The 56,449-nt window shown below is 71.4% G+C and carries 64 protein-coding genes (1 of these 64 running past the window's edge); 59 read left to right on the plus strand and 5 right to left on the minus strand.

Features of this window, described 5'->3' with window-relative positions; genetic code table 11:
- Positions 1–242: 242 nt before the first annotated feature.
- The 24 genes from BI06_RS00050 (at position 243) to BI06_RS00165 (ending at position 27,435) form a co-directional block, all read left to right on the plus strand.
- A complete protein-coding gene (locus BI06_RS00050) occupies positions 243–1,151 on the plus strand; it encodes a hypothetical protein (protein WP_051740024.1) in 909 nt (302 codons plus the stop codon).
- A 56-nt stretch (positions 1,152–1,207) separates the two neighbouring features.
- The gene (locus BI06_RS50110; protein ID WP_043463415.1) at positions 1,208–1,483 is read left to right on the plus strand and encodes a hypothetical protein; all 276 of its coding nucleotides are present in this window, start codon (positions 1,208–1,210) and stop codon (positions 1,481–1,483) included.
- Complete coding sequence (locus BI06_RS00060; RefSeq protein ID WP_051740025.1) at positions 1,480–2,571, plus strand: conjugal transfer protein; 1,092 nt, start codon at positions 1,480–1,482, stop codon at positions 2,569–2,571. The genes BI06_RS50110 and BI06_RS00060 overlap by 4 nt, the downstream gene beginning before the upstream one ends.
- Positions 2,572–2,598: 27 nt before the next feature.
- Entirely contained in the window at positions 2,599–2,925 is a 327-nt protein-coding gene (locus tag BI06_RS00065; protein WP_043463418.1) for a hypothetical protein, read from the plus strand.
- Positions 2,922–3,605, plus strand: a complete 684-nt coding sequence (locus BI06_RS45715; protein ID WP_082558146.1) for a hypothetical protein — start codon at positions 2,922–2,924, stop codon at positions 3,603–3,605. Before BI06_RS00065 ends, BI06_RS45715 begins: the two co-directional genes overlap by 4 nt.
- Before the next feature lie 58 nt (positions 3,606–3,663).
- The gene (locus BI06_RS00075) at positions 3,664–6,249 is read left to right on the plus strand and encodes an ATP-binding protein (RefSeq protein WP_043463421.1); all 2,586 of its coding nucleotides are present in this window, start codon (positions 3,664–3,666) and stop codon (positions 6,247–6,249) included.
- Positions 6,246–8,927, plus strand: coding sequence for a hypothetical protein (locus tag BI06_RS00080; RefSeq protein ID WP_233289957.1), 2,682 nt, complete (start codon positions 6,246–6,248; stop codon positions 8,925–8,927). Before BI06_RS00075 ends, BI06_RS00080 begins: the two co-directional genes overlap by 4 nt.
- A 90-nt stretch (positions 8,928–9,017) precedes the next feature.
- Entirely contained in the window at positions 9,018–9,671 is a 654-nt protein-coding gene (locus tag BI06_RS00085; RefSeq protein WP_051740026.1) for a hypothetical protein, read from the plus strand.
- Positions 9,672–9,680: 9 nt separating this feature from the next.
- Positions 9,681–10,682, plus strand: coding sequence for a bifunctional lytic transglycosylase/C40 family peptidase (locus tag BI06_RS00090; RefSeq protein WP_043463424.1), 1,002 nt, complete (start codon positions 9,681–9,683; stop codon positions 10,680–10,682).
- Positions 10,683–10,825: 143 nt separating this feature from the next.
- The gene (locus tag BI06_RS00095) at positions 10,826–11,338 is read left to right on the plus strand and encodes a hypothetical protein (RefSeq protein ID WP_051740027.1); all 513 of its coding nucleotides are present in this window, start codon (positions 10,826–10,828) and stop codon (positions 11,336–11,338) included.
- A 13-nt stretch (positions 11,339–11,351) separates the two neighbouring features.
- A complete protein-coding gene (locus BI06_RS00100; protein WP_051740028.1) occupies positions 11,352–13,784 on the plus strand; it encodes an ATP/GTP-binding protein in 2,433 nt (810 codons plus the stop codon).
- Complete coding sequence (locus tag BI06_RS00105; RefSeq protein ID WP_233289958.1) at positions 13,781–14,752, plus strand: replication-relaxation family protein; 972 nt, start codon at positions 13,781–13,783, stop codon at positions 14,750–14,752. The genes BI06_RS00100 and BI06_RS00105 overlap by 4 nt, the downstream gene beginning before the upstream one ends.
- A complete protein-coding gene (locus BI06_RS00110; protein ID WP_063794880.1) occupies positions 14,749–16,068 on the plus strand; it encodes a hypothetical protein in 1,320 nt (439 codons plus the stop codon). The genes BI06_RS00105 and BI06_RS00110 overlap by 4 nt, the downstream gene beginning before the upstream one ends.
- Positions 16,065–17,174 (plus strand): DUF4417 domain-containing protein, encoded by a 1,110-nt coding sequence (locus BI06_RS00115; protein WP_043463427.1) that lies wholly within the window; start codon positions 16,065–16,067, stop codon positions 17,172–17,174. The genes BI06_RS00110 and BI06_RS00115 overlap by 4 nt, the downstream gene beginning before the upstream one ends.
- Before the next feature lie 102 nt (positions 17,175–17,276).
- The gene (locus tag BI06_RS00120; protein WP_043463430.1) at positions 17,277–17,663 is read left to right on the plus strand and encodes a hypothetical protein; all 387 of its coding nucleotides are present in this window, start codon (positions 17,277–17,279) and stop codon (positions 17,661–17,663) included.
- Positions 17,663–20,308, plus strand: coding sequence for a hypothetical protein (locus BI06_RS00125; RefSeq protein ID WP_043463433.1), 2,646 nt, complete (start codon positions 17,663–17,665; stop codon positions 20,306–20,308). Before BI06_RS00120 ends, BI06_RS00125 begins: the two co-directional genes overlap by 1 nt.
- Positions 20,309–20,316: 8 nt before the next feature.
- A complete protein-coding gene (locus BI06_RS00130; protein WP_043463438.1) occupies positions 20,317–22,608 on the plus strand; it encodes a hypothetical protein in 2,292 nt (763 codons plus the stop codon).
- Positions 22,609–22,631: 23 nt separating this feature from the next.
- Positions 22,632–23,138, plus strand: coding sequence for a hypothetical protein (locus BI06_RS00135; protein WP_051740030.1), 507 nt, complete (start codon positions 22,632–22,634; stop codon positions 23,136–23,138).
- A gap of 90 nt (positions 23,139–23,228) precedes the next feature.
- Positions 23,229–23,654, plus strand: coding sequence for a hypothetical protein (locus tag BI06_RS00140; RefSeq protein WP_043463439.1), 426 nt, complete (start codon positions 23,229–23,231; stop codon positions 23,652–23,654).
- A gap of 188 nt (positions 23,655–23,842) precedes the next feature.
- Positions 23,843–24,376 (plus strand): hypothetical protein, encoded by a 534-nt coding sequence (locus tag BI06_RS00145; protein ID WP_149030192.1) that lies wholly within the window; start codon positions 23,843–23,845, stop codon positions 24,374–24,376.
- A gap of 4 nt (positions 24,377–24,380) precedes the next feature.
- Complete coding sequence (locus tag BI06_RS00150; RefSeq protein ID WP_043464011.1) at positions 24,381–25,106, plus strand: hypothetical protein; 726 nt, start codon at positions 24,381–24,383, stop codon at positions 25,104–25,106.
- Between the two features lie 109 nt (positions 25,107–25,215).
- On the plus strand, positions 25,216–25,848 hold the full coding sequence (locus BI06_RS00155; protein ID WP_043463442.1) for a hypothetical protein: 633 nt from the start codon (positions 25,216–25,218) through the stop codon (positions 25,846–25,848).
- A gap of 292 nt (positions 25,849–26,140) precedes the next feature.
- Positions 26,141–26,638 carry a hypothetical protein gene (locus BI06_RS00160; protein ID WP_043463445.1) on the plus strand — a complete coding sequence of 166 codons (498 nt, stop codon included), beginning with the start codon at positions 26,141–26,143 and terminating at the stop codon, positions 26,636–26,638.
- A complete protein-coding gene (locus BI06_RS00165) occupies positions 26,635–27,435 on the plus strand; it encodes a hypothetical protein (RefSeq protein ID WP_043463446.1) in 801 nt (266 codons plus the stop codon). Before BI06_RS00160 ends, BI06_RS00165 begins: the two co-directional genes overlap by 4 nt.
- Positions 27,436–27,514: 79 nt before the next feature.
- Here the strand turns inward: BI06_RS00165 and BI06_RS00170 are convergent, their stop codons facing one another.
- On the minus strand, positions 27,515–29,113 hold the full coding sequence (locus BI06_RS00170) for an ADP-ribosylglycohydrolase family protein (RefSeq protein ID WP_063794882.1): 1,599 nt from the start codon (positions 29,111–29,113) through the stop codon (positions 27,515–27,517).
- 290 nt (positions 29,114–29,403) lie between these two features.
- Here BI06_RS00170 and BI06_RS00175 point away from each other — a divergent pair, with 290 nt between their 5' ends.
- From BI06_RS00175 to BI06_RS00225, 12 genes are all read left to right on the plus strand, one after another.
- Entirely contained in the window at positions 29,404–29,703 is a 300-nt protein-coding gene (locus BI06_RS00175) for a DUF3263 domain-containing protein (protein ID WP_233289959.1), read from the plus strand.
- Positions 29,704–29,934: 231 nt separating this feature from the next.
- Positions 29,935–30,768 (plus strand): hypothetical protein, encoded by an 834-nt coding sequence (locus tag BI06_RS47570; protein WP_158516352.1) that lies wholly within the window; start codon positions 29,935–29,937, stop codon positions 30,766–30,768.
- Between the two features lie 127 nt (positions 30,769–30,895).
- Complete coding sequence (locus BI06_RS47575; protein WP_033819387.1) at positions 30,896–31,093, plus strand: hypothetical protein; 198 nt, start codon at positions 30,896–30,898, stop codon at positions 31,091–31,093.
- 78 nt (positions 31,094–31,171) lie between these two features.
- Positions 31,172–31,486: a hypothetical protein gene (locus tag BI06_RS00185; RefSeq protein WP_043463452.1), complete on the plus strand. Its 315-nt coding sequence runs from the start codon at positions 31,172–31,174 to the stop codon at positions 31,484–31,486.
- Between the two features lie 115 nt (positions 31,487–31,601).
- The gene (locus BI06_RS00190) at positions 31,602–33,029 is read left to right on the plus strand and encodes a hypothetical protein (protein WP_055731091.1); all 1,428 of its coding nucleotides are present in this window, start codon (positions 31,602–31,604) and stop codon (positions 33,027–33,029) included.
- Positions 33,030–33,222: 193 nt separating this feature from the next.
- Positions 33,223–33,981, plus strand: coding sequence for a hypothetical protein (locus tag BI06_RS00195; RefSeq protein WP_149030193.1), 759 nt, complete (start codon positions 33,223–33,225; stop codon positions 33,979–33,981).
- Positions 33,982–34,189: 208 nt separating this feature from the next.
- On the plus strand, positions 34,190–34,654 hold the full coding sequence (locus tag BI06_RS00200) for an ATP-binding protein (RefSeq protein WP_033819383.1): 465 nt from the start codon (positions 34,190–34,192) through the stop codon (positions 34,652–34,654).
- Positions 34,655–34,703: 49 nt separating this feature from the next.
- The gene (locus tag BI06_RS00205; RefSeq protein WP_051740033.1) at positions 34,704–35,618 is read left to right on the plus strand and encodes a type I restriction-modification system subunit M; all 915 of its coding nucleotides are present in this window, start codon (positions 34,704–34,706) and stop codon (positions 35,616–35,618) included.
- 254 nt (positions 35,619–35,872) lie between these two features.
- Positions 35,873–36,805: a hypothetical protein gene (locus BI06_RS00210; protein WP_043463457.1), complete on the plus strand. Its 933-nt coding sequence runs from the start codon at positions 35,873–35,875 to the stop codon at positions 36,803–36,805.
- A complete protein-coding gene (locus tag BI06_RS00215; protein ID WP_051740034.1) occupies positions 36,798–37,724 on the plus strand; it encodes an N-6 DNA methylase in 927 nt (308 codons plus the stop codon). Before BI06_RS00210 ends, BI06_RS00215 begins: the two co-directional genes overlap by 8 nt.
- Positions 37,725–37,774: 50 nt before the next feature.
- Complete coding sequence (locus BI06_RS00220; RefSeq protein ID WP_043463460.1) at positions 37,775–38,104, plus strand: hypothetical protein; 330 nt, start codon at positions 37,775–37,777, stop codon at positions 38,102–38,104.
- Between the two features lie 21 nt (positions 38,105–38,125).
- Positions 38,126–38,644: a hypothetical protein gene (locus BI06_RS00225; RefSeq protein ID WP_043463463.1), complete on the plus strand. Its 519-nt coding sequence runs from the start codon at positions 38,126–38,128 to the stop codon at positions 38,642–38,644.
- Positions 38,645–39,261: 617 nt separating this feature from the next.
- Here the strand turns inward: BI06_RS00225 and BI06_RS00235 are convergent.
- The 4 genes from BI06_RS00235 to BI06_RS00250 all read right to left on the minus strand — a co-directional run bounded on the left by BI06_RS00235 (position 39,262) and on the right by BI06_RS00250 (position 42,319).
- Complete coding sequence (locus BI06_RS00235; RefSeq protein ID WP_043463470.1) at positions 39,262–39,666, minus strand: hypothetical protein; 405 nt, start codon at positions 39,664–39,666, stop codon at positions 39,262–39,264.
- A 182-nt stretch (positions 39,667–39,848) separates the two neighbouring features.
- Positions 39,849–40,700: an IS5 family transposase gene (locus BI06_RS00240; protein ID WP_043463473.1), complete on the minus strand. Its 852-nt coding sequence runs from the start codon at positions 40,698–40,700 to the stop codon at positions 39,849–39,851.
- 74 nt (positions 40,701–40,774) lie between these two features.
- Positions 40,775–41,203 carry a hypothetical protein gene (locus BI06_RS00245; RefSeq protein WP_043463477.1) on the minus strand — a complete coding sequence of 143 codons (429 nt, stop codon included), beginning with the start codon at positions 41,201–41,203 and terminating at the stop codon, positions 40,775–40,777.
- 3 nt (positions 41,204–41,206) lie between these two features.
- Entirely contained in the window at positions 41,207–42,319 is a 1,113-nt protein-coding gene (locus BI06_RS00250) for a DUF6192 family protein (protein ID WP_043464028.1), read from the minus strand.
- 276 nt (positions 42,320–42,595) lie between these two features.
- Between BI06_RS00250 and BI06_RS50115 the strand changes: the two genes are divergently transcribed.
- From BI06_RS50115 to BI06_RS00365, 23 genes are all read left to right on the plus strand, one after another.
- The gene (locus BI06_RS50115; RefSeq protein WP_043463480.1) at positions 42,596–42,808 is read left to right on the plus strand and encodes a hypothetical protein; all 213 of its coding nucleotides are present in this window, start codon (positions 42,596–42,598) and stop codon (positions 42,806–42,808) included.
- Positions 42,809–42,870: 62 nt separating this feature from the next.
- Positions 42,871–43,461: a hypothetical protein gene (locus BI06_RS00260; RefSeq protein ID WP_043463483.1), complete on the plus strand. Its 591-nt coding sequence runs from the start codon at positions 42,871–42,873 to the stop codon at positions 43,459–43,461.
- A gap of 43 nt (positions 43,462–43,504) precedes the next feature.
- On the plus strand, positions 43,505–43,870 hold the full coding sequence (locus BI06_RS00265) for a hypothetical protein (RefSeq protein WP_043463487.1): 366 nt from the start codon (positions 43,505–43,507) through the stop codon (positions 43,868–43,870).
- Positions 43,871–43,981: 111 nt separating this feature from the next.
- Positions 43,982–44,470, plus strand: coding sequence for a hypothetical protein (locus tag BI06_RS00270; protein ID WP_043463491.1), 489 nt, complete (start codon positions 43,982–43,984; stop codon positions 44,468–44,470).
- A 129-nt stretch (positions 44,471–44,599) separates the two neighbouring features.
- Positions 44,600–45,289 carry a hypothetical protein gene (locus BI06_RS00275; RefSeq protein WP_233289960.1) on the plus strand — a complete coding sequence of 230 codons (690 nt, stop codon included), beginning with the start codon at positions 44,600–44,602 and terminating at the stop codon, positions 45,287–45,289.
- A gap of 185 nt (positions 45,290–45,474) precedes the next feature.
- The gene (locus BI06_RS00280) at positions 45,475–45,789 is read left to right on the plus strand and encodes a hypothetical protein (RefSeq protein WP_055731092.1); all 315 of its coding nucleotides are present in this window, start codon (positions 45,475–45,477) and stop codon (positions 45,787–45,789) included.
- Complete coding sequence (locus BI06_RS00285) at positions 45,786–46,793, plus strand: hypothetical protein (protein WP_043463497.1); 1,008 nt, start codon at positions 45,786–45,788, stop codon at positions 46,791–46,793. The genes BI06_RS00280 and BI06_RS00285 overlap by 4 nt, the downstream gene beginning before the upstream one ends.
- Before the next feature lie 212 nt (positions 46,794–47,005).
- A complete protein-coding gene (locus BI06_RS00290; RefSeq protein WP_043463500.1) occupies positions 47,006–48,226 on the plus strand; it encodes a hypothetical protein in 1,221 nt (406 codons plus the stop codon).
- Between the two features lie 77 nt (positions 48,227–48,303).
- The gene (locus tag BI06_RS00295; protein ID WP_043463503.1) at positions 48,304–49,011 is read left to right on the plus strand and encodes a hypothetical protein; all 708 of its coding nucleotides are present in this window, start codon (positions 48,304–48,306) and stop codon (positions 49,009–49,011) included.
- 86 nt (positions 49,012–49,097) lie between these two features.
- Entirely contained in the window at positions 49,098–49,802 is a 705-nt protein-coding gene (locus BI06_RS00300) for a hypothetical protein (protein ID WP_043463507.1), read from the plus strand.
- Positions 49,799–50,254, plus strand: a complete 456-nt coding sequence (locus BI06_RS00305; protein WP_043463510.1) for a DUF6248 family natural product biosynthesis protein — start codon at positions 49,799–49,801, stop codon at positions 50,252–50,254. Before BI06_RS00300 ends, BI06_RS00305 begins: the two co-directional genes overlap by 4 nt.
- Before the next feature lie 102 nt (positions 50,255–50,356).
- Positions 50,357–50,716 (plus strand): hypothetical protein, encoded by a 360-nt coding sequence (locus BI06_RS00310; protein WP_043463513.1) that lies wholly within the window; start codon positions 50,357–50,359, stop codon positions 50,714–50,716.
- 170 nt (positions 50,717–50,886) lie between these two features.
- On the plus strand, positions 50,887–51,156 hold the full coding sequence (locus tag BI06_RS00315; RefSeq protein WP_043463517.1) for a hypothetical protein: 270 nt from the start codon (positions 50,887–50,889) through the stop codon (positions 51,154–51,156).
- Positions 51,153–51,476, plus strand: a complete 324-nt coding sequence (locus BI06_RS00320) for a hypothetical protein (RefSeq protein WP_043463520.1) — start codon at positions 51,153–51,155, stop codon at positions 51,474–51,476. Before BI06_RS00315 ends, BI06_RS00320 begins: the two co-directional genes overlap by 4 nt.
- Positions 51,477–51,685: 209 nt before the next feature.
- A complete protein-coding gene (locus BI06_RS00325) occupies positions 51,686–52,153 on the plus strand; it encodes a hypothetical protein (protein ID WP_149030195.1) in 468 nt (155 codons plus the stop codon).
- A gap of 50 nt (positions 52,154–52,203) precedes the next feature.
- Complete coding sequence (locus BI06_RS00330) at positions 52,204–52,662, plus strand: hypothetical protein (RefSeq protein ID WP_043463525.1); 459 nt, start codon at positions 52,204–52,206, stop codon at positions 52,660–52,662.
- Positions 52,663–52,728: 66 nt separating this feature from the next.
- Positions 52,729–52,989: a hypothetical protein gene (locus BI06_RS00335; protein ID WP_043463527.1), complete on the plus strand. Its 261-nt coding sequence runs from the start codon at positions 52,729–52,731 to the stop codon at positions 52,987–52,989.
- A 151-nt stretch (positions 52,990–53,140) separates the two neighbouring features.
- Positions 53,141–53,590: a hypothetical protein gene (locus BI06_RS00340; protein WP_043463528.1), complete on the plus strand. Its 450-nt coding sequence runs from the start codon at positions 53,141–53,143 to the stop codon at positions 53,588–53,590.
- Positions 53,591–53,747: 157 nt separating this feature from the next.
- On the plus strand, positions 53,748–54,275 hold the full coding sequence (locus BI06_RS00345; protein ID WP_043463530.1) for a hypothetical protein: 528 nt from the start codon (positions 53,748–53,750) through the stop codon (positions 54,273–54,275).
- Positions 54,275–54,691 carry a PH domain-containing protein gene (locus BI06_RS00350; RefSeq protein ID WP_051740036.1) on the plus strand — a complete coding sequence of 139 codons (417 nt, stop codon included), beginning with the start codon at positions 54,275–54,277 and terminating at the stop codon, positions 54,689–54,691. The genes BI06_RS00345 and BI06_RS00350 overlap by 1 nt, the downstream gene beginning before the upstream one ends.
- Before the next feature lie 89 nt (positions 54,692–54,780).
- Entirely contained in the window at positions 54,781–55,011 is a 231-nt protein-coding gene (locus BI06_RS53035; RefSeq protein WP_043463531.1) for a hypothetical protein, read from the plus strand.
- Between the two features lie 32 nt (positions 55,012–55,043).
- Positions 55,044–56,063 carry a PH domain-containing protein gene (locus tag BI06_RS00360; RefSeq protein WP_233289970.1) on the plus strand — a complete coding sequence of 340 codons (1,020 nt, stop codon included), beginning with the start codon at positions 55,044–55,046 and terminating at the stop codon, positions 56,061–56,063.
- Between the two features lie 125 nt (positions 56,064–56,188).
- Positions 56,189–56,449: the start of a hypothetical protein gene (locus BI06_RS00365; protein WP_043463537.1), read on the plus strand. The gene runs 555 nt beyond the window's last position; the window shows 261 of its 816 coding nt (coding positions 1–261); its start codon is at positions 56,189–56,191; its stop codon lies beyond the right edge, outside the window.

Raw genomic sequence — 56,449 nt, forward strand, 5'->3', positions numbered from 1 at the left:
ATTTCACCCCCCGGTGGTGGGGGGTGATCGCTCATGAGCGATCACCCCCCACCACCGGGGAGCGATCACGGAGGTTGCCCCGAGGTTGTCCCACCTGCGCGGCAGCGCGAGTGCTCGCCGCCCACCAGGCGGTGGCCCCTTGTCCCCGGAGCGCGCTTTCGCAGGTCAAGACTGCGGACAAGGGGGGTCCAGCCAGTCTCAGCGTCATCACCAGCCGACGACGCGAAGGGACGGGCACGGACGTGGCCACCTCCATCGACTTCTCCCATGCCGGTACCCGCGACTGCGACCCCGACCTTGGCTCCTTCGCCCGGTTCAACCGGGACTGGGCCGTGCTGAACGACGACTCCCAGGCACGCCGGCAGATCGCCGAGTGGGCCGAGCGGTTCTCGGAGCTGGCGGGCCTGCGCTCACCGCAGGAGGTCGTCGACCGCCTCGACAACCTGCGGCGGTCCAATGACTGGCCGGCCTACGACGCGCTCTTCCGCGTGCTGCTCGAGCGCACCCGCCTCGGCGGCGCCGAGGGCCAGCTGGCCTGGTGCGTCGGAGTGCGGATCATGCTGCCGAAGGCCGTCCTGATCACCGCCGGGCTGGTGCGGGTGGGCTTCGACTGGGAGGACACCGCCTCCCTCGTCCTGAGCGCTCTGTTCGAGAACGTGCGGACCTACCCCTTGGAGGACCGGCCGGCCAGGGTCTTCATCAACCTCGCGCTGGACACCCGCAAGCTCGCCGAGCGCCTCATCGGCGTCAGTTCGAGCGAGGAGCGCGAGCGGGAGTGCATGGCCGAGGCCCTCAGCCTCCGCCCGGTGGACCCCGAGGCCGACCAGCCCGAGCAGGTCGCCCTGCTGGCCGACCTCCTGGCCCGCGCCACGCACCTGCAGCTCCTGGCCGAGGACGAGAACCTCGCCGACGCCGGCCCGGACCCCCGCACCGAACTGATCGACCTCCTGGTCTGGGCGGTCGAAGCGGACGCGATCACCACGATCGAGGCCCGCCGGATCGCCGGCTACTACCGCACCACCGCCGACCGGGCGGCGATGACCACCCGCGCCATGGGCAGCGAGGGTGCCCGGATCCGCCAGGGCGCCTCCCGCGCCGTGCGCTCCCTGCGCGGGGCGGACCTGAACTCCTACTTCGACGTCGCGGCCTGACCTTGGCCACCTCACCGATCACCCGCACCCGACCCGCACCTTCAGGAGCGCTCACGATGACAGCAGCACCGACCGCGCACGACCCCGGCCGGGACTCGGATGAGCGACGCGTCGCCCAGGCTCGGCGGCACGTCATCCAGCTCGCGCACCAGCTGATCGACAACCCCCTCGACCCCGAGTTGCACGCATGGTTGCGGGCCTGGCTCGACACCGAGGCGGGCGAGGCGCGTGCGGCGATGGACGCTCTCCGGCGCCGGCCGGCGCCGGAGCTGCGCGACCAGGTCCGGGCGGCGATCACCCTCCTCGACAGCACCCTGCGAGGTGGCGCGTGAAGCGCGAACGACGCAGCAAGAAGCCGGTCACGGCTCCGGCCACGCCGCCCGAGGAGCACGACGGCGTCGAACACGAGGTCACCGGGTGGAAGGCCAGCACCGCCGGCCTCTCGGGGCTTACGCGCCTGGCCCGCGCCGGTGCCTGGCTGCTCGTCGCCTCCGGCCCCCTCCTCGGGCTGCTGGCCATGGCCTCCACGGCAGCGGAACCGGCCGATAGCCGCAAGGCACCCGCGGTGGTCAAGGCCGCTTCCGGTGTCGCGCCGGCCGGCTTCGCCGAGCTCTACGTGGCCGCCTACCTGGAGGCCGGCCAAGGCACCGAGTCCACCCTCGCCCCCTACTACCCCACCCCCGTGTCCCTGACCAACACCCCCGGGGCCCGCAGCGCGAACCGCACGGTCGCGGTGGCCACCAACGAGGTGTCCTCCGGCTACTGGGCGGTGACCGTCGCCGCCCAGGTCGTCAGCCACCAGGCCGGACGGCCGGACACCACCGCGGTCCAGTACTTCCGGGTCGGCGTCCAGGCTGTCGGCCCGTACTGGGCCGGCGGCGCTGCGGCCAAGCCCGACAGCACCGTCGGCTACGCCGCCACGTCGCTCCCGGCGCAGGTCGCAGCCCCCGACACCCTGTCGGCCGGCGACCTGGCGTACGGCACGACCCGCGGAAACGCTCTCACCGACCCCGTCGTCGACACCGCCAGCTCGTTCCTCACCGCCTACCTCACCGGGACCGGCGACCTCGACCGCTACAGCTCTCCCGGCACCCGCCTGCGCCCGGTCAGCCCCGCGCCGTACACCGCGGTCAAGGTCACGGACTCCTACGACAACTCGGCCAACGGCGGCATCCAGTCCGTGCCGAGCGACGGCACCGCGCGGCGGCTCCTGGTCAACATCGCCGCCACCAACACCGCCGGCCAGACGTACCCGCTCACCTACGCCCTCGACCTGCGCTCACGCGGCGGCCGCTGGGAGGTGTGGGCGCTCACCGAGGCGCCCGCGCTCAAGAGCGGATCGGCCCCGAGCGCCGCTCCCCGGCCCACCGACCCCGGCACCGGCACGCGCGCCACCGCGCCGTCGGCGCCGGCCCGCTAACCCACTCCGAGAAAGAGGAACCCCACTATGAAGCCCGAAAACGTGATGCTTGCCGGTGACGTCCTCACCTGGGCAACCACCAAGACCACCCAGGTCAAGACGCTGATACTCGCGGTCGCCGTCGTCCTGGTGATCGCCGCGGTCATCAGCGCCTACTGGCGGACGAAGTCCTGGGTCGCCACGCTCGTCGCCTTCGTGCTCGGCGCCCTGGTCCTCTGGGGCATCAACAACATGGACTCGCTCAAGGGCAAGGTCGGCTCGGAGATCGACGAGAAGCCCGCCGCGAGCGCTCCCCATGTCCGGGTCGTCCAGGCGCTTCCGGGCCCGGGCGCTCGTGAGATCGGCCGGCTGTGAGCGCCGCTCACGCTCTCGCCCCGGGTGCGCCGCTCACCCGCGACGAAGAGATCCTGATCGGCCGCTCCTACACCCGCGCCCGCCGCCACCCGCTGGTGGTCGGCAAATTGCCCGGAGCCGGCCGGATCCCGGGAGGCCCGTACACCATCACGCAGCTCGTGACGATGGTCATCGGCTTCGTGGTCCTGATCATGACCCGCGCGCTCTGGGCCCACTTCGGACTCTTCGACATCGTGATCATGATCGTGCTGCCGTGGGGCCTGGCCTGGGTGATGCGGTACGCGCGCGTCGACGGACGGGATCCGGCCCGGGCGATTCGCAGCCTCTTCATCTACCTCTCCGCACCCGGGTCCGGCCGCCTCGCCGGGCGGCCCCAGCGCCGAGGACGCATCCAGGCAGCCACCGGCCGGTGCACCGTCCGAGAGCGCGACGCCCCCGGGCCCGCGAGCGACCAGCACGGCACGGCCTCCACGGCACCGGCCAGTACTCGGAGCGCACCAACGGCGCAGCACGTCCGGCCCGCGGCAGTGCCGGCTCCGAACCGGCCGCGGCAGGTCGTCCCGAAGGCCCGTCCCACAGCGGTCCCGGAGAACCCGCGGCCGCCGGCAGGCGCCGGCCGCCGAAGCCCCGGAAGCCGCAGCACCCTGCAGAACCTGCTCGCCTCGCTCGACGAGGCATGAGCCGCCCGGGGCGGGCCGCCCCAGGCCCGCCCCTCCCCTCTTCCTGTTAGGACCCGCCATGCGCCTGCCCGTCCGTCACCTCAGCGGCAATCTCCTGTGGACCACGAACGCGACCGTGTGGGCCGTGTGGCGGGTCGCGGAGGAGAACTACACGCACGCCAGCCGTGCGACCAAGCGAGCCCGGCTCGACGCGCTGGAGTCCCTGTTCAAAGCGTTTCGCGGGGAGGCGCTCCTGCTCTCCTTGTGCCCGTCCGTCGACGCGGCCTCCGTGGTGCGTCGGATGACCGCCGGCGTCGATCTCGATCACTCGCCCGAGTACGTCGACATCAGCCTGCGCGTCCTCCAGGACCTGGAGGACCTCGAGCTGAGCGGCCGGGCCGACTTCCTCGCGATACCGCTGCCGCACCTGGACCTGAAGCAGACCACCCGGGCGGTCCTGTCCTCCGTCCAGGTCGAGGTGATGGCCTCCCTGGGCCTGCCGGTGGCGCCGGTGGCGCTCAAGGAGGAGAAGAGCCGCTTCGAGCAGGCCCGTCGGCTCGCCGCGTCCTGGCCCGCAGGCATCAAGCTCCGTCCCGCCACCGAGGCCGAGATCCTGTGGATCTACGGCCACAGCGCCCGGCGCGGAATCGACGAGCCGTTCCTTCCGGAGGAAGGCAGCCGCCGCGGGGTCCGCGGCCGCGGCCGCACCCTCGCCGCCCACACCCAGGTCGTGCTCGACGAGGGCGGGCGCAGCGACCGGGGCGGAGCGGTGAGCAACCCGTTCCGCCGCCGGTACGTCAAGGCCACCACCGAGCACGGTGCCAGTTACCAAGCCTTCGCGGTGCTCTCCGAGATGCCAGAGTCCTTCATCTTCCCCGGCTCGGAGTACCTCGCTGCGCTGGACGACTTCAGCTTCCCCGTCGACTGGGCGGTGAGGATGAACGTCGAAGCGGGCTCGAAGGCGGAGCCCCGGTCACGGCGCCAGGCTCGCGAGCTGGCCAACCAGCGGGGTGAGTACGACGGCGAGACCGCCGGCGTGCCGGCCAGCCTCGACAAGGCGTCCGCGTCGCTGGACGAGTACCGGGACCGGCTGACCTCGTCCTCCACCGAGGTGGAGATCCGGGCCTCGGTCGCGCTCTGCGTGTGGGGCCAGAGCCCCGCGGAGGCGGACGAGCGGATCACGCTGCTGCAGCACCACTTCGGAGGCAACGAGTACACCCTCGTCCGGCCTGTCGGCGACCAGGTCGCGCTCTTCCACGCGATGCTGCCCGGCACCAAGACGCCCCGCCCCCTGCTCGACTACACCCAGTACTTGCTGGCCAGGGACTTCGCGATGGCCATGCCGTTCTGCGGCCAGGGCCTGGGCGACGACACCGGCAGCCTGTTCGCCCTCCAGCTCTCCGGAGGCGGTGTGCGCCCGGTGCTGACCGACTTCTCGCACGGCCCGCGGGTGAACGCCTCGGCGTCCGCCGCGTTCGTCGGCGAGCTCGGCAGCGGCAAGTCCTTCGCGATGAAGTGCGCGATGCACTCGGTCCTGACGACGGGTCGGCGGGTCGGTAGCAAGAGCAGCCGCGGCCGTGTCCTGGTGATCGACCGCACGCCGCAGCAGGAATGGGCCAGATTCGCGCTGGCCTGCCCCGGGACCACGCAGATCGTCACGGTCGACGAGAACGCCGGCCTGTCCCTGGACCCCCTGCGGATCTTCCGCGGCCCCCGGGCCGCCCGCTACACCGAGTCCTTCCTGACGCCGCTGCTCGACATCGCGAGCATGTCGGTGGAGGGCATCACCCTCGCCGACGCGATCGAGGCGACGCGCACCGGGCCCGAGCCGAGCATGAGCGCGCTCATCGACACGCTCGCGGTGCGGGCCCGCACTGCGGACGCCGACGAGCCGAACGACGACGTCATCCGGGCCGCGGCGTCCGAGCTGGTGCGCAAGCTCCGTGCCCTGAGCAAGAAGGACCTGGGGCGGGTCGTGTTCGACCCGACGCTGCCGATCGTGCGGATCAGCGACGCCGACTCGATCGTCTTCTCGGTGGACCGCCTCGGCCTGCCCAGCCGAGAGGACCTGGCCGAGCACCGGCTGAGGTCGCTGGAGGTGGAGAAGCGCTTCGGGTGGCGGCTGATGTACCTCATCACCGCGCTGTGCCGGGAGGTGGCGTTCTCCAACCCCGCCGAGTTCACCGCGGTGATGCTGGACGAGGTCTGGTGGCTGACCGCGTCGGCCGAGGGCACCGGTCTGCTGCTGGAGATCATCGCCGACGGCCGCAAGCACAATGCGGGCGCCTTCGTGGGCAGTCACGATCCCTACGACATCGGGCCGAAGAACGAGATCGGGGACAAGATCCGCGCTCTGCTGAGCCACATCTTCGTCTTCCGCCACCGCGCCAAGAGCCTCGCGCGGCGCTGCCTGGAGTTCCTCGACCTGGACCCGGACGACCTGGAGATGGTCAAGCTCATCACCGAGGGCCTGTCGCCGCTCAACCTCTCCGACGAGGAGCGGATCGTGCGCGCCGGCGAGTGCCTGTACCGCGACCTGCGCAAGCGCGTCGGCGCCATGAAGGTGTTGGCGCCGGCGGACGAGGCCGCTGCCGAGGCGATCCACACCACGCCGGGCCAGGACGAGCCGAGCCTGTCCGAACTCCTCGCGGAGGTGACCTCGTGAGCCGGCAGACCAGCGCCACCGGCGGGGGCCGGCTGCGGTGGCCGAGCCGGCGCCGGCTGTGGCTGGTCGCGGTGCCGATCGCGATCTTCCTCGCCTTCGTGGCCGCGATGGCCTGGGCCGACCCGCAGGTCCCGACCCCGTCTCCGGGCCCCGCGCCGAAGCCGCCGGGCTCCAGCGCCACCCCGCAGCCCGGGCCGAATCCGCCGGCACCGAGTCCGACGCCGACGACGCCGGCCACCGGACCGTCCTGGACCCCCAAGCCGGGCCCGTCGCCGGCGCCCCCGGACCCGCAGGGCAAGCCCGTCAAGGACTTGAGCATCCCGCCGACCGACGCCGGCGACGGGCTGCTTCAGCCGTTCAACGTGACCGACCGCGAGGGTGTGCCGATCTCCGCGTACTCCGTCAGCAGCGACACCGGAGAGTGGGACGACTTCGACCTCAAGATCTGGAACGTGCTGGCCGTCCTCTTCTTCTCGGTCGCGCGCTGGGCCGTCGGCTTCGCCTGCTGGCTCCTCCAGTGGGCCCTGGGATTCGGCCTCGCCGGCATCCTCGTCAAGCCGGTCGACGGCATCGCCACCACGATCCGCGACCAGGTCATCAACCGCCTCGGGCTGCCGTCGCTCTTCCTGATGATCGCGGCCGTCTTCGCGGGCTGGCAGATCATGTTCCGCAACCGCAGCCGCGGCTTCGCCGAGGCGGGCCTGTCCCTCGTCATCGCCGCGGTGGCCACCACCGTGCTCGTCTCGCCGGCCCAGGTGCTGCTGGGCACGGACAAGAACCTGGCCACCCCGGCGGGCTCCACCATGCTGCTGTCCGAGGACGGCCTCCTTGGCACAACAAAGAACTTCAGCCTCCAGGTCTCCTCCCTGGTGCTCAGTAAGGACCCGAGCAAGGTCGACGCGAACCCCGAGCAGGTCAGCAAGCCGATCAAGGACGCCCTCGTCGATGCGCTCATCGTCAAGCCGACGCAGCTGATGCAGTACGGCCGCACCTTCGACGGTGCATGCGCCAAGGCGTACGGCAAGTACAAAGTCGTCGAGTACAACTGGGGCCAGATGGGCCTAAACGCCTGGGAAGGCAACCGGGCCAACCCCGCAGGCGGACCGACGTACCTGCAGCAGCTCCAGGACGCCGGCGCCAACTTCCTCAAGACCTGTGAGCAGAGCGGAGTCGAGCCGGAAGCGAAGAAGGCCTCGGCGGACATGGCGTTCAGCGCCCTGTTCGTGGCGATCGCCGCCGTGATCGTCGTCGTGCTCCTGGTCCTCATCACCGGCGGCTTCCTGGTCGCCCAGGGGTGGCTGGCGTTCCAGGCGATCCAGGGCCACTGGGCCTTGGCAGCCGGCATCCTGCCCGGCGGCGGCCGCGCCACGTTGTGGCGGTGGGTCTCGGCGGTCATCAAGTCGGTCCTGAGTGTCGTCCTGGCCATCCTCTTCCTGGCGATCTTCATCCTGATGATCCTCGCGCTGATCGACGCGGACACCGGAAAGGTCCTCGCGACGAAATTCGTCGCGATCGACCTGACCGCGATCGCCGCGCTGGCAGGCCAAAAGAAGATCAAGGAGACCTCTCGCCAGATCGCCGTGAACTTGAACCGCCGCCTGGCCAACGCCAGGGTGGGCGGCTCACGGAACTCGGTGTTCTCCTCGCCCGGCCGGTACGCGGAGACGGCGCCGGGCCTCAAGCAGATCTGGGGGGACAGCAAGGCCGAGGCTCGGAAGGTCACCCAGCCCATCGGCAAGGCCGGACGCCGGGCCCGCGATCTGTGGGTCGGACCGCAACAGGGCCGCGCCAAGGGCGGGAAGCTGCGGGCCGCCGCCCGCCTCGCCACGAACGTCGCGGTCGCGGCCGGCACCGGCGGCACCGCGACGGCGGCCAAGATGGCCGCCCAGAACGCGGCCAAACAGCACCTGCGCAAGCGGATCGCCACCGCGGCGGCCAACAAGCTCGCCCAGACGCGAGGCGGGCGCGCCACCATGGCCACCGGCAAGGCAGCGGCGATGGCCGCCCGCTACGGAGCCAAGGCCGGCAAGTTCGCGGTGTACGCCACGGCGGGCGCACCGGTGAGCGTCCCGCGAGGCGTGAAGGCCACCAAGCGCGGGGCCCAGGCAGCCGGAGTCCGCGCCGCCCAGGTGCGCAGCGACCTGCTGGCAGCGAAGGATCGTGCCAGCGCCAAGGTCGGCAAGAAGGTGGACGAGGCGTCCGCGTTCATGCAGGAGTACCGCGACAACGTCGGTACCGCGGCCCGGTTCGTCGGTCGCCAGGGCGCCTATGTGCAGCTCGGCCTCGCCCAGCCGCTCGCCCCCCAGCAGACGGCCACCGGGGCGCCGCGGGCCAAGTCGGTGGCCACCGCGCCTCGGGTGCCCGGGCCCGCTCCCCGTCCGGGCAGCGGCCTGCGGCCTGCGCCAACCTCGACCTCGACGGCTGGCCCCGTCGCCCCCTCTCCCAAGGCAGAACCTCAGGACCCAGAGCAACCGCCAGCACCCGAGCAGGAGACCGACGCCGAGGCGCCGCAGGTGGAGCCGGCGGGTGACGCTCAGCCGGCTGCAGCCGGTCCGGATCCAGCCGAGCCGTCCGTCGCACCTGAGGCCAGCACCGCCCCGCCGAGCGCGCCCGCCAGGCGACTGCGCCGGGCCACCAGGCCGGCCGGTCCCGCCACCCGGTCCGGCGACGAGAGCTGACCGGGTGGTGAGGGCGCCAGGGCGCCCTCACCACCCGGCCGCCGTCACGGTCCCACCCGAACACAAACCCACCCCGCCAGGGAGTCCCGCATGTCGCCCCGTTCCCAGAAGATGGCCACCGCCGCCCTGTTCGCCACCGCCGTCGTGCTCGCCGTCACCGGTGTGCTGCTGCTCGCGGTAGTGCCGTCGCACGACCGTGCCCCCCAGCAGCCGGCCGCCGCGACGGGAACTGAAGCGGCCAGTCCCCAGCCGTCGGCGGTGCACACCTCTTCCGGACTTCCCCTCCCGGGTACCGCCGCCTCCAGCGGTGCGACGGGTGAGCCGGGGCAGCACGTCGTCATACCCGCCGCCGTCGAGCAGGTCGCCCGCCGGTTCGTGACGGCCTGGGCTTCCCACGACGCCCGGCCCGGCCATGACACCTCCTTCGAGGACGCCGGTCGCCGCGCCTCCGCCGTCGCCTCCCCGGACCTCGGGGCCGACCTCTCCTCCCCCCGGCCCGCAGCAGCCCGCCGATGGGAGGAGCTGAGAAGCCAGCAGGCCCAGGTCGTCGCCGAGGTCATCGAGGTCGCGCTCCCCGACGGGGCTCCCGAGCCCACCGACGCGGTCGCGGTCGTGCGAGTCACCTACCGGGTGACCGTCACCACGCCAGGCACCCCTACAACCGTGGCCCTCGAGCAAGCGGCGCTCGAGGTCCGCGCCGGAACCGACGACACCTGGCGCGTCACGGCGCTGCCGAACGCCTGAGAGCCCGAGATGAACAAGTTCCTGAAGACGGCCGGCACGGCGCTCTTCACCGGCGGCGTCTTCCTCGTCGCGCTGATGCTGGCCGTGGCGGGCACCATCGGCAAGGCCTCGGCCCAGCCCGGGCGCGAGACCGGCCCCGGAGGAGGCATCACGACCACCGCCCCCGTGCCGGAGTGGCTGCGCTCCCTCATCGCCACCGCGCTCGTCGGCAAGTGCCCCCAGCTAACGCCCTCGCTGCTGGCCGCGCAGCTCTTCCAGGAGTCGGGTTTCGATCCGAAGGCCGAATCGCCGGCGCATGCCCGCGGCATCGCCCAGTTCATGGACGGGACCTGGAGCAGTTACGGCGTCGACGGCAACGGTGACGGCCGCAAGGATCCGTTCGATCCGGCGGACGCCGTGCCGGCGGCCGCCGCCTACGACTGCGCGCTGGCGGAGGAGCTCAAGGGCGTCGCCGGCGACAGCACCGAGAACATGCTGGCCGGCTACAACGCCGGCCCCGGAGCGGTGAAGAAGTACAACGGGATCCCGCCGTACCAGGAGACCCGGGACTACGTGCGGCTGATCCGCGAGCGTGCGGCGCAGTGGGCGGCCAGCGGCGATGGGGCGATCCCGCTTCCGCAGGGCTCCGAGGGCGCCGGCCGTGCCATCGCCGCCGCGCGCACCGCCCTCGACACGCCGTACGTGTGGGGCGGAGACTGCGTCTCCCCGTACGCGGGCCAGAACGGCTGCGACTGCTCGAGCTTGGTGAAAATGGCCTGGGGATCGGCCGGGGTGAACCTCCCCCGGACCACGTACGACCAGATCAACTCCGGCACGGCGGTCCTCTCGATCGCCGACCTGCGCCCCGGAGACCTGCTGTTCTCCCGCGGCACCGCCACGCGCCCCGAGCACGTCGGCATGTACATCGGGGAGGGCCAGGTGATCGAGGCGCCGAGGACGGGCCTGAACGTGCGGATCCGCACCCTCGACGACTGGCGCGATGAGGTCCTGGCCATGCGGCATATCGCCTGACCTGCAAAGACGTCATCCATTCGGCTGGCCGAGAAACCTCTCGGCCGCTGATGTCACACGCGGCGCCCGAATCCGGCCTCTATGCATGCGACCTGGAACAGGTCCCTTGCTTCCCCGCCGACCCCGCACACGAAGGAGCGTCCATGAGTACCTCTACGATCATCGACTCGGCGATCGACCTCGTCGGCGCCCTGCCCGACCTGATCGCGCAGACCCCGGCCTACCTCCTGGCAACCATCTGGCTGTGGCTGCCGGCAGTGGTGATCGGTGGCGGGGCCCTGACCGGCGTCCGGGCCCTTCTGGTCCGCCGGGCCCTGCGCTCTCGCGTGAGCTACGACCTGTTGCCGACGACGTCCTTCGACCCCAAGCCGGAAGAGATCCTGCGCTTCGCGCAGCACCTGTCGCATGCCCAGCGCGCAGCCAGCCGGTGGCGGCTGACGCCGCGCCGGGGCTTGGCCATGCGCGTGCTGCTCACCTCGGAGGGCGGACTGACCATGCGCATCGAGGGACCGGCGACCTCCGCCGCTGTGCTGCGGCACCAGGTCTACGCGGGCTGCGAGGTCCGATCCGTCGAACGCTCTGCCCCAGGGGACTCAGCCCCCGACGCTCCTGCCCAGATCCGCTTCCCCAAGACGCCGCTCGCGCCGTCCAACTGACACGGAGTCCGAGATGACCTCGCCGACCCAGGCCCCGACCTCGTTGTCGAAGACGCCGTCCGACGACGACTCGCAGCACGCTGCCGCGGAGGACCACGAGCCCGCTGCGGAGCCCCAGCTGTACATCGCCCGCGAAGAGCTCACCCTCGCCCTCCCGGACTACCTGGCGCTGCGCGATGTCCCCTTGCAGCCGGACCCTCTGACCGCGCTCGCTGGTGCCTTCGGCGGGATCCGGCCGGACCTGGGTGAGCAGGCAGAAGTCAGCCTCGACCTAGTCCCGCTGTCGCCCCGCTCCGTCAACCGCAAGCGCCAGCGTCTCCTCAAGACCGCCCACCGCCGCCCGCTCGGCGCGGGCCCCATGGTGGCCGGCATGCCCCACGAGCAGGGCGCCGCAGGGCTGGGGCTCGACCTGTCTACGGTCTTCGCCGAGGCAGCGGCCGAGATGCGGGGCCAGGCCGCGGGCGGGCGCGGCCCGTCGGCACCCCGCTTCCGAACCGCAGCTCAAGCCGGCGACCAGAAGACCTCCATGGGCAAGTTCGCGCCTGCCAACCCCGACGTGGTCTTCGCCCTGCAGCTGCTGATACGCGCCCAGTCCGCCGACGCCACCCGGCCGCGGCTGATGCTGGAGCAGATCCGTGCCGCCCTGGAGATCTGGGCCGGTCACAACCACTTTCGGCCCGTCGGTGCCAATCTCGGAATCACAAGGCTGTCCGCCGACGGCCTGCTGTACCGGGCCTCCTTCGACCGACGCTTCGGGACCGGCCTGTTCGAGCCGCGGGGGCGGTACAACCTCGTCACGAGCACCGAGATCGCGGGCCTGGTCAAGCCCCCGACGCGGCACAACAGCGCTCCGAACATCGCCCGCGCCGGCGGCGCGGCACCGCCCGCACCCCCCGAGCTGCCCGACTTCACCGGCCAGGACGGCGTCTTCCCGCTCGGCTACGTCGCCAAGCCGGGCGGTGGCTGGCGCCTGGTCGGCCTGCCGCTCGAGTTCCTCCTCTTCGGCCTGTTCCTCGGCAAGAGCGGTTACGGCAAGACCGAGATGGCCCTGGTGCAGGCGATCAGCCTGGCCCACCAAGGCCATGGGATCTTGTTCTTGGATCCGCATGGGGATGGCTGGCAGCGGGCCCGGCCCTACCTCGCGCACGCTTCGATCGCGGACCGACTGTGGGAGATCGACCTGACCTCACCGAGCCTGTCCTCGATGGTCGGCTCCTGGAACCCGCTGTCGATGGAGCGCCGCAGCCGCGACGAGATCTCCGACATCGTCGGCGCGATCGTCACCGGCATCGGCTCCGCACTGAGCTGGGGCGACACTGCCAGCCGGGCCAAGACCATCTTGACCCGGGCGGTCGAGTCGCTCGCGCACATCTCCTACTACGTCACCCACGAGCTCAAGCACCCCGAGTTGGCTCCGACACTTTTCCAGATCCGCACCATCTTGACCGACGAGGACTTCCGCGACGCGGCCCTCCCGCACCTTCCGACCACCGTGCAGGAGTTCTGGCTCAAGGTCTTTCCGAAGTACCCGCCGGACGCGATGCCGGTCGTCACGAACATCATCGAGCGGCTCGACTCCTCCACCGCAGTCAAGGCGTTCCTCGGTTCGAGCCGCAGCACCTACGACATCCGCCACGCCATGGACAACGGCAAGGTGGTCTTCGTCTGCCCCAGCGGCACCGGCGACACCGACAAGATCATCAGCTGCCTGCTGCTGTTCGACCTCTTCCGCGCCGGCCTGTCCCGCAAGGCGATCCCGGCGAACGAGCGCCTGGACTTCTTCGCCTTCATCGACGAGCTCACCGCTGTCGACGGGGCCTCCAAGGGCACCCTGGCTGCGATCACCGAGCAACTCCGGAAGTACCGCGTGAAGATGCTCGCGATGACCCAGATGGCACAGCGGTTGACCACGACGACCCGCCAGGGACTGCTGCAGAACCTCTCGATCCTCTCCACCGCAGCCTCGGGGATCGACGAGGCGGCGATGACCGTCCGGCAGTGGGGTAGCGCGCTGACTGCGGACGCCATTCTGCGGCTGCCCCGCTACCAGTACTACATGTCGGTCGCCCTGGACGGGCAGGCCACCGCCCCCTTCCATGTCCGCGGAGCCAATGTCGAGGAGCTCTACAAGGACTACTGCAACCCCGCAGGCCTGCCCGCCCTCGACGAGGCCGTCAACGACAACCTCCGCCGCCGGCCGGTCCACGAGATCCTCTCGGACCTTGAGCAGCTCAACGGCAAGCTCAAGGAGCTCCTGCTCTCCACACCGGAGAACAAGGCCCGGAAGGCGAAGCCGAAGACCGATCCCGAAGCCCCGGCTGCCCCGGAGGCCACCCACGCGGAGAAGCCGCGCGTCCACGGGGGCGCCGGTACCGCCGTCGGGCAGCCGGCCCCGGAGAAGTTCGATCTGTGGGAGGGCATGGATGTGAGGGATGAGGCCCCGTGACGATCACCACCGAACTGCAGGCGGCCCCTCCGATGAGTCTGCCCGCCGTCGCCCAGGACGCCATGCGGGTGCTCTACCAGCACCGCATGATGTCGACCCCCCAGCTGCACCGGCTGCTCACCCCCAACACAGCCCGCCCGGTCTACCTGCTGAAGCAGCTGAACCGGCTGCGGGAGCTCGGCGTGGCCGACCGGGTCCGCGTCCAGGGGCCCGAACTGACCCGCATGCCCTACCTGTGGTTCCTTACGGACGTCGGGGCTGACCAGGTGGAGCTCGACCACGAGCTGATGCACCGCCCCTACCGGGTGACCGAAGGCGGCGCGATGGGTACCCGCCAGGCCCACACCCTGGCGGTCAACGACGTCGGCCTGGCCTTCGTCGAGCATGCCCGCCGGCTCGCTCACGAGTGCGGGCCCCTCGACTGGACCCCGGAGGTAGCCGGCAGGATCCGGGACGGCCAGCGCCGCTTCGAGGACGACCACGTCATCTCCGACGCGGTGGTGAACTACGTCCACATCCATCCGAACGGCCGCCGCACGCCCCTGCAGGCGTTCATCGAGCTCGACCGCGCGACGATGACCGTGACCCGGCTCGCCGCCAAGCTCGCCGCCTACGGGCGGATGTACGACTACATTCCGCAGGAGCCCGACCGTCCCCGGGCGCAGCCCGGCGCACGGCCGGCCTGGCGCTACCAGTACCCGACCTTCCCTCAGATTCTGGTCGTGCTCACCGGCGCCAGCCCCCGGGCGCTCGCCGGCCGGGCCAGGGACCTGGCCCTTCTCGCCGGCTCCAACCCGCGTCTGATGCGTCACCGCGAGACCCTCGCCATCGGCGTGACCACCCTGGCCCATCTCCAGAAGCGCGGACCGCTCGAGCCGATCTTCACCCCACTGCTGCGTGACTTCGGCCCGACCGACCTGTACCTGCGGCCCCCGGCCGACGAGGACGACCACGGAGTCGACGAATGAGCACACCGCCGACCGCGCCGAGCGCCGACAGCATGATCCACCTCGCGGAGATCCTCCAGCACCACCCCAAGCTCCGCCAGCGCCGGTTCGAACTTCTGCCCCTGCGCGGCCCCGGCGCAGCGTTCACCGAGCCTCAGGGCCGGGCACCGGGCGAGGCCACGCCCCCGGCAGAGCTGGCTGACCTGATCTCCACGATCTCGGTCATGGGTCAGCTCGGACCAGTGATGGCAGAGGAGATCACCACCCCGGGCGGAGCGCCCAGCATCCGCCTCGTCACCGGTGAGCGCCGCTACCGGGCGATGCGCTGGGGCGCCGTCAACCGCCCCGACAACCCACACTTCGCCTCGCTGGCGGCGATCATCTGCCCCGGGCCGCTGAGCGAGGAAGAACGGCACATGTGGCGCTTCACAGAGAACTTCGCCCGGGAGAACCTGAAGCCGGGCGAGCAGGCAGCTGCGCTGATGTACCACCGGTGCGCGGTCCTGGTGGGCCGGCTGCTGCGCGCCGGCAAGCCGGTCCCGGCCGAGGTGTACGGCATCACCGACAGCGTCGACCGGTTCAACGCCCTGGAGAGGATCCGCGGCAACGACCCGTCGTGCGCGGCGCCGTGGCCTGACGTCCTGACCCGCCTCGGCCTGCAGCTGAGCGAACGTAAGGCCACCGAGTTGGTCAGAGCATTCCGTGAGCTCCCTCGGGAGCTCACGCTCGAGATGGACGAGCAGGCCGTCCGCCTCCACACCCGGATCCGCTTCGCGGAGCTGCTCCGCGGACGCGAGGACGCCGCCGCCGGCATCTGGGCCGCCCTCAAGGGCACCAAGCGGCTCGACCTGCTGCCGACCGCGATCAAGGTCGGTCTTGAGGCCCGGCAACTGGACACCGAGGAGATCCTCGAGGTCGCCCAGGAGCGCCAAGACGCCGCCAACGCCTCCCGCCGGACCAAGCTGTCCCGGGTCCCCGACCTGCCAGCGGGCGATCCGTCCGGCGCCGATGTTCCCGAGACGTCCGCATCTGTCGTCTCCTCCACTGGGTCGGCGGGTCACGACCCACGGCAGGATGCGCCTGACGACGCCCTCGACGAGCCGGCCGACAGTTCGCCGGAGGCAGGAACGCCGGACAGCGCTACGGGCGATCCCCGGCAGGTGGCCGCTCCCACCGTCCGTCGGGCCCTCGACGGCCTGCGGGAGCTCTTGGCCGAGCTGCGTACCGGCAGCGCCCTCGGCCGCTACGACGAAGGCTCCCTACGCCTGGCGATCCGCGAGATCCAGCCCTTCCTCACATCTTCTGCCACCATCTTCGAAGGCGAGAAAGCCGCATGACCCGCATCTCCCTCCCCACCCCGAAGGTCGGCGTTCCACTGCCCGGCCGCGGCTGCGACTGCCGCACCTGCGCTTTCTGGGCCGGCCCCGACGGCCGCAGCGGCGGACCGGCCACCGTGGAGCCGCTGTGCAGCGGTTCCAACTCCGACTGCTCCTACTGCGGGTGCGCCGCCTCGGAGGCCGGGTCTCCCACCAACGCGTGCAGCAGCTGCCCTATCCGCTGTGGTTCCCGCACCGACATCAGCGCCTGGATGCGGGACGTCGGCGGTACTCTCACCTTCGACGACGTCGAGATCGACGGCACGCTTCCGGCCCTGCCGTCCTTCATCCCCATGACCGACGGCAGCGCCGTCACCACCCTGGACGCCAGCCTCCGCTGGCCCGCGTACGGCGTCGGCCTGCGCCGCATCTTCAGCCCCGACACCCACACGGTGTACCCGAGGTTCGCCGGCAAGAGCGCGCGCGAGGTCCTCAGGCTGCGCGAGGAGCAGAAGGCGGTGCTCGTCGGCTACGGGGAGGATCCCTTGGTTGAGAAGTTCTGGACCCTGCGCCAGCGCGACCGCCTGGTCGAGGAGATCGCCTCGCAGGGCTGGGACGTCGTGCTGGCCTGCAACTACTCCATCTACGGGAACTGGCCGCGAGTCGAGCACATGCTGAACATGCGGCGTGCCCTGCTCCTGGCCGCCGAGTTCGCGGAGGCCGGGGTCGTCGCCGTCCCGAACTTGTACTGGTACCGGCTCGAAGACCTCCAGCGCTACACCGCCTGGATCGCCGACGCACCTCCGCCCGCGGTGGCGGTCAACCTCCAGACCGTCCGCGAGAACGTCAACTGGGACAGCTGGGCCCTGCCGGGCCTGTTCTGGCTGGCGGAGAACCTCCCCGAGGACATGCCCGTCATCCTCACGGGCCTTTCCAGGGCCGACCGGATCGCCCAGGTCGTCAGTCTGTTCGGCACGCGCCTGACCTTGGTCAGCCAAAATCCCCACCAGTACGCACTGCACGGGGCGATCATGACCTCCGACGGGCGCGAGGACATCAAGGCCCGTCCCGCAGACGCCTTCGCCGCCACCGTCCGGTACATGGCCTCGTTGCTCCCATCTCGCTGAGCCGGTGCAGACCGGCGCCCGGCGGCCCGAACTTCTTCCTGGCCTGTGTCACACCGAGCCCGCCCGCGCGGCTTCTAGGTGCAGAACCTGGAAGGAGTCTCGATGCCGGCGAACAACGAATCCACCGCAGCAACCGAAGGGACCCACAGCTGGGAGCTGTGGGTCCTCCTCGTGTGGCACGGCCCGCTCGGCGCCCCCGTCGACCCGGTGGCCGTCCTTGCGCTCGACCGGGCGCCGGACGCGCCGACGCCGTCCTGCATCGCCTGGGTGCCTCTCACCTACGACGCCGCCACACCGTGGCGGGAGCGACTGGACGGCCCCATAACGCCGGAGCAGGTCGAGCGCTGGTCCCGCGAGGACGGCACCTGCGCCGCCGTCGCGGCCGACGTCCCCGGCGAGGCGCTCGACCTGCCCCACGCCGCCGAGATCGTCCTCGACGTCCTCCTCGGCGAGTCGATCCCTGCCCTCACTGCAGCGAGCCGGCGCTGATGGGCACGAACTCCAAGACCAGCCACCAGGCGTACACCGTCGCCCCCGCCGAGCCGGGCGAAGTCCCAGAGGAGCCCACCGGCGCGCAGCAGTCCGAGACTCCCGAGCTTCAGGCAGCCCAGCAGGTCTACGCCGCAGCTGCCGAGCTGGCGCAGCTGATCGGCAACGGCGGCGGCTTCGACGAGAACGGTGACGACGGCGTGCCGCTCATCGACGTGCCTGACGACCCGGTGGAGCAGTTCGAGCAGTTCGCCGAGCAGATCAAGGCGCAGCGTGAAGCGCTGGCGTTGATGAAGGAGGCCGGAGCACCGCAAGAGGTCCTCGACGAGACCCTCAAGGCGATCAAGGCACAGTCGCTCGAGTACCTGTCCAAGCTCACCCCCGAGGAGCTGCAGGCGATCGCCGCTGCTCAGGGCTTCGAGCATCCGGCCTTGGTCGGCATGTCCGGCAAGGGCCAGCACCCGCTCGTGCACTGGCTGGACCCGGCCTACGACCAGGACATCATCTCCAAGGCGAAGATCCAGGCGGCCGCGACGAAGCGGTACGCCCAGCTGGTCGCCGGCGAGAAGGTCGGTGGGCTGACGCTCGCCGACCTGCATGCGCTGGAAGGCACTCCGGCGCCGGCGGCGCCCGGTCCGCCCGGTCCGTGGACAGCGTCGCCGGCCGAGGTGAACGCCGCTGTCAGTTCTTGGTCGGCCGCGGCCAAGGCGTACGCAGCGGCCAAGGGCGGCCCCGGGCAGGCGCAAGCCCTGGCCGAGCTCGTTGCGGCGGAGAACAAGGTCGCCACAGCCGAGTCACCCGAGATGGGCGCGGCTCTGGCACAGCTGCAGGCGACGGCAAAGTTGACGACCGACCAGGCGCTGTCCGGCGGCGGTCTCGACACGTACATGGTCGCGCCGGCGGTCAAGGCGGCCGTTGAGTCCGGGCAGTTGACCAAGGACGAGGCCAACCACCTCAAGGCCGCCGAGCTCTTGGCCCTGGTGCGGTCGAGCACCCCGGAGGCTGAGCGGGCGCTGCTGAGCGAGCGCGCCCAGGAGCGAAAGGGCCAGCTGGAGGCCCTCGGCCAGGCGCTCGACGGTCACACCTGGGCCAAGCCGGACCAGTCCTCCCACCTGGCCCTGCCCGCGCTGGCTCACGACGGGCTGGCCGCTCCGGACAAGGTCGCCGGCTGGGTGGCGAACGCCGGCGCGCTCCACGGCCTCCAGCAGTCGGCGCAGGGCTGGATCCATGAGGTCATCCCTCACCCAAACGACTTGAGCATGACCAATCCCGGTCTGCTGGCCTCCCACCAGGTGGATCCGAAGGAGCTGAAGAAGGAGCTCTCCGCCTGGGCCAAGCAGCAGCCGCTCGGGCCGCTGCGCCAGGTCGCGGACAAGCTCGGCATGCCCGCATCGCTCATGGCATCCCGGGCCTCAGTGCAGGCGTACCTGGCGGCCCACGTGGACCCCTCGCTCGACAAGGCTGCGGTGCTGGAGACGGCCCAGGCGGCGCACCAGGCGAAGAAGGAGGCCAAGCTCGCCTCGGTCCTGGCGAGCCCGGCCACTCCCCCGACGCCTCCGCCCCCGCCGGCACCGGCGGTCGCCGGCCCGCAGCCGAAGCCCGCCGCTGCTGGTGAACCGGCACCGGGCGCAGCCCCTGCGGCACCCGCCGCAGTGCCGGCGACGCCGAAGGCGCCCAAGGCGCAGCATCCGGCGGGCTCGTTCGCGGCCAAGCACCAGGCTCTGGTGGCCGCGCTGCAGCAGGCCCAGGCCACGAAGTCCGACGTGCCCGCGCGGGTCGATGCGGCGCAGATCCAGGCCACGGACTTCGGCCCCGGCAAGACCGCGCACATCGGCGGGACGCACCCGAAGACCCTGCACACCGCGCCCGACGGCAGCCAGTGGATGTTCAAGCACTACACGTCCGCGTCGGCTGCCCGCGCCAGCGCCGAGGCTGCGGCGTCCCACATCTCCCACTTGGGCGGCGTGGCCACGGTGCCGGTCTACGAGAAGGAGATCGGCGGCAAGAAGGGCTGCATCCAGCCGATGGTCAGCGGCGCAAGCCAGCTCAGCGCGAGCCCGAAGTCGTGGAGCCAGGCCGAGGTCGACAGCGTGGTCCGAAACCACGTCGTCGCGTGGGCGGTCGGCGATCATGACGGGCACGCCGCGAACATGCTGCGCACCGCGTCCGGGGGGATGTCGCCCATCGACCGCGGCCAGGCGTTCAAGTACTTCGGAACGGACGAGCTCAAGGTCGGGTGGACCCCGGATGGCCTCCCCGCCGGCAGCCAGTACATGCCGGTGCACCAGAAGGCGTACCTGGCGTCGCAGAGCGGCGGCCTTGCTCCGGGAGTGAAGATCGACCCGGCGGTCGCCCACCCGGTGATCAAGCAGATCGAGTCGATCCCGGACGCACAGTGGCGAGCGGTGCTCCACACCACAGCGCATGAGGGCGCAGCGGCCAAGGTCCGTTGGGAGCCCCACATGCGCAAGCGTGCTGCCAAGGCGCTGGGAGTCAAGCCTGCCGAGGTGACGACCGCTCAGGTGGCGGAGGCGTTCCTCGACTACTCGTGCGAGCGCAAGAACGGGCTCCGCACCGCCTTCGCGGACTTCTACACCGAGCAGATGAAGCTGCCCTCCGGGGCCGCTCTGAAGTATGGGAGCTGAGAGGACGCATGGGAACGAACTCGAAGACGAGCCACCAGCCATACGCCGTGGCGCCGACCGCCACCGAGGTGGCGGAGCTGCCCGCCCCGGCCGGCGCTGCCAGCGGCCCGCCACCGACCGGTGCGACGGCGGAGTTGCTCGACATGAGCGCCCTGGGTGGCCCCGTGCTGCCTCCCGACCTGCAGCATCTGGTCCAGGAGAAGCTCACCTCGGTGCTGGAACAGGCCGCGCCGCCTGCCGAGATCGGTCCGGCCCCGGCGAAGGGCGAGGCGGCGGGCGGTGAACTGGGCGGCGGCGCGGCCGGCGCTGTCGATGAAGAGGAGGAGGACGAGCCGGAGGAGGACGCCCCAGCCGCGGAGCAGCACGTCGAGCCGCAGTCCGAGGGTGCGGCCATACCGGAGGCCGAGCTCGCGCTCGAACTGGACAGCGCCGAGGCTGACGCAGAGGAGGAGGACGAGCCGGAGGAGGCGCCGCTGTGGACCGTGCCGACGACCCCGCCGGTGGGAGTTGCCGCCGGGGTGCCCGCGCTCATCAGCGGCTCTGACCTGGTGGATTCGACCGCGACCCTCATCTCGTACAACACGGGCTCCGACGAGCCACGCGAAGTGCTGCTCGCGCACCTGAGCGAGGACGCGGAGGGCAAGCTTCTGGACGCGCTCGACGCCGGGGAGCCGAAGCTGGTGCCGATCCAGGTGGAGAAGGAGGTGACAGGCCGCCTGGGTATGGATGAGCAGCACAAGCTCGCCGAGCTCGTGGGCCTTGCCGCCAAGGGCGTCAACGGGAAGCTGAAGCACGGAGAGGAGATGACCACGAAGACGCTCTCCCAGTACCAGGCTGCCCAGAAGGCTGTCGGCGCGGTGCTGGACAACCCTGCTCTGACCGACGACGAGAAGACCATGGCGCAGTACTACGCCGGCCACCTCGCGACGATCGGCGAGCGGATGGAGAACCCGAAGGCCCTGCCGTACCTGGAGGGCGGCAAGATCCCGATGGTGACGCCGTACCTGCACACCGGCATGGCCACCGTCACCGAGTACGTGCCGGCGCCGCCCGAGGAGGGGGAGGACGACGGCCTCCTGAAGGCCACCAAGCGGAGTGCGAGCCGGATCAAGGCAACGATCGACAAGAGCACGGGTACGACCTCGTGGGACGGCGAGACCCGGTCGAAGGCCAACGGCATCGAGTACGCGATCGACCTCGGTGACGGCTACAGCGCGGTGTACCGGCCGTACGCCGGCAACGACCCGGCGACCACGGAGTACTCCATGCGCGGTCAGCTGGAGATCCACGCCCCGGCGGGGGCCGGCCACGGCCAGGACCTTGTAGGCCGGCTGGAGCAGCTGCACCTGAACAACCGGGCCATGAAGGCGCCCGAGGGCGAGCTGACGTACCTGCACGCCAACATCACCGCGCAGGGCCTGGCGAAGAACAGCGGAGTGCAGCAGGCCCTCGAGACCGCGCACGCGCTGGAGGACCTGCAGGTACAGGAGCTCTTCCACGAACGGGCACACGAGGCGATCGGGCTGGACGCCACCGAGCTGGGCGCCTTCGCGAAGCGGCTCCAGATGGAGGCCGCGCACAAGGTCCTTCCGAAGAAGGTCACCGTGCTACGCGATGCCGTCGCCAAGGCGACGGGCTTCGCCGACGGTGCCGCCCTCGCCGCCAGCTCCGGGTACGACCCCACCCCGTCGCGTTCCGCAGGGTGGTCGTCGTGGAACCGGTTCGACGTGACCGGCGCCCCCGAGCAGTTCGACGCGGCGTGGAAGGGCAAGAGCCTCATCCACAACATCGGCAAGGGCAGCCTCGTCGACGTGTTCGCCACCGGGGTTCTCGCGTCCACCGAGCGTCGTGCGGTGATGGGCATCGGCGGCGGGCTCGGCATGAGCGAGGGCGCGGACAAGAAGACCGGCGGCGCCAACTACGCCTTCGTTCGCGTCGCGAACACCAGCTCGGCAGGCAAGGCCGGCGGCCGCCTCATCTGGGACAACCCCCGCACCCTGATACAGCGCGCGGACTACTACGCCTACGACGGAGACCACTTCGGTGCCCTGAACCCGCACGGCGGCCACAGCACCCACGGACAGACCCGCGATCCCTACAAGATCGCCAACTTCACCTCGGGCAGCAACGAGGTGATGCTCCGCAACGGGGCCGACCTCTACTCCGAGCAGGCGCCCACTCGGGCGATCGCGAGCAGCGCCGCGGAGCGCAACGCCGTCCTGGCCCTGTTCGCCTCCCGCGGCATCACCCACCTCAACGGCAAGCCCGTCGAGGACGTCGTCATCTACAACGGCAAGTGACCCCTGCACAGAAAGGCAGATCCATGACCTCCACCACCACCCCCGACAGCTGGCAGAACGCCCTTGAGGACCTCGTGGCCGGCCGGCACAGCGCCAGCGGTGACCACGACGACGCCGGCGCCCAACTCGTCGTGACCGATCCGGACGGCACCGAGGTGTTCCGGGCTCCACTCGCTCGACACCACCGCATCGACCCCGACCAGCCGAACCTCCTGTGGCTGCGGCCCATAGTGGGCGGCAGCCCGAACCCGGACGTGCCCACGCTGTACGACTACAACCTGAACGTGGCACGCCGCAGGGCGCTGGTCTGGGACCGGGTGGAGGTCGGAGCCGACGGCGCCGTGTCCTTCCAACTGGCACCCCTCGGCGACGAGGAGCAGGGGCAGGGCGCACGGGTGGAAGCGGCCGACGGCGAGGAGCTCGAGACGCTCAGCCGCTGGGACGACTTCGTCAGTCGGCTCAGCGCCGACGACGAGGCCGAACTGGACCGGCTGGCGGCGGACTCCTGGACTGGCACCGCCTACTCCTGAGGATCACCTCTTTCAACGGGACCCTGGGATGATGTGGTGGCCGGCGAACCGCCGGCCACCACATCCGTTCGACAGCAGCAAGGAGGAGTTATGGGAAGCCACCGCGGTCATCCGCTGACCACAGCCCGGACTGAGGCCCTCGTTAGCCCCCTTGCCGCCGACGAGGCGGTCCAGGCCCCGACCGCCAGCTGGCTCCGCGACCGGGCGCGACTGTTCAGCACGGCCGCGAGCGTCAGGTTCCACCTGATCACCCAGGCCGGTCTGTACACCCGGATGACCGGAGAGCAGCTCAGCGCCGGGGACATCGGACGTGCCTACTTCGGCCCGGGCGGCGCCCGGCTCCCGGTTCCTCTGGTCTACCTGAACCTGTCGGCGCTCGGCACTCGGCGGGCTGCCGACCAGGCCCTCGCCCACGAGGTCATGCACATCGGCTGGCCCTCCTACGGGCACAAGGCGATCGCTTTCGATCGTGCGCAGCACGTGCTGGACACCGTAGGCAGCCTCAGCGCGGCCTGACCCACCAACAGCACCGTGAGTTGCTCAACGCCGATGAATGCTGTAACTTATTTGATGTGAGGGCGACCGGCCCCACCGGAGCCCCCGCCGCCGGGGAGGGGAGCCCCCCGAGCCGCCCAGGCCCAGCCGGGCGCCGCTCCAGCGCCGCCGTGCCCCGCCGAACCGATCCAGCGAAAGGCCGCCGCGCCATGGCGACGAAGCCCACCTCGAACAGCCGGAGATCCGGCGCGCGAGGCCCGACGACTGCCGACAGCCGGCGAATCCCCGAGCCCGCGACCCGCGAGGCGAGCGGCACCCCGAACCGCACCGAGGTGCACGCCGCTCGGCCCCACGGCCCGTTCGGGCGGGTCGTGACCGCGGAAATCGTCCCCTCGACCCTCCGCAACAGCCCCATCGACCCCGAGCTTCTCCGCACTTTCCTTCTCGGCCTGGTCCCGCTGATGATCGCCGAGCAGCAGGGGGCGACCCCGGAGCAGTTGGAGGCGGGGCGGGACCGGTGCGTCGAGCTCATCACCAGCTACGGCGACGAGCTCCAGTTCGGGGGAAACCACCGCGCCGCCTCGCGGACCGCCCTCGCCAAGGCATTCGCTCTTCTCGCGCGCCAGCCGGGCGGCATCACCGCATTCGGCGTGCACGCCTGCACCAGCGCTCACGAATACTGCCCCGGCAATCAGCCGACGCCGGATACACACGAATACAAGGGGAATGATGGCCGCCCGTAAGTTCATGCTGACGCAGAATTCCCAGCTCCGGAGGATCGGGGTCTACAACTTCACGCTTCCCGCCGAGAAGGTCTTGCTTCCCGACGGAAGGGAAGTCAACGTCTGCCCCAGCGCTTCCGCTTGCATTTCGCTTTGCTACGCAAGGGCGGGCGCATACCGCTTCTCCAATGTTCTGGCAGCCCACACGCGTACGCTGGCATTCGTCATGGACCACCCCGACGAATGGGAGGCGGCGATGATCGAGGAACTCACCCACAAGCGCTATTTCCGCAAGAGCGTCCGCTTGCACGATAGTGGAGACTTTTATTCGGCGGACTACTTGAAGCGCTGGCTTCGGATCATGGAGACCGCCCCGGACGTCCTTTTCTACACCTACACGAAGGAGGTGGTCATGTTCCGCAGGCACGTCGAGGGAAAGGCGCCGGCCAATTTCCGCTGGCGCTACAGCCTCGGCGGGAAGCACGACCGGCTCCTGGACCTGGCCCTCGACCCGCACGCGGAGGTCTTCCCCACCGAGGACGCCGTGGCCGCGGCCGGCTACGTCTCGAACACCCCGTCCGACCTCGTGGCCGCGGGCGAGGCGATCGAGGTCGGCATGCCGGCCAACAACATCAAGCACCTCCAGAAGCTGCAGGGCGACCGCACCTTCGGTGAGATCCAGCGCGCGATAGACGCCGAGAAGAGCCTCGTACGGGCCGCCAAGCGGGCCAACCTCGGCCTCACCTCCTGACCCATCCCAATCCGAGTTGCACAGCGACTCAAAGTGCTGTAACTTATTAGATGTGAGCCCGGGGCGACAGCCCCTCACAGAACCCCAGCAAACCCACGAAGGGACCGTCATGTCTGCCACCACCGCCACGATCGAGACCCCCACCGGCCGCGTGCTCAAGGTCGAGATCACCGACGACCAGTTCGGCCGCTCCACCTACGCCACCAGCCTCGTCAAGCGCACCGGCGAGGTCCTGCCGATGGGCTCGGTCGTGATCCACCCGGACCACCGCACGGACCCGAAGCCGGGTCGCGTCTACGTGCAGTTCGGCGAGGGGGACCTGAACGACCGCCACGCCCGGACCAACGTGCCCACCATCGGGGGCGACGGGCCGTACCTGGTCGGCGGCGCGATCCTGAACCCGAACAAGATCACGGACGAGGACGGGCGGTGGTTCCGTTCGCGGGTCGCCAGCCACCCCACGCACTCGCACTCCCACTCGGCCGGTGAGGAGACGGGCGAGCGGGCCGGGGACATCGTCGGCGCGCTGGTCAAGCACTGGCTCGCCCGGCCCGAGCACACGGCGCTGACCACGGCGTACAGCAAGTTCCGCGCCCCGGAGGTGAAGGCCGCACTGCACGCCAAGCTCGCCACCCTCCGCGCCAACATCACCGGGCTGGAGCTGACCGCGTCCGACTACGAGAGCAAGATCGCCTTCCTCGACCTCGTCCACCAGGACGAGACCGGCACCGACAGCGAGTGACCAAGCGGTGGGTGGCGGCCCGCCGCGCCGCCACCCACCGCGACCACCACGAGCCAGGAACGCCCGCTCCCCAGGAGCGGGCGTTTCGGCGTTTGCGCCACTGACGACCTTCTGGCCGAACTTGGACCAGAACGATGCACCTCGTCATACTGCGCTGTATTCTATTTCCTGTGCCGGGGTAGCCGGCACAACCCTCCGGTCCACTCGGGCCCGAGTCCCCAGAAGGCCCTTCCAGGGCTCTTGAGCCCGTTGGAGAACTCCCGTGATCCCTGCAGGCGCCGGCCCCCAACCGATGCCTCGGCCGGCCATCAGCCGCAAGTACAAGGTCACGGCCAACGTGACCCGCCGGTGGACCACGGACCCGACCTTCCCCGCTCCTGAGCCCGGCACCCGGCGGTACAGGCCCGAGTTGGTCGATGCCTGGGTCCGCGCGCACCACCCGGCGGTCTGGGCCGCCACCAAGACCGACCCCAACCCGTTGGGCCTGCCCGAGGGCGACGACGAGGACCTGCTCACCGCCCAGGAGTTCGGAAGCCTCCTGGAGTTCACCCGCGGGCGTCCGATCCCCCAGATCACCATCCGCAGCTACGAGGCGCGCGGCAAGGTCCCCCGAGCCGACCGCCGCCCCGACGACGGCAAGGCCCCGACTGTACGGGGACCCCGCTGGTACCGACGGACGGTCTACGCGTACATCCTCGAGCCCCACAAGCTGCCCGCCGGCAGCCGACCCGCAAGCCCTGCGGGACACCCCGACACCCCTACTTCCACCCCTGACGCGGAGTCCGAATGAGCATCCAAGCCGGGACCACCACCCGCGCCGGCATCCAGGAGACCTACGAGATCCAGCCCGGCCTGCTGCAGCAATGGATCGCCGACCCCGACTTCCCGGACGCAGTCGGCTCCGAGCGTGCCCCCGAGCAGTCCAGGGGCGCCGCCCAACTCCTCTACGACGCGGCCGCGGTCGACGCCTACGTCGAGGCCCACGACCGTCTGCAGTGGCTCCAGGCCCACCACGGCACCGACGCCGTTGAGCAGGAGCTCCTGGCGAAGCTGCCCCGCGGCAACCCGACCGACCTGCTGAACCGCAAGGAGTTCGGCGCGGTCTTCGGCAACTTCACGCGCGGGAAGCCGCTCGGCGACAGCACGATGCGCAGCTACGTCACCCGCGGCCAAGTCCCGGAGCCGGACCGTCAACCCGACGACGGCCAGGAGCCGCAGGTCTACGAGCCGCACTGGTTCCGCCGCACCATCAACACGTTCCTGCTCAACCGGCCCGGCCGCGGCATGCGCGGCCAAGGCCGGAAGCGCACCGAGAGCGAGCCCGGCAACCCGGCGCTGATCGGTGTCCTGCCGGAGGGCAACCCCGACGACTACCTGACCCTCACGGAGGCCGGCGTCATCGTCGGCAACTTCGCCCGCGGCAAGCCGTATCCCCGCAACACCATGAACAACCTGAAGACCAACGGTCGGATCACGCCCGACCGCACGCCGGGCGACGGCCGGCACCCGGATGTGAAAGAGCCCCTCTACCTGCGCAGCACCGTCAACGCGTTGGCCGAGGCCCAGCGCAAGATCGCCCGAGGGTAGAGGGCGGAACGCCAGAGGTGGCGGTGGCCACCCCCGAATCGGGGGTGGCCACCGCCACCTCTGGCGTTCCGGCTGCTCGCTACCAGTTGGTAGGGGACTTCCAGTCCCGCCTCACCATCGGCCGGTGGCCCGGCCACGGCTGCGGCTGGTACCCGGCGAGGCGGAAGACCGCCTGGTAGAGGTCGGGGTTGTGCGGCAGCCGCCAGGTGCGTCCAAGGGCACGGTGGACGGCCTCCAGCGCCCGCATGGGCCGCCTGCCGCTGCGCAGCGTGCTGTAGCGGGCGGCGACGGCGGCGGTGCGACTGCGTCCGGCGACGCAGTGGACCAGCACCCGCTTGCCCTCGGCGCGAAGGCGCGCTACCTCGCGGGCCGCCTGGTCGAGGACGTAGTCGATGTCGGCGTTCGCATCCGGGAGGTCCACGAGCCACACCTGGACGTGCTCGACGGGGCGGTCGGCCAGGATCGGGTCGGTGCCCACCCGGCAGAGGGACACCACGGCGTCCACCGGTACGCCCTGCGGGGTCTGGGTGAGGGGGAGGTTGCCCAGCAGCACCCCGTCGTCGTCCGGGTGCACCACGCGGAAGGCCGGGCCGGACTTGTAGGTGGCGGGGATGCGGGCGACCGACGGCCAGCCGTTGTACTCGTCACGGCCCTGCCGGGCCGTGAGCACCGCCAGGCGCATCAGGTCGGGGCCCGTGAGGCCCGGCCAGCCGTGAACGGCCTGCTGCCAGGGCAGCGGGATCGCGCCGATCCCCCAGCGCGCGCCGAGGAGCATGCCCGCGATGGCGGCGACGGTGTCGGTGTCGTTGCCCGCGTGGACGGCGGCTTCCAGGGCGTAGGTGAAGTGCTGGCTGCGGAAGGAGCCGTGCTCGGGGCGGTGGTCGGGGACGGGGGTGCGGGTGATGGCGGACCAGGCGGCCTGGAGAGCCGACACGACGAACCCGTTCGGGTTGAACCGCCGGGGCGGGTTGTTCTCGGCCTCGTCCAGCCACGCCGCCCACTGCTCGCGGCGATCGGCGGGCAGCAGCGCCAGACCTGCCCGGACACCGTCGAAGCTGCCGTCGAGGACGGCGGTACGGATGCCGGAGCACCACAGGACGCACGCGTCGCCCGCCAGGGGGTCGGCGTGGGTGAGGGAGCTGACGGTACGGGCGGCTTCGGCCATGGCCTCGACGTCGCCGAGGTAGGCGAGGGCGACGATGCCGGTGCGCATCAGGCTCCCGTTGCCCGCCGAGCGGCGGTTGCGGCGGGCGTAGGCGGCGGCGGCGTCGCGCATCGCGGTGCCCGGGGTCCCGGCGGCACGGGCGGTCGCGGAGAGGACGGAGCTGGTCTGCGCGCCCCGGTCGCTCGCGCCGTTGCGGATCCAGTGGAGGAAGTTGCCCGCGATGGCGTCCAGGGCCTCGGGCTCCCGGAGATCCACGCCGGTGGCGGCGACCTTGGCGATGCAGACGTGCATCTGGGTGTCGTCCGAGTACTCGCCGGGAGCGTACGGGCCGAGGCCACCGCCGATCATCGCCGGCCGCTGGTCGAGGCGCAGCGGGGCGCTGCCGAACTCGTACGGCACGCCCAGGGCGTCGCCGACGGCGGCGCCGATCAGGACGCCGGCGGCGCGGGCGGTGGCCACCTCGCCGAGGGAGACGGCGGGGCGGCGGGCCTGGGCACGGGTGGGGTGGGACATGGTGCCTCCGGGTCGGTGGTTGCCGCGCCGAAGCGGGCGGATGGTGTTGAGGGGAGCGGAGCGTCGGGGCGGGGCGCTCTGCGGCGCTTCCGCTCACCCCGGGGGCTCGCTGGGCATCATGCTGGCACACTCGACCACTTATCGTCAACGAGACGAATACAAGTTGCCTTATTGAAGTTTGTGCTGTAACTTATTTGAGTCTTCGGATGTGGTCATCCGCCATCCGGAACACCCTCCCCTCTCTCGCAGCACCCGCGCCCCGGCGGGACCGCCAACGACTGGAGAACCACGTGACCGATTCCAAGCAGCTCTCCAGTGAGCGCACCGGGCCCATCGCGCTTTCCGGCCGGGAGCGTGCGGTTCTGGACTTCGAGTCCCGCCACTGGTCCGCCGATCCTCCGATCACGGCCGGCCAGAAGGAAAGCGCGATCCGCCAGGAACTCGGCATCTCGCCGAGTCGCTACTACCAGCTGCTCAACGGCTTGCTCGACACCGAGCGGGCCCTCGCCCATCACCCCGTGATGGTCAACCGCCTCCGGGCCGCGCGTGAGGCCTCCCGCGCCGCCCGCCAGAGCACGTCCGGGTACTGACCCCCGCCGCACCTCGCCCATCCCCAGCCAGAGGAGATCAGAGCCTTGTCCAACCAGTGGCACTCCATCCCGATCCCGGACCTGCTCGCCGCCAGGCCCCGCACCCGCGCCGGCGCCCCTATTCCCGCCAACACGCCCTGGAGGGCTCCCGGGGCGGACGTGCCGATGCAGCTCCGGTTCACGGACGAGCTCGGTCCGCACCTCACCTGCGACTGCGTGCAGGGGGAGGGAGTGCCGTCGTTCGGCGACCAGTGCCCGGTGGCGCAGCGGCGCCAGATCCAGGAGCGGCTGTGCAGCGCGTGCGGCCGCGACCTGGCCCTGGGCGGGGAACCGCCGGTCTTCGTTGCGGGCGTCGGGTCGCCCGTGTTCGTTGAGCCGGCCATGCACCCGCCCTGCGCCGCCTTCGCCCTGTTCGCCTGCCCGGTCCTGAGCTCCGTCATCGACCGCCTGGCCGTTACCTCGTTCACCTACTACGCGGCGTACGAGCGTCGGGCGCACTCGCTCAACGAGGCGGGCCAGCCCCAGCATCACGCGTTCGAGCTCGGTGACCCTCTGGCGCGGCTGCTCGGCGGGGTTCTCGACTACTACATCGCGATCCCCGAGGACCCCGAACCGATTCTGGCGGCGGACTGGCTGGAGGCTCGGCGGGCAGCTGGACTGCTGGGTGGTGGACCCCGCCGCCGGCCAGTGACGGCGGCCAGCCCGGCGACTCCCGAGCACGGTGACCCGCAGGTGGCGCCGTCGCGGGCCGGCTCACCGCCGCCCGTGCTGGCAGCTGTGGCAGGTTCGGGCCCCGCCGGTGGAGTAGGCGCGGGCCGGGCCGCGGCGGACGATCGGGTCCACCTGGCGTTCGACGCCTCCTGGACCAGCGGCGGAGGGGTGGTCTCGCTGTGTGAAGCCACCTTGGAGCGCGCCGTCGATCTGACTGCGGTGCGGGACGGGCGTACAACCACCTGTCCCGTGTGCTTCGGCCGGAGCGCGAAGGTTCCCCCGATCATCCTTCCGGCCGCCGCCCACGACGCGTGGCTGCAGATCATCAGGACGGCACCCGGGGCGCCCAGCTGACGCCGAATCTCCCCCGCGCATGTGACCGCTGGTGCGGCCACGCTCCTTCAACTCTTGCCCAGCGACTCCATATGCTGTAACTTATTACATGAAGGGGCGAGGTGCCCCGCCGCCAGGGAGGGCATCGGTGAACAAGGAAGTACGCGATCTTGAGCGGGCTCTGACGAAGCAGGGCTTCACTGTCGAGCGGTCCAGCAAGGGCCACCTGATAGTGCGAAAGGCCGGACTGCGGCTTGCCACAATTGCCGGGACACCGTCCGACTCGCGTGCCCTGAAGAACGCCATCGCACCTCTGAGGCGCGCCGGGTTCGTCTGGAAGCGCTAGCACTCCGGGACAGCCCGCCGGGAAACCGGCGGGCCCCACCCCCTGCACCATCACCCGTCCGCCCAGGAGGTAACCACCATGACCACGAACGCGCAGCAGGCCGGCACCGGCTGGAGCGCCTTCATCGAGTTCGACGTCACCGACCCCGACGACGAGCTCCACGACACCCTGTTCACGCTGGTGCAGGCCCACCACGGCACACCGACCACCACCGACACCGGCCACCTGGCCCTCGTGCTCAGCGTGGACGCCGTCGGCATCGTCGAGGCGACGTCCCGCGCCGTCGCGCTCGGCACCGAGCTCCTGGCGCGGGCCGGCCACCCGGGCAGGACCGTGACGGCGGTGGAGATCGTCACCGACCAGGAGCGCGAGCGCCGCAATTCCGCCGGCTGACCGCAGGGCGCCGCGGCGCCGCCCTCCCGATGCCGCGCCGGCCCGAACCCCGCACGCACACCGACACGAAGGGACAACCGTGATCGAGCTCCCCGCACGGCAGGCTCGGGCCTTGATGAGCGAGGCACTGACCGGCACTGCGGACTCCCAGCAGGCTCACCTGTACACCGCGGCCGGCTTCAGGGCGGCCCTCGTCGCCGAGACCTCCGTGGTCACCGGTGCCGTGGGGGCGGGCAAGACGTTCTGGAGCACCGCGCTTGCCGACACCGCCTCGCGGCACCTCATCGCCCGCTCCTACCGGCTTCCGCGCCTGACCAGCACCCGCGTGGTCGCCGGCCACACCGCAGGGGCCGAGCGCTCCGGGATCCAGCCGGCCACCGTGGCCGGCCTCATCAGCGCGGGTGTACGCCCGCTCCACCTGTGGACCGCCGTCCTGCTGACGGCCGTCGGAGCCCCCGAGGCCGCCGACTACCCGACGTGGGCAGAGCGCTGCAACTGGGTCGCCGCCGACCCCGGCGCCCTCCAGCGCTTCGCGACCAGCTGCGCCGAGCAGGACCAGGGCGACGTCCTGGTGCTCTTCGACGGCCTGGAGATGCTGCACACCGACCGCGCCGCGGTCGAGGAACACCTCCGGGCGCTCCTCGAACTCGACGGGGCTCTCGCCGACGCGCCGGTCGGCCGGCAGCACTTCAGCAGGGTGCGCCTCAAGGTGTTCGTGCGGCCGGACGTGCTCGCCGGCCTGGGAGCCAGCAGGGCGCCCGGCCGGCGTGCGCCCCGCACCGCCGAGCTGTCGTGGGGCCGTGACCGCTACGCACCCGACCGCTGGGTCGCCCTGTACGGCCTGGCCTTCGAACTCCTCGGCAACCACCCCGGCCCGGCCGGCTCCGCCTTCCGCGCGCTGCACCCGGGATGGGAGCTCGACCAGGACGGCAAGTTCACCGCCCCCTCCGCCCTGCGCTCCGATCCGGGAGCGCAGCGCACCCTGTTCGACCAGCTCGCCGACCCTCACGTCGACGGAAGCCCCCGCCGCGGGAACCTCTACGACTGGCTCCCCGGCCACCTCCAGGACGCCGTCGGCCGTGTCTCACCGCGCTCCTTCCTCGCCGCTCTCACCGCGGCGGCCGAGCAGACCGCCAACACGCTGCCCGGCCACGAGCGCGCCATCCATCACACCGCCGGCCGGGCCGCTGTGATCGCCGGAGCCCGTGTGCGGGCCGGCGAACTGGCCCGCACCGCTCCCTGGATCCACGACGCCCTTGCCCCGCTGGAAGGCCTGCAGGTCCCCCTCGTCCCTGACGCGGTGTTCGATCGGTGGCGCCAGACCACGCTTCTCGGGAGGCCGTCGGCACCCGGTGCACCGGTCGGCCCGCGCAACGCCGGCGGAGACGCCCTGCTCGACGAACTGGTGGCCGCGGGTGCGATGTATCGCCGGGCCAACGGCCAGATCGACCTGCCCGACGTGCTGCGTCTTTTCCACGGCCTCGGCCGCCGCGGCGGCGTAGCGGTCCGCACGGCGGCGCGGGAGGCAGCCGCCGCTCACTGACGGGCTTGTGGTGGCACGGTTGCGCCAGGCGGTAACTTGGTCTGGGCAACCGTGCCACGCCCGTGCCCCCAGCGCCCACACCGCCGGGGGCCACGAAGACGTCGCAGACTCGCACGCGCAGAAATCCGGATCGACTGATGGCCTTCTCCTCGGCCGCAAGAGTGTGGGCAGCGGCCGGACAAGGAAACGACCAGTGACCGATCCCAAAGACCGTCAGCATCAGCGCGCTGTCCGGCGCTACCAGCGCGAGAACCCTGGAGTCAGCCTGTCCGAGGCGCGCGCCGCGATCGCCACTCGCTCGGGCCCGCAAGCTGATCTCCCTGCACTGATTGTCGACTGCCCCCGCCCGGCCCCTGCCGAGCCGATCGCTGTATACGTGCGGCGCGTCGCCGGCCACCTCGGCTGCGGTGTGCACCGGGCCATGGAGCTCCTGGGCCTTGAGCCGGGCAACTCGGCGTCCGCGAGGCTCTACGAGCTCGCCCGGGGTCTCGACGAACCGGTCCTGAACCGGCTGCGGGCAGCCACCGGACTGAGCGGCGAGCTCACCTGGCTGGCGATCGGCGGGCCGCGGCGGACTGCTCTGCCGGACCTGTTCCCTCGGATCCGGCCGGGCGGGCGCGACAAGACCCGCACCACCAGCGCTCTGGCGGCGACCTTGAACCAGTACGGCCAGCGGGTCGCTCTCATCGACCTGGACCACCAGCCTCAGGCGGCCTTCTGGGGGCGTGCCGAACCCAGCGGCGGGCTGAGCCCCGACGTCCTCGGTTCCGAGGGCGTCGACCTCCGGCCCGCTCTGCCCGAGCTGCTCACCCTGGACGAGGCCTGCCATCCGGCGCGCGGTGCCGAGGTGGTGCGCGGCGGTGCTGCGCGCCGGCTGTCGGAGCTGATGTCCGATCCAGCCGGGCCGCGGCCGCAACACCGACGCCTTCCTCCGGAGTCGGAGCAGCGGTAGACCCGACGTCGTGGGCCGCCGGACAGCCGACGGCCCACGCTGCCGGGAATCATCGCGCAGACCCCGGCCTCGGAATCCTGGATTTACATTGCCCATTCAAGATTGATGCTGTAACTTATTAGATGCAGATGGCCGCTGGCACTGCTTCCCGGGTCGCACTGCGCCCGGGTGGACCACACCCGCAAGATCCAATTCCTGGGGGTACGCCATGCCCGCACCACGCACCCCGATCACCGCCCGCCCCGAGCCCGGCTGGTTCCTCCTGCCCGAGCCGGCCGGCTTCCGCCTCCACCTTGAGGTGACCGCCCCCGTCCTGGCCCGGGTCCGCGCCACCACCCGCACGCATCTCAGCGGCCACGTCCCCACCGACGCGGTCGAGAGCGTCGAACTGATCCTCACAGAGCTCCTGACGAACGTGCACAACGCGCTCGGCCCGCACGCACCGGCATCGGTCTCCGTCATCCGCGACAAGGACGGGGTCCGCCTGGTCGTCGCGGACCCCGATCCCACCGCCGGTCCGCCGGCACCGCGGCTCCACCGGCCCGGCCCGGCCGACCTCGACGCGGAGCACGGACGCGGCCTGTTCCTCATCGACACGCTCGGTACCCACCGCCGCACCCACTACACCGCAACCGGCAAGCAGGTCCACTGCCGGGTCCCGACCGTGCGCTGACCCACCAGCGCCCACACCCACCAGCCACCGCTCGACGAAGGGTCACCCCATGTACAACTCCCTCCCCAAGCCGGTCATCGGGGGACATCACTACCGCGCCGTCGGCAGCCGCGACGAAGCCGCCTACGCCATCGCGCAGGCCGCTGTTTCCGCGTGGCACAGCGAGCGCGGCGGCAACCGCATCGAGATCCCCATCGGTGTGGTCGCCAGCCTGGCTGTCCTCCCGTTCAAGGGCGAGCAGGCCCCGCGCTACGCGGACTGGGTCATGGGCCTGGACGCCGAGACCCTCGCCGAGGTCTACCGCAAGACCTGGACCCGGTGGTGGGTCCTGCGCCCCGACCTCGCCACCCGCGCCCGTCCCCTCCACGACTGGCTGCAGGACGACGACGAGGCCGCCCGGTACGTGGACGCTGTCAGGGCAGTCACCCACGCCGTCCTCAAGGCCGGAGTGCTCGACCTCGTGGGCGACGACGACCCCTACTTCCGCAGCGACACCGACCTCCTCGGCTGGGTCGTCGCCCTGATGCGCTCCAGGGGTGAGCAGCGCGCGCTCGCCGAGTTCCCCACCCCGCCGGACATGGCCGCCCTCATGGCCCGCCTGATCACCGTCGACATGGACGCTGTCGTCCCGGGGCAGTCCTTCCTGGAGCCGACCAGCGGGACCGGCGCGATGGTGCGTCTCATGGCCCAGCGGCTGCGCGAGCACGGTCGCTCCCCCGCCGACCACCACTGGGTGCTGAACGAACTCGACCCGCTCGCGGCCGCTGTCGCCGCCGCCAACGCGATTCTCTGGGACCTCGGCCCCAACACCCTCGTCTGGGCCGGTGACACCCTGATGGAGGGCGACGGCCCCGAACAGGCCGCCCGGGAGAAGGCGGAACTGATCGCCCACCGCGACCAGCTCCTCGGCCACGCATCCGCCGTCGCGGCCGTCCGGACCCTCGACGCTGCGATGGCCGGCTGACCCACGGCTCGCAGTACAGCCCACGGTGCCGCCGCCCAACAGGCCAGAGGCGGCGGCACCGTCAGCGCCCATCCTGGCTCCGCCCCGGCACGGGCCCTTCCTCCACGCGCTCCACCAGCGCGCACGCCTACCTCCGGCCGCACCGATGGCCACCGAGCACTCGCCGCGCCGCAGCCGACTAATCGCCAGGCCGCAGGCAGGCGCTCCGCCGCACCCGAACGCCAGTGTCGGCCGGCCAGACCCCTGGAGCAGACATGCCCCCACCCGACCAGTACGAGGACAACCCCGACACCGAGATCCTCGAAGGCGAACTCGTCAGCGACGAGCCCGGAACACAGCTCGCTGTCGCGCGCGCTCCGGCGACCCGGCAGAGACCACCACAGGTCCGCCAGATCGGCCTCATCCGGAGTAACGCGGCGGGCAGCTTCGCCCGCTTCGAGTTCTCCGACACCTCCAAGCGCGGCCCCGACAGGCGCGAGCTGGCCATCAGCCTCGCGCACTACTTCAAGCTGACACCGGTCCGCCACCCAGTCTCGAAGACCTGGACCGAGGACACCGGCCATGAGGTGGTCAACGGGGCACTCCGGGCCACCAGCCGCACCCGGGAGCGGATCGAGATGAGGGCGGGCCGCGGTCGCACCGACCTTGAGCTGGAGGGAGAAGCCGAGGCGCTTGCCGCGTTCGCCGAGGTCCTCCCCGACGCGCTGGCCGCTCTCGACCGCCTCTCCGCCGCAGGTGGAGCCCTCTACCGCCGCCAGCTCAAGACCCTCGACCAGGCCGAGTACCTGATGACCCCCCAGGAGCAGCCTGGGGCGGTCCAGCGCTGGCGCAGGGAGTTCAGCCAGGCCCTGGCCGGAGCCACCGGCCGGCGCGCCGTGCCGGTGGAACTCGTCCACCCCGGCACCTTCCTCCACGGCCAGGCCGAGACCGCCGCCGCCACCGCTCTGGCCGAGCTGGGCCCGCGCTGGCTGGAAGGCCCGAGCACAGCCGCCGCAGCCATCCGCAGCGACTGGCTGGAGCGTGCCCGCCACGTCGACACCCTGCAGCCAGCGCCCGCCCACCGGACCACGCTCCCGCGCAGCGCGGAACGAGCCGCGATCGGAGCCGGCCCGGCTCAGAACACGGGCGATCCGGCTCCGGCCGCCGGGCACCGGCCGACAGACCTCGAACGGAGTCCTCATGCCTGACCTCGCCCTGTCCGCCGCGGAGGTCGCCCGCCTCCCTCTATTCCAGTCCGCCCAGGCCCGGCGCCTGCTCATCCCCGAGGACGGCGCGGAACACGCACGGAAGATCGCCGACAGCGTCCGCGACGCCTGGCTGGCCACGACCGGCGGCGCCGGAATCGAGGTGGCCATCGGAGCAGTGGCAATCACCGCGGTCCTGCCCGTCCTCGACGCCACCGCCGGAGCCCTCGCGGGACAGGTCGCCGCCCTGTCCCCGGCGGCCATGACCGAACTGCTCGACCGCGCCTGGCAGCAGCTGTGGTGGACGCGGCCGGCGATCGTCGAGCGGGCCCGACCCCTGCGGGCCTGGATCGACGCCCCCCAGCCGTGGCAGCAGCACGGCGCCCTGGTAGTCGTCCAGACCTGCATCCGGACCGGCCTCCTGGAGCTCGCCGGCGACCACGAGCGGGCACTGAGCGGCGACATCCTCGGACGCCTGCTCCAGCAACTGCGCGGTCACACCGACAAGCAGAGCCGCGGGGAGTTCCACACGCCCGCAGCCGTCACCACGCTCATGGCCGAGATCCTGGACGTCGGCGGCGCCCCCGCAGACCAGGTGATCGGGGAGCCGGCCGCAGGGAGCGGTGCCATGTGGCGGGCCGCCGCCCGTCACATGCTCTCCGAAGGCCAGGACCCAGCCGGCAAGTCCTGGGTCGGCGTGGAACTGGATCCGCTCGCAGCTGCGGTCCTCGCGGCCAACAGCGTCATCTGGAGGTTGGGCAGCGACGTTCTGATCGCCGCAGCCGACGCACTCGCCACGCCCGACAGCGGCCTGGAGCGCGCCGCCGCCGAACACAGCGACGCCACCGGTCGGCGCGATGCTCTGCTGCACCAGTTGCGAGCCGCCCGACCGGCACGGCAAAGCTTGCCCAACAACGCATAGTGCTGTAACTTATTAGTCATGAGGAGGCGTCCTCCTCACCTCTCCTTCGCTTGCAGATCGGACTCGTCATGCGCCAGTCGCCCGCATTCCTGACCGTCGCCGTGGTCGCCGGGGCGATAGCCCTGACCAGCTGCTCCACGCAGCCCTCCGGCCCTCCGACGTGCCCCACCGTCTCGATGCCCGGCGGTGTCATGGTCCCCGACTACGCCCCCCGTCCGTGCCTGGTGCGCGCGGCGGCCACCCCATCCGGTACGGCCAACGCCACATCCAAGGCCACACCGCCCACCTCCTCGACGATCCCGGCCGGCAAGCCCCCGGCGGCGCCCGGCCCCGCCAACGGCCTGACGAAGCCCAAGCCCATGGGCAAGTCCGGACGCTGACCTCACCGAGATCGGAGACCCATGTCCGGCGACATGCCCCTGAGCTTCGTCTTCGCCTCCTGCCCGCCTGCCCAGGTCGAGCCGCTTCTGGCCGCCCTCGACGACCAGGAGTACAGCCTCCCCTGCTCCGAGCACTTCCGCTCCCCCGCAGTGCGGTGCCTGCCGCTCGGCAGCGACGGCACCGACGCCGAGCTGGACCCCGGGGAGATCCACGACCTCTACGAGACGCTGCGCCGCGCCGCGCCGCAGGCCAGCTTCGCGGTCATCGGCGGCGCGAGCGAGAGCGGCCCCGGCGTGCTGCGGATGAACCACCCCCGCCTCGGCGACTTTCGCACCGCCGTGCCGTCCGAGGACCACCCGGTGTCACCGCTGTTCTCCGCCTCCCAGGTACTCGCCATCCTCGCCCGCGACGCACACCGCCCCGACGCCGCCCTCCGGCTCCACCTCGCACTCGGACGGCCCTGGAGCCGCCAGTTCGTCAACATCGGGTCCGGCTGCCTCAAGGCTCCTTCCCCTCGCCGCACCAGCCCGCAGCAGTGAGAAGCCCCGCGACGGTCGAGCTCGGCATGTACCGTGCCGAGCCCACGCCGCCCTACCGGGCCAGAGAGCGCGCCAGGCGCCTGCTCACCCGCGGTGGGGATCCGCTGGCCGGACCGATCGCGGCCGTGCCGCAGTCCGACGCCCGGGCCCCTGTACGGCACATGGCGGTCACTGGCTACGGCCTGGCCCACGGCGCCGTCATGGCGGCCTGCGACGGCGGCCGTCCGCTGGCTGAGGACTCCTCCCTGGTCCGCGCCGCGACGGTGGCCGCCCCCGCCCGCTGCACTCGCTTGGCCTGCGCGGCCCTCTGGCCCGCAGCGGGCCCACATCCCTGAACCGAATCGGAGAGACGACATGCACCTCGACCGCCCGCCACGGACACTGGGCCGCGGCAGCGCGCGGATGGACTTCGACCGCGACGTCCACCCCGCCACCGGGCTCCCGCTCCTCACGACCGTGCCCGCCACGTGCGGTGGCTGCGCCTACCTCTACGTTCGGCCATCCGCACACGGCGACAACCTCAAGTGCGAGCGCAAGAGGTCCAAGACCCGTAAGTACCTGTTTCCGAGGGTGTGCGAAGCGTTCTGCCGGGCCAGGAATCGAACAGGACCCTCGGATCAGATACCGCTGGCGAGCCGGATCGGCGTCGTGAGGAGGAAGAGCTGGCCGGCCGCGGCGGTGGTCCGGAAGTCGAAGACGCTGGTGAACGGTCCGGTGATCAGCAGCAGGGTGCGGTGCTCGCGGACCTGGCGGCGCCACTCGCGGGTGGCGGCGATGTCGCCGTCGAACCAGGTCAGGCCGCCGGGACGGTGGATCGTCAGCCGGTGGTCGTCCAGGACGGCGGACCAGGCCGGGTCGGGGCCGGCGGTCAGCTCCGGGGTGGCGGTGTCGCGGTCGGCCCAGCCGTCTTCGAGGACCAGGAGGCGGCCGGGTGCGGCGGGGACGACCAGGACCGGGCGGCGGTCGGGCATCAGCTCGGGCCAGGGATGGCCGCCCAGGCCGGTGCCGCTGATCATCTCCATGCGCGGTCCCTTCCCCCGGCCGGCCGGTTCACCCTCGGCGCCGGATGGATCACATCATCAGCCAGGTGCCGGCCGTGGCGCTGGCGAATCCGCTGACGGGCCATCGGGGGCCGTGGGAGAGTGGGTCTGGCCGGTTCTTCGGGTGGTCAGGGGGTCGGTCGGCGGACCGACTCCGAGAACGATCAGTCCCGCTGGGCTTCGCGGGGCTCCGGCTGGCCCTTGCGCCGGGACTGCCGCTGGGTGATGCGCCTGGTCATGATGGTGATCGCGGCCCAGGTGATCAGCGATTCGGAGTGCTGGACGAGACGTTCGTAGTCGCGGGCGTGTCGGCGGGCGTGCATGATCCAGGCGTGGGACCTCTCGACCACCCAGCGCCGGGGCAGGACGACGAACCCCTTGGCGTCCTTGGGCCGGCTGACCGTCTTGATCGTGAGGTTCAGGTACTTCTTCGCCCAGGTCACGAGCTGTCCGGCATAGGCGGAGTCGGCCCAGACGATGGTGATCTCGGGGTGCATCAGCCGCAGCCGGAACAGCACTTCCTTCGCGGCGTCGCGGTCGGTGATGTCGGCCGGGGTGACCATGACGAACAGCGGCAGGCCCTTGGTGTCCACGACCAGGTGCCGCTTCCTGCCGTTGATTTTCTTGGCCGCGTCGTAGCCGCGCGAGTCGCGGCCGACGGTCTCGGCGGCCTTCACCGACTGCGAGTCGATGATGGTGGCGACCGCTCCGGGGGCCCGGCCCATGTCGCGGCGGACCCGCTCGCGCAGCTGGTCGCGGATCCGCCCGATCACGCCGGCCGCGGCCCAGCGGGCCATGAACCCGTAGCAGGTCCGCCAGGGCGGGAAGTCCTTCGGGAGCGCGCGCCACTTGCAGCCGGCGTCGACGACGTAGCGGATCGCGTCCACGATCTCGCGCCGCGGGTGCTTCTCCGGGCGCCCGCCGGCCTTCGTCTCGCAGGCCGGGGTGGGCAGCAGCGGTTCGATCAGGGCCCACTCGTCGTCGAAGGTGTCCGACGGATAGCAGCGGCGGCGCACGGACTCCCCTTCAGAGACAGGCAGTTGGCGGGCCCGGCCGCCGAAGGCGGCCGGGCCCGGAGGATCGGTGACGGTCAGACGTCGCTGTAGTCCGCGATCATTTCGAGCGTGGATTCCACCGAGTTGAGCTGGGTGACCAGGTGCTTGACCCACCGCCCCTTCGGTTGCAGAACGGCATGCGGGGCGACAACTCCGGTGATGAACCGGCGGAACTCGGTGAGCTTCTCGCGGATCACCGCGACCTCGTAAGCCTGCAGCTCGGTCGGGTCCGAGCAGAACTTGTAGCCGTCCGCCCGGCTCCAGATCAGCGGCGGCCAGCCCCGCTCGGCGATGATGTCGCGCAGGCAGGCCAGCCCCGCCCGAACCTGGCTCGGGCTCAGCGACGAGGCCCGGCTCAGCTGGTCGAAGGCCAGCCCGGCCGGCCGGGCCTCGAACAGCACCTTGCGGACGGTGTCGGCGTGCCGTTCGGCAGAGGGCGACCTGCGCTTGGAAGCGCGTGGCATCGCCTACTCACCCTGGAGGAGGCGGGCGAGCTCGCCGTCCATGTCGACCTTGCCGGTGTCGACCGCGGTCTCGACCCAGTCGAGCGTGGCCTTCACCCGCGCGCAGTTCTCCCTGATCACGGCCTTCTCGTCGTCGCTGAGCTGCCGGTCGCGCAGGCCGGGGACGACCCGGCCGGCCGCGGCGACGAAGGCGTGGCAGGCGGTGACCAGGTCGAGGAACTCCACCGTCCGATCGATCTGGCGGATCGCCGGCGCGACGGGGTTGGTCTGCTCGAAGTGCTCGCGGGCCTGGCGGCCGCGCTCGACCTGCGCATGGTTGACCTGGTGGCGGGCGGTGTCGTCGGCCATCGCGCGGGCCGCGACGTCCGGTCGCCGCAGCAGCCCGGTGGTCACCTCCGCCGCCACGTGGTCGTCGCGGGTCAGCTCCTCGACCACCTTCACCTTCTCGGCCGGGGCGACCCGGGCGACCACCTCCGGCCGCCGCAGGAACGACGGCGCAACCGCGGCGGCGACCTGGTCGTCGCGGGTCAGCTCCTCGACCGCCCGCACCTTGTCCTTCGGCTCGACCTGGGCCATCACCTCGGGCCGCCGCAGCAGGTCGCCGGTCACCTTCGCCGCGACCTCCTCCGACGCGGCCAGGGTGTGGATCGCGCGGACCTTCTCCTCCGGCGTGACCGGGCGCTCGACCTGCCGGCCGACCCGGCGCTTGGCCTCGTCCGGCGTCCACTTCCCCCGCGGCTGCGGCGGGTTGAGGATCGTCTCGAACCGCTCCTGCTCGTCCGCGATCCCGGCCAGGATCTCGTGGACCGTGTGTGAGACGCCGCGCTGCCGGCGCTCCTGGGGCCACCTGGACGCGGTCCACCTCGCGCGCTTGACCTGCGAGTAGGACAGGCCGATGTCGTCGGCCACCCTGACCAGCGACTTCTCGACGGAGAACAGCTCGTCCGCCGGCGCCGAGCCGCCCGGCTGGCGCATCGGCTCGATCTCCAGCGCGTAGTCGCCGATCGTGAACTGCGCGCGGGTGGTCGTCTCGACCAGCTTTCGCAGCTCGGCGACGATCTCCTCGTATCGGCTGGCGCTGACGCAGCCGACCTTCTCCGCGATCTCCTGAGCCATGTGGATCACACCACCAACTCGCAGACCGGACGCGGCCGTTGGCCGCGACGGGACCGGCCCGCTTCCGTGCAGCAGAGTCCGGCCCGAGATGTGATGATCACAACAAAAACCTGCGGATGAACGGAATTGACCGTTTAGTAACACTTATGCCGTTCGTTCAACGGTCACTGTGACCGTTCGCCGAACGGTTCGTGTCGGGCCCGCCAGGCCCTCATCACGCACCGCCGCGAGCAGTAGACGGCGTTCGAACGCCGATCCACCCCGGCCACCCACCAGGTGTCGCACTCCGGGCAGTTCACCCGGCCGGCGCCGCTGATCTCGGCCGCCACCCGCTTCCGCAGTCGCTGGTCCACCCGCCACTGCCTGGCACGACACGTGGTCGAGCAGTACACCGCGCTGGGCCGCGACCCCGGCCTCAGCCGTACGCCGCAGCCCTCGCACTTCCGCTCGCCAACCGGCCCGCTGCCCTCGGACACCAGCCCAGGTTAGGGCTCCAGGCTACCCAAAAGGGGGGTTCAGACACAGGTACTAAGGGCCCCAACCTCCAGCCGTTGTTTCCCGCGTGCACCGCGTTCGAGCCGGTCACTCCCGACACGGACGAGGCCCAGTCGCTGCTCCAGTCCGGCGCCGAGCCCTGGAAGCTCCCGGTGGACGCCACCGGCCGCACGGTGCGGGTAGGACACCTCGCGGTCCAGGACTTCTTCGAGCAGACGGACTCCGGTCGGGTGACAAAGGTCTTCAAGCGGGGCGGCTGGTTCGCCGAGGTGGTGAGCGAGAACGACGGGCACGTCCTCACCGAGCACTGCAACCGGCTGAGGCTGGTCACCCGTGCACAGATGGATGCCCTGGTCCGCGTGGACGTCGAGGCGTACGGGCACCGCGGCCGGGTCATCGAGGCCATCGCAGGTGGCAGGGCGGGACAGTTCCGCACCGTCTGCAAGTGCAACGGCGGATTCGAGCTGAGCGAGCCGGGGCGCAGCCGGGCCATCGCCTGGAGACCCAGCGAAGAAGCGGCACGGGACCTGTTCACCGATCACGCCGCCGCCGCGCCACTTCAGCACTCCCCTGCGCCTCAGGTGGTGGTCCTGCTCATGCCTCGCCCATCCGACCCGGCAACCGCCGTCGACCCGGCCGCCGCGTGAGCGGGCCGAGCTCCCCCTCGCCACTGGAAAGACAGCCCCTGCCATGACCGCGATGACCAGCCACCAGATCAGCGCGCTTCTCGACGAGCTCGCCGATCAGAAGAACGAGCTCAACAACCGGATCGCCCTCGTCTCATTGCGGCTGATCGGAGAGGTGATCCAGGCCTCTCATCCCACCGTGTCCAGCGTCGTCCTGTGGAACGCCGAGGAGGACGGCTTGTCCTTCTGGTCGGCCCACAGCAGCGACGGCCGCGAGGTGGAGCTGACCGGCGAAGCGAACGAGGAGGTCAGCGTGGCCGCCAGGCGGCTCGACGAGACCAATGACGGGGTCTGGCCTGCCTTCGGCACGGGCGACCGGGCCGACCGCTGGTCCTTCCAGATAGACGACCTCATCGCCATCGTGCTCTGACCCGCGGGGCCGGACCAGGCCCAGACATAGTCCGGCCCCGAACCGCCTCCTAGGGCCACCCGGCATTCCCCACCTGCCAGAACACCCCGCAACCCGCCTGGAGAACCGAACATGACCCAGCAGCCCACGCCCGCAGCCCACCCCAGTGCGGTGCCCGCCGTCGACCAGATCAGGACCACCGAGGCCGACGAGAGGTCACCGGCCGCCGGCTACACCCGGATGCTCGCCCTCCAGAAGCTGCTGCTCCGCGAGGCCGAAACCGCCGCCAAGGAGTTCACTGCGCTCCTGCACATCCTGTTCCCTCAGGCCGGGTACGTGGTGCTGCAGGTCCGCGGCAACGACACCGTCATGTTGGACCGGGCGGTCACCGCCGACGGGACGACCGTCCACGAGTTCGACGACCGGCTCCCCGCACTGCCCGAGGACCTGGCCCGCGCCTGGGGCAAGCACCCGTGCCACCCGCTGAACCTCGATCACATCGTGGGCGATCTCCAGGCCGCGGGAGTCACCTTCGGCTCGCTGCCCGAGGCGGCCCGCGACCTCGACGTCGACGACCGGTACGAGTACCTCCCCTCCATCGACCTGACGGCCGCGGCATGACGAGGCCCCCCTACGCCTCGCCGGCGTCCCCGGGCGCCCGACCCACGACGCGCCGCCAGCGCCCGCGTCGGGGGCACAGACCGGCTGCGGGCGGGGCGCCTGGTCCTCGTTCCCTTCTATCGTGACGACATGACCGCACAGGACCGTCCCTCACTCAACGCGGCGCAGCGCCGGGCGCTGCTGGCGGCCGATGACGGGAGCGGTGAGGTGAAGGGATCGCGTTCAGTGCTGGATGCGCTGATCGGCTCCTGCCTAGCGGTCGCTCACGGCCGTCGTGGCGCGGTCTACCTGACACCGGCAGGTCGTGCGGTGCGAGCGGACCTCGCCGCAGCGGCTACCCATGCGGCCCGCGCGGACGGCTCGACGGAGCCCGGGGCGTTCCGGCCGGCGTCCGGCGACGGTCAGGCCGGACTTCCGACCGAGCCCGGGGAGCGCCGGCGCGAGGTGGTGCAGGCGTGGGCCGGGCTGTTGGAGGTCCGGCGCTTGAACGGGGAGGGCGGTACCCCCGCACCCTGGGAGCTGGCGCGCCCGGAGCGGGCGGTCGCGCTCGCTCTCGAAGCTGCGGGCATACCCGCCTCGGGCTTCGATGGCCGCAGGCGGGTGTGGTCGGGCTACTGCGTGTCCGCCGGCCAGGAGTCCGCCGAGGTCAGGGTCGGCTGGCGCGGCCCGGATGCCTTCGAGGCGAGGTGCGAGGCGGCGGCTCGGTTGGAGGAGTGCCGGACGGTCCTCGTCGCGGCCGGTTGGGACGCCCAGCTCTACCAGCGCTCGGGCGGGGAGCACTTTCTCGCCGTCATGGTGCCGCGAGTGCCCCGCACCTGACTGAGGGCCACCCATCAAATGGGGTTCCCAAAAGGCATTCAATGCTGTAACTTATTTGTTGATGGTGAGTGTCGCCGCCACCCCGAGCGCCGTACGCACGCGCCACTCCATCCGGACTCCAGCGCCGTCGGCAGCACCCTGGCGCGCACACTCCGAAAACTCCCATGCCCCTGGAAGGGTCATTCATGCTCCACCCCTGCCCCGGCTGCGGCAGTACCACCGCATCGCTCGCCACGACGACGTGGATCGACATCTTCGGCGCCGAGCCGCCGAACCCGGGACACATGGAGCTCCATGACATCCAGACCGACGAGGTCTCGCTGAACTGCGCCGACTGCGGCCACCCGCTGCCCTTGGCCACACAGACCGACGCCGACATGCTCACGGCCTTGTTCAGGCAGCTGTTCGAGACCCACGGCCTCAACCCCGTGCGCGTCGGACGGCTGGTCATCGACGAGCCCGCCCACCGTCCCGGCGAGACTACGCAGGAGAGCGAATGAACCTTCAGGACAGCGCGGCGGGCGCCGAGCAGATGCGCTCCCACCTCGCCGACTTCTTCGGCAAGCCGGTCAGCGGCCTGCCGATCTCCATGGACTACGTCCAGGCGATGCAGTTCGGCCGCACCGGCCACGACATCAGCGACAACCGGGACGCCGTGCAGGCCCACTTGAGCTGGGCCAGCATGATGTCCAGGAACCTCGACGGGGCGCAGGTGTGGGTGGCCTCCCCAGCCCTCACCGACGCGATGGCGGAGCACGACCTGGTCACCAGCTCCGACGGCTACCTCCTGGAGGGAGCCAGCGAGGCCCCGGCGCCAGTGGGCCTGCTCCACCTCCCCGTTCCTATCACCGGCCTTTCCGATCTGCCCATCCACGGCATCGCCTGGGACCTGGCCGGCACCGGCGAGGAACTCCAGCTGTCCATCACGGCCCTGACCGACACCGCGGGCCTGGCCGCTGCCCTGCCACCGCTCCTGCGCCCGAACCACCAGCCCAAGTCCCCGTACGTCCCGAACGCGATGGTCATCGCCGTACCGCAGGTCAGTACGAAGATCCAGAGCTTCGGGCACCATCCGAGCTGGGGCGCTGCGCCCACATCGGTGATCGTCGGCCTCCTCCTCGCCTTCTGGGATCTGCGGGCCGTGTTCGAGCACGACGAGCGGACGGTGGCCCAGCGGACGGGGCAGGGCCGCAAGCGCCGGGTCAAGTTCCGGGCCGTCCGCGTGATCCGCGAGGCGGCGACCCGCCGCACCGGCATGCCCGTCCCCACCGGCGACGGTCACCACTGGGGGGAAGCGACCTTGCGGTGGCCGGTCGAGGAACGGTGGAGCTGGCGTTGCCCGAACCCCCGCGACCACCGGGCCATCATCGAAGCCGGTGGAACGTGCCCCAAGGTCAGGGCACTGGTGAAGGAGCACGTCAACGGCCCCCGGGGCCGGGCGCTCGACGAGCGCCGCGCCGTTCGCATCACCACCGTCAGCAGCAAGGGCGCCACGTCCGCGTGAGCCCGGCGGCCCCGGGGGCGCGCGGCTGCCGAACCGCAGGCGGACCCCGCAGGAAGGCGGACGACCCAGCCGGCCCGCCCGGCCGAACCGCCGTGGGAGCCCACCCATCACCATATGGATTGCTGAACGACATTCAATGCTGTAACTTATTAAGTGAAGGTTCGAGGCGCTGCCTCACCGCACTCCCAGCACTTCACTCCATGCGAGGACGCATGCCCCCGATCGACAACCCCGCCATGCCCTCCGTCGGCTCCCGCTGGTCGCCGGATCCGCTCCGGCTCCCCATGTGGCGCGCGCAGCTGCGGAGCTACTTCCTCCAGAAGCAGGTCCACGGTCACATCTCTTACAAGGCCGCGGGCGAGACCGAGCGTCACCTCCCCTACGTTCCGGGGCGCTTGGGTGCGCTGACCGCCGCCCGTCTTCTCTGCGAGGAGGAGTCTCAGCGCCTCGACGACGCGCGCCTGTACTTCGCCGACGAGGACATGACCGTCCTGGCTGCGGCGGTCGGAGCCAAGCGGCCCCAGGAGTTCGTCAGCGTCGACCGGCTGCCCTCGCCCGCGGGCTTCATGGTCTTCGCCACGCCGCTCGGCACACACCGGGTCACGGTCGAGGGGATGCAGGGCGTCGTCCCGCTGCCGGGTGAGTCGCCTGTGCTCCACGTCCCGACCGTCGCGGTCTCCTGGAGCATCTGGTCGCCCACCAACCGGGACAGCGATCCCATCGTCAACTGGGTGTACCGGTCGGGCCGGGAGCGGTACGAGAACCTCCCCGAGAAGCTCGGCATCTGGCTCACCTTCTACAGCACACGGAGTCTCGGCTTCGAGTACCTCGCGCCTGACACCCGGCTGGGCACGGAGATCCATACCGGCCAGGTCACCACCGCTGGCGAGCAGGTCCGGCTGTCCAAGAAGCACGCGCCGCTCAACCGGATCGACACCGTCTACCTCCCCTTCGATGAGCCGTTCCCCGAGGCCCCGTCCGACTCGCCCTACCTCTGGACCCAGGCGGTGTACACGGCCTGGCAGCTCGTCCAGCAGGAGGGCCGCAATGGGTGGACCGAGACCGAGACCGTCTCGGTGCCCCTGAAGCGCCCCAGTGGCAAGCGCCGCGCACCGCAGCACGACAAGGTGCGCCTGATCCGCCTTCGGCCCAACCGTCGCCCCTCTCCCGAGGCTGCCGCCCGCGACCGTGCCGAGGCCGACGCCGAGAATCCCACCCGCTACACCCACCGCTACCCCGTGCCGCCCTACCGGCGCCCCAACGCGTGCTGGAACACCGCCATCCACGGCTCCGACCCCGAGACCCGGCGCTGCAGGCATGCCGAGCAGATCGTCGCGGGCTCGATCCGTGGCCCCAAGCACCTGCCTCTGCGCGTCCCCTCGGTCTTCACTCTCACGCCGCCGTCGGAGAGCACCGCCGCAGCACAGCTGTAGATGCCCGCCGGTGCCCGTACCTCGGGCACCGGCTCCCTTCCAGGCCGCCAGCCGGCCACTGAGCAAAGGAGCAACCGATGGGCCACATCCTCGTCATCGTGGCGCTGCCGCCCACCGCGACCGCCGACCTCGACGGCGCCGCTGACACGGCCATGGACACGATGGCGGACGCGGACGAGACCGGCCGCTGGTCGGCCTGGCGCACCGGCGGCCGGTTCCAGGACCACTTCGCGGTGGCACCCGGTACCTCGCCCCGCAGTGTCCTGCACGGCCCGGACCCGCGCTCGGACCGTGCGACCGGCGGCGCGATCGAGGACCTGGACCTGGCAGCGATGCGCAGGGCGGCTGTCGACCGCGCCCTGGCCGCCCACGCCCGCTGGCGCGAGATCGACGCCGCCGCACCCGGCGCTCTCCCGCTGTCCCACTTCGAGGCCATGCACCGCGCCGACCCCGCCGGATGCCCGCTCCATCTGGCGCGCGCGGCCCACGCCGCCCAGCCCCAGCTCGCGGCCGCCCAGGCCGAGGGCCTGCTCCGCCCCTACACCGACCCGGTCACCGCCCTCGCGGACGAGCAGCAGGCGGTCACCCGCGCGGCGGCACGGGCGGTCACCGGCTTCGGCCTGTCGGCGTTCCTCGACCTCGACGGGCGCTGGAGTACCGACCCGGCCAACATCCCCTCCACGGCCGAGGCGGCCGCCTCCGACCTGTTCCACCGCCGGACGAACGAGTACATCGCGGCCCTCGACCCCCACTGCGCGCTGGTCGCCGTCGACCTCAGCACCTGATCCACCTCAGAGTCGTCTCCCGCCGAGGCCGCCGAGGCGGGAGACGGCCGGCCAAGACCGATCCCACGAACAGGAGCACCCGAACGATGAACAAGGAACAGCTCGCCGCTCTGCGGGCCAGGCCGCAGGGGCGGGCGACCGTCAGCGCCGCCGAGATCGCCGGTCCCGACCGCACCCTCGCCGTCGGCCAGACACCCTCGCGCTTCGCCTGGCACCTCTACCTCGAGGACGGCTGGCTGAACGTCCTCACCTTCACCCTCAACGGGGGCGGCACGTTGGTCGACCACCGGGCCGGGACCGTCCTGGCCACCGCAGACCTCACCCCCGGAAAGCTGCTGTACCCCGAGAGCACCGACGAACGCTTCGCTCGGCTGGTCCGCGAGCGGGGGTATGACCTCGATTTCAAGACCTTCGACCAGCGCAGGTACGACCGCCTGGCCGGTGACGCCTTCCACGACCTGGTCCTGGACCGTGAGACCAACCGCCTGGTGAGGCGGCACGGCCCGGCCGCCGACACGACGGCCGAGCCGGCCACCAGCGAGTTCGCGTTCAAGGTGGTGGCCACCGCGGTGCTCCACCTGCGGGCCGCCGGCGACAAGGAGGCCCGGGCCGTACTCGACAGCCTTCTGCGCACCCCTCTCCTGCTCGACGCCCACAGCGGCTACCGGATCACCGACCTGGTCCCGGCCGACGGGTGGGCAGCGGACGAGGCGTACCTTGCCGTCCCGGCACGGTCCGGGCCCACGAGCTCCGACATCCCGGGCCTCGGCACGGAAGGCGGGCCGCGGTGAACACCAAGGCCCTGACACCCCGCCGCCGAGGCCCGCACCTGCCCCTCGGCAGCGGCCGGCCGGTCCCCCTGCTGCGCATGGTCGGCGCCGCGTTCCTGGCCATCCGCGAGCCCATCCCCTCCGCCACACCCTCGCCCATGAGCGCCGTGGAGGGCGCCTGGGTGCGGGCCCATGCCTGGACGCGGCACCTGCGGCGCATCGACGACTCCTATCCCCACGGCTACTACCGCTGGTGCGAGTGCGAGCGCGGCGTCTGCTCGAACTGCGCCAGCGGCCGGCACTCCACCTGCGCCACCCGCAGCGGCCCAATCACCGGCCCAGGCGCCCTGACCGACGGCAGAGGCCACGTCCTCGCCTTCGTCGTCACGACCGGCAGCCAGCGCGCCTGCTCGTGGATCTGTCCGTGCGAATGCCAGCCGCAGAGCCACGATGACATTGCCCCAAAGCCATAGACGCTGTAACTTATAGCTAATTGCGGATGCGGCGCCGCCCACCCGGCCCGCCGCCCCGGTCGCACTCCACGGACATCCATCCAGCCCGCGAAGGGGATCCTGATGAGCACTGAAGGACTTGACCTCGGGTACAGCAGCCCGGCCGAGGGGCTGGAGTTCATCGAGATGACGACCGAGGAACTGGCGGCCGCACTCGGGGAGGGGGCGACGATCGACGCCTCGCCGACCCACGATCTCCAGTACGAGGTCTCGCTGGAGGGCGTGATCCAGGTCGTCATCTCCGCCCTGGGGAACGAGAGCGCGGCCCAGGTGCGCAGCGCACTGACCGCCTCCCTCGACGGCGCGTCAGCCGAGATGAGGACCGCCACGACGGTGCCGTTCGACGAGGAGAACATCGACCGGGGGCAGGCCGCCCTCCTCCTGCGTGCGCTCGACGCCCTCGCCATGGTCACCGGACGCTGACGGGCAGGTCGGGCCTGCCGGTAACACCGACAGGCCCGACCTGGACCTTCAGTCGTCGGGGACAGCATTCCGCCCGCCACTGGCGATCGAACCCGCGGACAACGCGAGGCAAGGCACCCCCGATCCACCAGCCCCGACACGCCCCACCCCACCCCAGAACGGAACCCCCCGTGACCACCCCTGCCCCCGACCCGCAGGCGGCACTGCGGCTGCATGACCTGGCCGGCCTGGCCGTCGCCCGCCGAGCCATGTGGCAGCTCGCCTGCCGCAGCGGCGACGAGGAACGCATCGTCGCCGCCCGGGCCGACGCCCTGCCGCCCATCCGCGACCTGATCGACGCGCAGCTCGAGGCCGGACTCATCACCTCCGACGACCACGCGAAGCGGATGACGGCACTCGAGGCCGGCGACGCCACGCCGCAGGACGGAGGCACCTGGTGACCACCGCGCAGTCCGCCCCCCTGCGGACAGAACTCGACGCGGCGGACGCCGCCTTCAAGTGCCACATCAGCGCCCCTCCCGCCGCCGACGACCACGGCGCGGCCACCGAGGCATGGGCGCTGCGCGCGCTCAAACTCTCCCGCGCGGCCGCCGATGCCCTCGCCACGTACGCGGAGAACTCCTACGAGCGAGGGGCGATCACCACAGACACCTTCGCCGCGACGCTCGTGGAAGCGGAGGTGTGGCACCAGCAGAACGAGAGGACCGTCCGCTGGTGCCTGACCGAACTCGGCCGCGCCGACGCCGAGATCGGCTGGTGAGCGCACGCCGGGCGGGCCGGCGGATACGCAGGGCCGAGCCGACCCTCAGCGTCTATCACCATGCCCCAGGAGTCCCCTGGTGCCACCGGCGTTCGACCCCGCCCCGAGAGGGGCGTAGTGATTGCCAAATCGAAAGGAATGCTGTAACTTATTAGATGTGCCGATGGGGATCCCCGGCACCACCCAGTACACGAGCCGAGGGAGAATCCGTGATACCCGAGATGGTCGACCTGATCAACGCAGTCCGCGCCGACCTTGCGGAGCGCGCCCTCCCGTCCCCGGTCGCCACCCTCGCCGTCGCCCTCGACCACAGCTACCCCGAGGGGCCCGCCTACGAGGACACCCTGACCGCGACGCTGCTCGATGGCAGTTCCGTGGAGATCAACTTCGGCTCCGCCATCGCCGACGAGCTGATCGAACTCGCCGACACCAACCGGGACATCGGGCTCCAGGAGTTCATCATCACGCTGATCAAGGTCCCGAGCCAGCCCACACGCTCCTACACCGTCAGCTGGTTCATGGACGTCGAGGCCCACAGCTACCGGGAAGCCGCCGAAAAGGCATGGGCGGCCCAGAGGCGGCAGGGGACCACGGCCAGCGTCTTCACCGTCGAGGCACCGGACGGCACTCGCGTCGAGGTCGACCTCACGGAGGACACCGAGACACCCGTCGCCTGACCCTTCGCCCACAGCCGACACCTGCCACCAACCTCGCCCCGGAGAATCTCATGAACCGCCCCGTCCGCCAGATTCCCGCCAGGCGCCCGCAGCAGCCCAACCCCTGGCACCGCTGGGCAGCGCGCTACGGCGCCCCCGCCGCCGCAACCGCACTGGCACTTGCCTGGCTGGCCGACACCGGCTCCCCGGGCCAGGGTGCGCTCGTCGCCACCCTCGCCATCGCCGCCTTCATGGTCTTCACCTCCACCATGCCCGCCACGCCCCGCCGGGCCACCCGGGCGACCGAGCGCAAGATTCGCGCGGCCCGCATCACCGTGGTCGACGCCGACCCCGGCGACGGCACCCCCGGCGACGTCTACGAGATGCAGGTTCACGGCGTGAGCGTCCTCGTGCGGCTGCGCACGGACCCCAACGGCCAGCCCGTGCCCTACGTCCACGTCGAGCACCGCGCGCGCCCCCGCGTCCTGCTCGTCGAGATCGACAATCAGGGCGAGCGCATCCACCCCTGAACCCACCTCCCGCCCCCGGCCGGGGCGAGCACACCGCCCCGGCCGCGCCTCCCAAGGAACCAAACCTTGCTGACAGCGCTCATCGGCCGCTGGGACACCGACGGCACGCTCACCATCACCGGGTCGGAGCAGCTCGACGAGGAAGACCAGGCAGCGCTCGATTTCCTGGTCGAGCGGGCCGCCGACTACGACGGCGCCGACTGGGTCTGCACGTTCCCCGCCAACAGGCACACGGAAGCCGTCCAGCTCGCGTACGAGCAGTTCATCCGCGGCGAGGACGCCGAACTCGTCGACGACGTCTGGGGACACACGCCCACCACCTGGTAGCCAGCCGGCGGGCAGCAGGTCGGCCACCGGCGCATGTTCGCGACATCCGTGGAGTTGCCCCCTCGCCATGGATGCTGTAACTTATTTGATGAAGCGGGCGGCGCCCGACTCCCACCTCCCTCCGCACACCGCTCCCCAGGGACGTACTCCGATGAGCCACTCTCCGGCCGCCCTTCCGACCGAAATCTTCGCCATCCGCACCCGGTGGGGGTTGAAGACCTTCGTGAACCGGGGCGCGCTGACCACGTTTCTCGCCTCGAACCCCGGCACCGAAGTCCTGCGCGCGGAAATCCAGTTCACGCCCGTCGACGCAGCGGAGTTCACGCGCCCGGTCCGGGTCTACCGTGTCAATCTGCGCTACCAGATCCGTCGTCCGAACCGCACCCTGGAGCGGGAGATCGCGGGGCCGGCCTTCGAGATCTGCACCGCGAAGCCGTCCAGACTCCCCCGGCTGGTCATCGAGGCCGCAAAGCGCGCGTACCCCGAAATCCCCTCCGATTCATGGTTCGTGGCCACCCGCCGGGTCGCCGCCGACGTCGAGCTCTGGGGCTCCGAGGGCACCAGCCGCCAGGTCAAGGACTTCACGCCCCCGACCGTGTAGTTCCCGGCGCCGAGCAGGCCACCACGAGCGGCCACAACCCCCAGCCCCGTCCTCGTACCGCCCCTCCCGCCCGTTCAACGGCGGCGCCGCCGACCTCCGGGGCGCAGCGCCAGCGGGTTGGACGGCGGCAGACCACCAATCACAGAAGGATCAGCACATGACCACCTGCCCCGCCCACCCGGCCCTGACCGGCCTGATCGCAGCCTGGGAAGCCTGCCGTGAGGAGACGGACCGGGCCGGCCTGGCCGTGCTCGCCACGGCCATGCCCGGCGCCGCTCCGGGCACCGCACCCGCTACGCTCCTGGCCCCGGCCCCCGGCGGTGGCCGGATCACCATCCAGCTGGAGCGGGGTATCGCGGCCACTCTCACCGCCGAGCGCATGCCCGTCGCCGCCGTCCAGGCGCTCGTGGACCACGGCGGCCGGCCCGGCTGGTTCAGCTGCCTCGTCACCACCGGCGGCGAGTACACCGAGCAGCTCGCCGACGCGGACCCGGACGAGTACGGCGAGCCCAGCCCCTACGACGACCGGGAGGACACCGTCCGGGTCCGCCCGGACGGCACCGCCGACCTTCGTCTCCACGGCATTGGGCTGCGGGCCGCCGTGGACGCCCTCCAGGCCAGCGCCCGGGTGTTCGCCGCAGGGACCGCTCCTGTCCCCGTCCCCGCCGACCCGGGGCGCTCCTGATGGACACCGGTGCTCTCTTCGCCCCGGCCACCGTGGGCTTTGCGCTCCGGCCGCGCGCTGCTCTCCGGCTGGAGCGCACCTCGACCGCTCTCCAGGCCGCCGGCCTCGGTCTGCTGATCGGCATCGCCGGAACGCTGACGGCCCATCTCGCGCCGACCGTGCCCTGGTGGCCCTGGTGGTCGCTCGGGGCGGCGGTGGCCGTCTGGGCCGCCATCCGCTGGGCCCGGCTGAAGGTGGCATGGCGGTGGTCCGGGTTCAGCCTCACCGGCACCGATCTGTGGGTCCGCACAGGGCTGTGGAGCCGCCACCTCGAGAGCCTGGCGTACGGCCGGATCCAGACCATCACCGTCTCCGCCGGCCCGTTGCAGCGCCGCTTCGGGCTGGCCACCGTAACCGTGGCCACCGGCTCCTACTAAGCGCTGGTGGTCGAGCACGTCGGAGCCGAACAGGCCGAGGCGATCAGGGCGCAGCTCGCCGAGGCATCCCGGGCGGGGCAGGTGCCGCTGTGAGCGAGGAAACCGTCCTGCTGCAGGGCCGGCTGCACCCCTTCACCCCGTGGCGCCGCACCTGGGCGGCGGCAACCGGGGCGGTCACCTTCCTCTTCCGCGACTCCAGCACCTGGATCGACGAGGTCGTCAAGCTCCCCGCCTGGAGCCTGGCCCTGGCCGCCGCCGTCATCACCCTGCTCGCGGCCGGCTACGGCTTCCCTCCTGGTGCCGCGCCACGTGGCGTCTGACCGCCCGTGCACTCGACGTCCACGCCGGCATCCTGTTCCGCAGCCGCCGGCGGTTCGAGCTCGGCCACATCCAGGAGGTGGACATCCACTGGCCCCTGATCGGGCGGCTCATCGGCGTCTGTACTCTGCGGGTGTCCGTCGCCGGATCCAGCGCCCGCCTCGCCTACCTCGGCGCCGAGCAGGCCCAGCTGCTGCGGGCGGAGATCCGGCGCCACATGGCGGCGCCCGCCGGCCAGCAGGTCTCGCGGCCGGCGTTTACGGGAGAGCTCCTGTCGGTGCCCGGCCGCATGCTCGCCCAGGCGATCCTCCTGGACGCCCGCACCATGACCCGCGTGCTGAAGGCCGTGGCCCTGGGCTTCGTCCCCTACCTCCTCCTCGGGGAGCCTCTCGCGCTGCTGTCGCTCGCCGGCTCGCTCGGCTGGGTCTGGCGGATGACGGCCGGACGCTGGCCGGCCTTGTACGGCTGGACCGTGACGGCACTGCAGGGCGGCTACCGGATCGACCACGGGATGTTGGAGCGCCAGCACACCACGCTGCGGCACGAGCGGATCCAGGCGGTGCTCATCACCCAGCCCGTGCTCTGGCGTCGGCGTGACTGGGTCACCGTCTCGGTGGCGCTCCCCGGCCAGGCCGGACTGACCACGCTCGCCCCGGTGGCCACCCGCCACCAGGCCGAGGACCTCGTGGAGCGCCTGTGGGGCGCGACGGCGGTGGAGGCCGTCCGGACCCGGGCCCCCGCCCCGCAGCGGGCGCGGTGGGTGACGGCGCGCAGCCGCGTGCTGTCAGCCGTCGTACTCCCCGGATACGCCGCCGTCCGCCGGGGGTTGTTCCTGCGCAGCGTGGTGCACGTATGGCCGACAGCCAAGGTCCAGCAGGTCGCGGTGGAGCAGGGCCCCTGGCAGCGGCGGTGGGGGCTGGCCTCGGTCGACATCGCAGCCTCCGGCGGGCCCCACCCCGTGGCCCGCCACCGTGACGCTGGCGAGGCGGCGCAGCTGGCCGAGGCGCTGCGGGCCGAGAGCCGCCGCGGGCCCACCGCAGTGGCCCGCGGGTGAGCCTCCGAGTCTCCGGGCCGCGCTTCCGGCCGGCGGAGGCAGTGCGGGTTCACCGGGTGCAGGAGGGGGAGGAGCGTCAGGCCAGCCATCCAGGTTGCACAACATCCACAGCTGCTGTAACTTATATGTCATGCAGTCGCTCCCCTCCTTCCGCAGCCTCGCCGGGCGCCAAGGCCCGGGGACCGCCCTCCGCTGAGAGCGGCCCCGGGCCCGAGGACCGAACGCCGGTCCGCCCGAGCGAGGAGCCCACTCTGACCGACACCCGCCTGACCTGGCTGCCCAACCTCGTCCACCTCGACGATCTCGGCCCCTACCCCGCCCAGACCAGCGAACTGACCTGGAAGGGCTTCGCCTGTCCGCGCTTCACCCTGGAGACGGCCCGCGCC

Source organism: Kitasatospora sp. MBT66, assembly GCF_000710405.2.
In the GTDB taxonomy this organism is placed as follows: Bacteria; Actinomycetota; Actinomycetes; order Streptomycetales; family Streptomycetaceae; genus Kitasatospora; species Kitasatospora purpeofusca.

Coding starts and splice junctions, on each gene's coding strand:
- BI06_RS50110 (WP_043463415.1), top strand. CDS start 1,208: ATGACAGCAGCACCGACCGCGCACGACCCCGGCCGGGACTCGGATGAG.
- BI06_RS00065 (WP_043463418.1), top strand. CDS start 2,599: ATGAAGCCCGAAAACGTGATGCTTGCCGGTGACGTCCTCACCTGGGCA.
- BI06_RS00075 (WP_043463421.1), top strand. CDS start 3,664: ATGCGCCTGCCCGTCCGTCACCTCAGCGGCAATCTCCTGTGGACCACG.
- BI06_RS00085 (WP_051740026.1), top strand. CDS start 9,018: ATGTCGCCCCGTTCCCAGAAGATGGCCACCGCCGCCCTGTTCGCCACC.
- BI06_RS00090 (WP_043463424.1), top strand. CDS start 9,681: ATGAACAAGTTCCTGAAGACGGCCGGCACGGCGCTCTTCACCGGCGGC.
- BI06_RS00095 (WP_051740027.1), top strand. CDS start 10,826: ATGAGTACCTCTACGATCATCGACTCGGCGATCGACCTCGTCGGCGCC.
- BI06_RS00100 (WP_051740028.1), top strand. CDS start 11,352: ATGACCTCGCCGACCCAGGCCCCGACCTCGTTGTCGAAGACGCCGTCC.
- BI06_RS00110 (WP_063794880.1), top strand. CDS start 14,749: ATGAGCACACCGCCGACCGCGCCGAGCGCCGACAGCATGATCCACCTC.
- BI06_RS00115 (WP_043463427.1), top strand. CDS start 16,065: ATGACCCGCATCTCCCTCCCCACCCCGAAGGTCGGCGTTCCACTGCCC.
- BI06_RS00120 (WP_043463430.1), top strand. CDS start 17,277: ATGCCGGCGAACAACGAATCCACCGCAGCAACCGAAGGGACCCACAGC.
- BI06_RS00125 (WP_043463433.1), top strand. CDS start 17,663: ATGGGCACGAACTCCAAGACCAGCCACCAGGCGTACACCGTCGCCCCC.
- BI06_RS00130 (WP_043463438.1), top strand. CDS start 20,317: ATGGGAACGAACTCGAAGACGAGCCACCAGCCATACGCCGTGGCGCCG.
- BI06_RS00135 (WP_051740030.1), top strand. CDS start 22,632: ATGACCTCCACCACCACCCCCGACAGCTGGCAGAACGCCCTTGAGGAC.
- BI06_RS00140 (WP_043463439.1), top strand. CDS start 23,229: ATGGGAAGCCACCGCGGTCATCCGCTGACCACAGCCCGGACTGAGGCC.
- BI06_RS00145 (WP_149030192.1), top strand. CDS start 23,843: ATGGCGACGAAGCCCACCTCGAACAGCCGGAGATCCGGCGCGCGAGGC.
- BI06_RS00150 (WP_043464011.1), top strand. CDS start 24,381: ATGCTGACGCAGAATTCCCAGCTCCGGAGGATCGGGGTCTACAACTTC.
- BI06_RS00155 (WP_043463442.1), top strand. CDS start 25,216: ATGTCTGCCACCACCGCCACGATCGAGACCCCCACCGGCCGCGTGCTC.
- BI06_RS00160 (WP_043463445.1), top strand. CDS start 26,141: ATGCCTCGGCCGGCCATCAGCCGCAAGTACAAGGTCACGGCCAACGTG.
- BI06_RS00165 (WP_043463446.1), top strand. CDS start 26,635: ATGAGCATCCAAGCCGGGACCACCACCCGCGCCGGCATCCAGGAGACC.
- BI06_RS00170 (WP_063794882.1), bottom strand. CDS start 29,113: ATGTCCCACCCCACCCGTGCCCAGGCCCGCCGCCCCGCCGTCTCCCTC.
- BI06_RS00185 (WP_043463452.1), top strand. CDS start 31,172: ATGACCACGAACGCGCAGCAGGCCGGCACCGGCTGGAGCGCCTTCATC.
- BI06_RS00190 (WP_055731091.1), top strand. CDS start 31,602: ATGAGCGAGGCACTGACCGGCACTGCGGACTCCCAGCAGGCTCACCTG.
- BI06_RS00200 (WP_033819383.1), top strand. CDS start 34,190: ATGCCCGCACCACGCACCCCGATCACCGCCCGCCCCGAGCCCGGCTGG.
- BI06_RS00205 (WP_051740033.1), top strand. CDS start 34,704: ATGTACAACTCCCTCCCCAAGCCGGTCATCGGGGGACATCACTACCGC.
- BI06_RS00210 (WP_043463457.1), top strand. CDS start 35,873: ATGCCCCCACCCGACCAGTACGAGGACAACCCCGACACCGAGATCCTC.
- BI06_RS00215 (WP_051740034.1), top strand. CDS start 36,798: ATGCCTGACCTCGCCCTGTCCGCCGCGGAGGTCGCCCGCCTCCCTCTA.
- BI06_RS00225 (WP_043463463.1), top strand. CDS start 38,126: ATGTCCGGCGACATGCCCCTGAGCTTCGTCTTCGCCTCCTGCCCGCCT.
- BI06_RS00235 (WP_043463470.1), bottom strand. CDS start 39,666: ATGGAGATGATCAGCGGCACCGGCCTGGGCGGCCATCCCTGGCCCGAG.
- BI06_RS00245 (WP_043463477.1), bottom strand. CDS start 41,203: ATGCCACGCGCTTCCAAGCGCAGGTCGCCCTCTGCCGAACGGCACGCC.
- BI06_RS00250 (WP_043464028.1), bottom strand. CDS start 42,319: ATGGCTCAGGAGATCGCGGAGAAGGTCGGCTGCGTCAGCGCCAGCCGA.
- BI06_RS00265 (WP_043463487.1), top strand. CDS start 43,505: ATGACCGCGATGACCAGCCACCAGATCAGCGCGCTTCTCGACGAGCTC.
- BI06_RS00270 (WP_043463491.1), top strand. CDS start 43,982: ATGACCCAGCAGCCCACGCCCGCAGCCCACCCCAGTGCGGTGCCCGCC.
- BI06_RS00275 (WP_233289960.1), top strand. CDS start 44,600: ATGACCGCACAGGACCGTCCCTCACTCAACGCGGCGCAGCGCCGGGCG.
- BI06_RS00280 (WP_055731092.1), top strand. CDS start 45,475: ATGCTCCACCCCTGCCCCGGCTGCGGCAGTACCACCGCATCGCTCGCC.
- BI06_RS00285 (WP_043463497.1), top strand. CDS start 45,786: ATGAACCTTCAGGACAGCGCGGCGGGCGCCGAGCAGATGCGCTCCCAC.
- BI06_RS00290 (WP_043463500.1), top strand. CDS start 47,006: ATGCCCCCGATCGACAACCCCGCCATGCCCTCCGTCGGCTCCCGCTGG.
- BI06_RS00295 (WP_043463503.1), top strand. CDS start 48,304: ATGGGCCACATCCTCGTCATCGTGGCGCTGCCGCCCACCGCGACCGCC.
- BI06_RS00300 (WP_043463507.1), top strand. CDS start 49,098: ATGAACAAGGAACAGCTCGCCGCTCTGCGGGCCAGGCCGCAGGGGCGG.
- BI06_RS00310 (WP_043463513.1), top strand. CDS start 50,357: ATGAGCACTGAAGGACTTGACCTCGGGTACAGCAGCCCGGCCGAGGGG.
- BI06_RS00330 (WP_043463525.1), top strand. CDS start 52,204: ATGAACCGCCCCGTCCGCCAGATTCCCGCCAGGCGCCCGCAGCAGCCC.
- BI06_RS00340 (WP_043463528.1), top strand. CDS start 53,141: ATGAGCCACTCTCCGGCCGCCCTTCCGACCGAAATCTTCGCCATCCGC.
- BI06_RS00345 (WP_043463530.1), top strand. CDS start 53,748: ATGACCACCTGCCCCGCCCACCCGGCCCTGACCGGCCTGATCGCAGCC.
- BI06_RS00350 (WP_051740036.1), top strand. CDS start 54,275: ATGGACACCGGTGCTCTCTTCGCCCCGGCCACCGTGGGCTTTGCGCTC.